Below are 57,671 nucleotides of genomic sequence, written 5' to 3' on the forward strand. Positions count from 1 at the left end.
TTCTAGATATTAGTTCTGGGTCTGAGCAAGAGGAGGAAGACCCACAAGATTAAGTCCCTATATTATTCGCGATGAAACCTCGCGAATAATGTTTCTTTCTTTATTTTTACACATTTGGGATGCTCCCCGCAATACTGCACGCACATAATAAAAATGAGCATTGTTAGGATTTAGTTTAATCGCCTTGTTACAGTCCTCAATAGCTCTTTTAAAATCTCCTATTTTTCTGCGCTCATAACTTCGCAAAATATAGGCATTAGCATCATTTTTATTTATGCTAATTGCTTGATTATAATCCTCTATTGCTCCTTGAGAGTCCTGTAGCTGACTGCGAATATCACCTCTTTCTTTATAGGCGTTTACATCATTTGGATTTATCTTAATTACCTTAGTCCAATTTGCAACCTCGTTTCTTAAATCATCGTCAAAATCATTCATTTGATAATATTACAAGATATGGCACTAGTTACTACTATAGCCCGAAACTCCCATTAATAAAAAATGTCCAAAAGGTCAATACCCTAGCTTTCACTTGGTAGCTAAAATTTCTGTTAAATCCATACTTAACAGCTATGAACCTTTACCAAAAAAATCTACCACACAACCAGATCACTGCTAACTCAACATTAATTGAAGTCTCATCCTTCCAAGCACCTCTGGCTAGCATTGACTTTGGCAAGTTGTTTCAACAGTATAACAATCCCCAAGGTTGGATGATGGTAGGTGGAATACTGTTCGTTATACTGTTGTTGCAAATCAGTGGTACTGGTAAAGGAAAAATCACCACTGGTAAAGTCTCCGGTATCAGCGAGAAACTAGCAGCAACTAACCTAGCACTCAAGCAAATCAAGGAGTGTAAACACAATAAAGTTACCCTGTGGTCTGGTACTCCTCGCTATTGGGTAAAAGGTAAATGGCGGGGGTTGCTGGCTAACATACAAACTATGCTTGGTGCTGCACCTACAGTTTGGTTTCCCAATGCCGAAAGGGGAACACTGGTAATAGGTGCGCCTGGGTCTGGTAAAACCTACTCTACCATAGACCGGATGTTAGAAAGTGCGATGCAGCAGGGCTTTCCGATTTTACTCTACGACAAGAAGGGCGACCAACTAAGACTTCATGCACCCTTAGCAGCCCGTTATGGCTATAAAGTACGAGTATTTGCCCCCGGTGAACCCTTTAGCGGTGTGATCAATCCTTTGGATTATATGCGTGATGCACGCGATGGGGTAATGGCAGGGGAAATTGGACAAGTGATTAACCGCAATGCTTCCAGTGGTGGTAAAAGTGATGAGTTCTTTGCTAAAGCCGGGGACTTGTTAGCTAAAGCACTTTTACAGTTAGTTAAGGGTTCACCTTACCCAGATATGGCGATGCTTTATGCGGTGCTGCGGTTGCCAAAACTGGTGCAACGTCTTGACCATGCGGTACAGTCAAAAAGGTTGGATGAATGGGTGGCGACTTCATTTATTCAATTTTTGAGTGCCAAGGATGCAGAGAAGACTATTTCGGGGATTTTGACCACAGCAGCAGGTACTTTCTCATCTTTCATTCAAGCTGATTTGCTGAGGGCATTTATAGGGAAATCGGATATTCCCACTAAGCTTGAAGGTAGAGAGATGGTGGTGTTCAAGCTAGATGATGAACGTCGTAGTGTGGTTGGGCCTCTGCTGGCGGCTGCAATGCACTTGATGATTGTCGGTAATTTAAGCCGTCCCCGCAAAGACCCGTTGATTATTTCTTTGGATGAATTGCCATCTATAAAGCTAGACCGACTGCCACAGTGGATTAATGAATATCGTTCTAATGGTGCTTGCTTTATTCTAGGTATCCAAAGTTTAGAGCAACTTTACGATATTTATGGGGATAAGATGGGAAGTGCGATCGCTTCTGCTTGTAGTACCCATGTTTTGTTCAATCCTGGTAACTACAAAACGGCTGAGGATTACTCCAAACGCTACGGTGAGAAGGAAGTGCTGATTAAAAATCGTACCACAGGGCGATCGCTTGGCGGACAAATGAGCCGTTCAATTAGCTGGAGTGAGAATTTGCAAAAAATGCCTGTAATCAGTGCTGACGAAATTTTGAAATTTCCTCAAGGCAAGTGCGTAATTACTAGTCCAGGTTACAGTTCCGAGGGACAAGCTTCTATTCCCTATCCTTTAATTATTCCCGTGTCCAAAGCCGATGAAAAACGGGCGCATGATAGTGAGACTCTTTGGGACACACAAGTTAAACCTGCATTGTCAAGTCAGGTAATAATTCCTGATATTAAAACGCTAACACAAGCATTACATGAACGGATTGAGTCAGCAGCGCGGATGTTGCCATTACCAGAGGAAGATGTAGCACCTGCACAGGAGTCTAGTAGCAGTGAAACTGATGTTTTAGAAAATTTCCCAACACGAGTTTATCAAACACCCGGATTGCAAGGATAAGAGGCTGGTAGCTTTTAATAAGCGAAATATTGTTGGATATCTTGTTGCTCACTGCATAGAATCTTCAGTGTTTACTGGTAGATTTTGGCAGCCTTTTTTCACTTTTTTAGGTTGTGTTAACGCTGCTTAACTAAGTGTTATAAGCTGTCGCATCTGTAATTTTCCAGAGCATTCTAGAGTTACCAATGGTTGCAGACCTAAAAAGTGCAAGTTATACGCGCGATAGCTTACTATTTCAGAAATTGGCAAATGTATTGAAATCAAAATTTTACAAATTAATGCTGAATCTTCGCAAGACAATATCACCTTTTACCCTTGACTTTTTTCAATGCTGCTTGTCTTACTTCCGCATTGAGCAAATAGCCAAAACCCACCTTTTCTAAACGCAGCACAAATTCCTCTCGTGTATTGCCCAATTTACTAGCTGTAGCATCCAAATTCCAATTATGCTCTGCTAACTGACTCAGCAAATAAACTCGGCGAGTCTGCATTCCTGATAAGCGGTAAGTCTTCAAATACTCCAATTCCCCATTCTCTCGAATAATCGCTTCCCCAATATGATTTTCTTCGTTGGGGTTGAGGTCAGTAATAAATCTTTGTAACATAAACGAACCAGCAGTATAGACTTTTTGGGAAATTAACTTGCGTCCTAACAGTCCCTCGGCCATGAAACCCTGAAACGATGCCCAATCTGAACGCATATTTTGTACTGCTGCTCTCAAAGCTTTTAAATCATCAATTTTTGACTCATCTAAAGATACACTCATGGTCAAAGTAGTATCGTGCAGCAACGCGTATTGGTACAATAACTCACCATAGAAATCTTCTAACAAGCTATTGTGCAAAAGTCGATAGTCCTCTGGTGTCGGTACTACAAAAGCTGATGCTAATGCTTCGGCAACAAATACTAATACTCCAACCTGTCGAGAGTGAATTTCAAATACCCGCAAAGCATCTTCAAGTCCAGCAATGTAACGTCCACTAAAAGAGCTTTCCATTCGGCTACCCAGCCCATGAGAAAGGGCATACTTGGAATATTCACTCCAGGCAATATCAGGGCCAGAGAAAAACATTGATAAAAAGCCTTCCATTGCCAAGTGCAGTGGCAAAAATCTCAGTTGATTACTAGATTCCCGCTTCACCATCCGGTGCATTAAGCGGACACTGGCGCAACCATAGTTTAGCTGTTTACCATCTGTTTTAAAAAGCTGTCCCCCAAAAGCCCCCACAGGGCTGCCGTCATTAGTCCAAGACAACACTAGTCCGTGAGGAACATAGGAAAAATATTTCATTCCTGGTGCTGTCATTTCTCCTGCTAAGGAAACAACTGCTAAATCTTCATCGTAGCTACGACGCAGCAAGCGCAAATCGTTACGTACTTGATGGCGCAATAATGGCACAATCCGCACTGCTCCCCGTATTTGAGAAGGAGCAATTTCTAATCCTTTGAGTGATATGTCTGCTAACAGATTGCTTTTGGATGCCATAGGATGGTGGGTCTATTTTTATTAACTTTAAGCAATACTGTATCTTGAGCAATATCAGTTTCTCTTATGTTGCCCTGAATCCAGTTTTTTGTCTTTAATATCTACAATTTGATTTTGATAGTGATATTGTATTGAGTGTAGCCATACTAAACCTAACACTTTCCGAACTTTAGTAACTTTGATCCACAGCTTATATTACCAGGATTTATTGTTTTGATATTGTTATCCTGCCGCTTCAGATTCCCGATTACTTTAATACTCGCTAGAGATAATGCTATTTTTAGTAATTCTGTTTTTTGTTCCTCGCTTAATGTTACTGGATATTTCCCATTTACTTTGTCTTTTATCTTCGATTGAATATTTGATGTAAGTAATCCTAAATTAAACTCTACTCTATCGCCATTCTGAGAAATTGGCAAAAAAGAATACTCATCTTTGCTATCAAACCATTGCCTACTCACATAGGTATATTTTCCAGTATGTTGACCAAGAAAAGAGTACTTAAAATGTCTCTCCCATCGCTCAGATTTATTATTTTTATAATCCTGTTGGAACTCTTCAGGTATTCCGTGCTGGTTATCCGGCCACTTAGCACTATGATCTACAACAAAAACTGTATCTAGCTGAATAGTATTTTCATTGGCAGCATCTCCACTACAGAAAAAAATATATGAGCCTGCTGTGACATGAGAAGATTTTGATATAGGTTTTCTTCTTAATTGAGTAGCATGACAGTATGAATAAAGCCACCTTTCTGAAAATACGAATGGGTCTTCATTTCCGCACGGTTCATCCACCCAAACATTACCTTGCCAATCTGTAAGTTTATCATCCATCAAAACCTTAGCTTGGACTTCAGTTTTTTTTCTTGCGTAGTCAGGATGAAATATTAAATAATGTAGTGGTTTCATAAGGAATCTAAATTTAAGTAATCTAACTATTTTATGTTCCGATAATTGTGGGATAAACTTTACAGAGAATAAATTTTTTGGGCGACAGTATTTTATTTAAGCTATTGAAAATAAATCAATTTAATTGTTGCAAACCCTATACTCTACACCCTTAACATTTGCTTGACTCGCTCTGCTAAATATGCTTCCAGTTCAGCTAAAGACGCAGAACCTTCAGCAAACCGGGCAAAGCCCAACATCGTAGGTAAATCTTCTGCATCTCGTAATCCTACTGTGGGAATTGCGGGACTCAGGGGGTGTAAAGAAAAGTCATCGGCGTTGTAAACAGGATTGCAATGAATAATGGAAGTTTTTTGTTTCGGGTCTAAACGATGACGATATACACGTAGAATTTCCGATGCTCCACTGGGGGGATCATTTTCCCAACCATCGGTGACAAGTACTACTAAATCTGCGCCCCAGTCCAAAGCATCCAGTAGGGGAGTAGCTAGGTCTGTTTGTCCACGAGATAGAATCAGCAGTGGATCGCTGGTTGATGCTGTCCAAAAAGCTTGGTATTCTTGGGATGCTGCTTTTAGTAAGTAATGAGTAGCTAAAGCTACCCCTAAAGGACGACGATGTTTTTCGGCTGAACCGGAACTGGAGTAGCTGCAATCTAGCACTGCGGCTACTCGTCCTAGTTTTAGAGGTGATTTTCTTAATGTGAAGGCAGCAGATTTCTCTAATGCTTGGTTTAAGATATCCCACTGCTGTTTGCGAGTATCTAATGGCAAAGATAGGATATACAGCGCCAAACGAGTTAGGGGGAGACGACCTAAATTAATGTCGATTTCTACTTCTGTGCGGTTGGCTGAACTTTGAAAGCGCAATTTTTCATTCAAGGTCATTTGCTCTTGAATACGGGATAAAAAGACCTCTCGTTTAATTCCATGTTTCGCTGCTAAACCTTCGGCAACTGTAAAGGGTAGTTGATAAACTGCTTGAGCACTATAGTGTGCTTGGCGAAATGTCTCGAATAGCTCTGTTTGATAAACTTGCTGTTTCCATTTCCCAAAGAGAAAATTACCTAATTCCCCTGGTAGGGTGAGGTGAGCATGGGAGGCTATAGCTCGAAATTTGGAGCGATATTTCACAGCATCAAAGTTGATGTCACGTTTTTGCTGGAGATAATCACGAGCGATCGCTCTGCTACGACGATTATTGATACTTCTTTTCCGCAATTGTTGCAATACTTCCCAACCTCGTTGTGGTGGTAAGGCTGTTAATGCTGCGGCAATTAATGCACCTTCTTCTTGTCGATGTTCAGGGGGTGTATGTTTTCCTGTTGCTAGTAACTTGAGGATAATCTGCGCTTGGTTGAAGTGGTTAATCCCTGCTGCCAATGTTCGGGTATAGAGTAAGCGGTAATTACCTAAAATATAGTCGTGCAAAAAGTCAATGGATACGCGTTGCCCATAACCATCACCATAGAATTCACGCTGTCCTGTGCAGGAAAGGCAGGCATTAATAAACATGACTAAATCTTCCCTTGCCACTTGCTGATGCTGGTTCGCCCGATTAATGTCCATTGTTGGCATAGTGGCTTTTTTGAAGGGGGTACTGTTTGGGGAATGACGACACGACAAGCTAGGATAGCGTTACAGGCTAGGTTCGGAAGTCGCACCAAAGTCCCGCAAACAGTATTAACGACTATTTTAAGTTCTAGATTAGAAAATAGCTATAGGAATCTGACTTAAATCTTACTAAGTATACTGAGGCTTTAAACTCTATAAAGTAAGTCTGCAAATTCATGAGACACGTCCTTAATTTCCCCATATACTGCATAGATAACTTTGACGGCGCTAATAGACAGCAAGTGCTATTTCTCAACATTATTTTGCCATACCTCTTTAAGAAACTTTTTGAACTTTTCTAGAATCAGAGGTAAATCACTATCAATTTCTTGGGTTTGTTGCCCATTTGTAATTGAACGAAAGAGACGACGACCTCTACTATCAAAACCAATTTTATCTGCAACTGCCATAAAGATTGAGTAATCTTCTGGTACTGGTAAATCTCCACCTTTGCGCTGAAGAATCAAAAAGCTGGCGATAATTCCTAATCCACATTCTACCTGAAAGTTTTCTGTAGGTAACTGAATGGAAGCAATTAGCAAAGCCATGTCTTTTAATAGCCATTGGCGAAAGTGTGCTTGGTTAGATGAAGACAGAATTCCATTAGATACCAAGATACAGACTATTTCACCAGGTTGCAATTGATTTAAACACTGTTCTACAAATAAGCACTCTTGTTCTGCTTGGGTTTTCAATTTTGATGTAATAACGTAGCTTCCATCTCCGTGTTGTATCCATTTATAAGCCATCTCAAATCGGGCTAGTTCTGAATCGGAAGTGAGATTAATTTTGCAATAGGGAGGATTGGCAAGTGCTATAGTAGGCAAGGAAATTGGCAGAGGAGGATTACTGACACAATTTTGAAATAGTTGTTGCCACTCAGTAATTTTAATTTTTATCAAAATAAACTTCCTTGCAACATATTTTCTGCTGTAGTATTCTCATATTTGATACCATTAATCAGCAAACTATTATTTAGCTTCGGTTTAGGTGCTGATGTGGGATCTTCATATTTTAAATTTGGTCGAATAAAAGAAATTCCCTTCCCAGTCAGCGTATCTCCGATAACTAAATCTCCACCCAAACTAGGAATAGGCAATGCCAAGTAGGGAGCGTAAAGCATGAAGTTTAAACTTGCTATTTTTATTAGTAGTGAATCCCACTCCCAGCCTGTCAAGCTGATGGCATAATTGGACATTTCCAATGCTAATCTTCCTGTACCAAGCGCTGGTTCATATATATGAAACGGTGCTATTGCAGCAGAACTGTCAACTGCTGCAATAGCCATTGTCCTGGCTGTCCAAGTAGGAGTAGGATAGAATTTAGCTCTCGATTGTCCGTAACGATTAGCAGCCAACAAATTACCGAAGTAATCGAAGGGACAAGAAATCAAAAGCTTCAGTTCCAGTTCTTGAATAAGACGATTACTCGCACCGTTACATCCCTCTGGCTCATAAGGCAATTTAGCAATGCTGGGATGCCCTAGAGCATAAAGTAACCAGTCAGTGAAATAGGGAATAAATCTGGAAGGACTGCCACATCCACCTGTAGGAATAGATTGCAGACAGCTTGAGAGCATCAGTAAAACTTGAGGATGTCCTAAGTCTAAAAAGTCAGTTTGTGGTATTTCTTTAGGTAGTTCTCCAGTTTCCATTGTCCATCGCCATTGCTCCCACCTACCTTGATATTCATCATCTAATTTCAGTAGTTTTGATAATAGCCATCCATGTTTAAAATTTGATTTGAGTACCATTGGTGTTATCTGTAATAAGCATTTGCCAATGGCAGAGGCATTAGCCTCTTAAATCTTGACTTCTGGAATAGCTTCTAAATTGACCATTGACGATAACTCAGGAATGACTATGTTTGATTGTAATTTTTCATCTTGAGGTTTAGTCAGTAGTTTAATTAACCATTTTTCAGTCTGCATCTGCTCCTTTTTATTCCAGCGTACATTTAATCTTTGGGCTGGTTTAACAGGATGTAATGCTAAAACTACGAGTTGTATTTGGTTAGGAGTAACTGAGTATTGTCTAGCCGTAGTCCACAACTTTACCCGATCTTGCCAGCTTAAATGTGGATGGCGTATAGCCCATTCATAAAGCCTGGGAATACCTTGTTTAAATGCTATATTTGTTAATACTTGAATAAAGTAGTTATCGTCATTAATTGCAAGAGGTGCAATAACTGGATTATCGACTAATAACTTTTTCCGAGATTGAAAAATTTCCGGTGCAAGTTCCTGTATTTGATCAACCCACTGAGCAATTTGAGGATAGGCATTTAATAAAGGTTCTACAGTCAGTCCTAAAAATAGTTGTCTCATCACCAAAGAGAAGTTATCTGCAACTATAGAGTCAAAGGCAGAGCGATTTGGATGATATTTTTGACTGGGGAATAGGACTTGTTGTTGTGTTTTAGTAATTTGTTGAATATCGGCAAGATTAATTACTGGCATGGTTGGGAGAATATAACATCTCTCCCATGCAGCGGTAAGCTGCAAATTAATTATACGTACAGCCAAGATACAAGAACTAGCTGTCATTTCCAATTCGCAATTCGCAATTAATAATACCCCACGCATGAATGCGTTCCGTTGAATATTGATACTACGTGTTTTGTTTCTTTTCATAATTGAAATTAGGGGCTTGTATCCCAACGGCTTAATTATCAATTACGTCCGCAATTGCGAATTGCGAACTGCGAATTGCGAATTGTTCGGTCAATACAATCAATCCTCTACTTCCGGCTCACCAATTGTCTTCTGTGCGCCATGACGAATATGGAGAATTCTCACCGTTGGAACAGGCTGATCTTCAAGAACCGTAAATAGAATACGATAGGTTTGTTTTCCTTGCCCGTAAAGAAGCTGACGAATTTCTTGACTAAAGAAGGCATCCTCTCGAGCGATTGGACAGCGCCGAGGCATTTCTTGCAGAGAGACGATTGCTTTAATCAGCCCTTGATACCAGAGTTGGGCGCGTTCATCTGTGGTAAACTGAGAAAAACTTAAGAATGCAGCATCCGCTTCGGCTTTCGCAATGCTAGAGAAATCAATGCGGTACGTCATGCTTCAAGAGACAATCCATATTTCTGATTTTGTTCAGCAATGAAGTCCTCTAAACTCGAAAACTGTCCTTGCTCAAAATCATCAAGCCCACGTTGGATTCCCTTTAAAGCCTCAAAAAAATCTTGATCGTCCAAACTCAGTCCTAAAGTCAGCACCGCTAGCGCCATTTGCGAAATATCTTGTCCAGTACTTTCAGCACGCTGTCGCAGCAGTGCCTCAACTTTCGGTGGCAGATCAAGTGTAATGGACATTGTGAGTTTTCCGAGCGTGATACTGGTTTTATTATAGCGATGCCTGCTCTGGGCTATTCGGTGTCGCACCTCATAGATTGGGTAAAGCGGACTGCTCAAGTATCGATTTAATCGGGCGATCGCAGACTTGGAGGCAGTGATAGAGTATCTGGGACATTGACACTCTCTTGACTGCGAAACTAACGCAAGCGCTCGGTTTCACAGTCAGGAGAGTGTTAAACATCAGGTGTAGCGATCGCATCTAACAACAGTAATCCCATTTGCTTTAATAAAGCAGTGTTACCATCAGGGCAACCATGTTGAATTAGGCACTTGGCACAGCCAGTATCACAATTACAATCCTGTGCGATCGCCTTAGCAGCACTAGCAAGTTTTGGCAAATGCTTAAACACAGCTTCAGCCGCACCATTACCACCATCACTGGTATCATAGAAATAGCCTGTGTAATTGTTATTTTCCCCTAACTCCTTCACTACTGTAAAATTCACCTGTTTTAGATCAACTCTAGCCACCAGCTGCAACGCTCTCATAATTTGATGCCCAAAGCTGTGGATAGCAATCAAGGTACTGGAATATTCCCACAACTGTTGATAGCCCGGTGGAATCGGTTCTCCACTGCGGGTTAAATTGGTTCTAGTTTCTTTGGCATTGTGCTGGAGGTATTCCCGCGCACTTGAGTTAATCGCTACTTTGACCATTGGTGCTGAAAATTGAGTACGGAAAGGCTGCTCAAATTTTTCTTCTGACAGGGTTTTCACAATTACAGCTTTGCGTGTGAGTTTGCTACAAAGCGGACAACGATGTTCTTTAGGTAGCAGCTCTTTGTAGTTAAGACACCGCTTGTTCAAACAAGTCTGCTCATAGATTTGGGTCATTAAACTGTAACCACTGGTAATGTGTTTAACTTCACCAAAACTAAGTTCCAGGGTTAAGTATTCCTGACAGTCATCAACTTCACTGACTTGAGAAAACAGCAATGGTAACTTCACCCGATCAGTTAGCACTGTTAGGCTACTGGTTTCTGATTCCGTAACTGCAACTGTAAACAGTGAGCTATCTGCTGTCTGTTTTAAAATTGCTTGCTTGCTGTTCAAGTCAAGGGAGATGCACTGATAAGTCAGCATTCGTCCATTGGCATCTTGTCGTTTGTAGATGGCTTGGGGATGGACTTCTCGGTGAGCAATATCTTCTGAGATTTCCTCTAGTTCTTCCCCAGATTCTGCATCTACTAGCTTGATGGTAGTTTGGGATAAGCCACCCCGAAAGTTAACATCTTTATGGGGATAACCCTTTGCCCACAATCCATTACGACCTTTATTTAGATGCCCTTGGGCTAACAGGAGTTTTGCTACCTCGTAAGCTGCTGTGCCAAAGTAGTGCTTTATTTTATTAGTAGGAATACCAGTTTCTGCGGCTGCACACATCAAATGTTTAGCAGCAAAGATGGGATATTCGTCATTAAAGAATACTTCCTCAGCTTCTGGCGATACCAGCATTTCTGGATGTTCTGCTACATAGCAGTCAATGGGATTGAGAGCATTGGGAAGCAGCACTGTCAGTCCAGACTGAGAACGTCCGGCGCGGCCACTGCGTTGCTGGTATGCCATTTTGGAACCAGGCCAGCCACGCAAAATGCAACATTCTAATTCTGGTAGGTCAATTCCAGCTTCTAATGCTTCTGTGGCAATAATCCACTTGATCGTGCCAGACTGGAGTTGGTCAACTACTTCTGCCCGACGCTCAGAAGTTATGCCACTGTAGAAGGCGGCTACTTGGTTTGATTTGAGTAATTCTGTTAGTTCCCGCACGCTGCGACGGGAGTTACAAAAGGCGATACCTGATTTACCTTGATTGAGCAAAAATTGAATAATCCGAGCGGTATCACCAGTCAAATTGTAACTGGGCTGAGTGATAATTATTTGTCTAGATGGTGAAGCGGCTCCACTTTTGCGAATCCAAATTAGGGGTTTGGGGTTGAGTTTAGTTGGTTTTAAACCGGAGATTTTCAGAGCCAGTTGTTTAGGATTACCACAAGTGGCACTCAGGAAGATAAATTGCAGTTTCTTGGAGTCACCACCGTAATGATCTACTGCTAGTTTAATGCGACGAATCAGCCAGGACATATTTGCGCCATAGCTGCCTGATAGGGTGTGAGCTTCGTCAAGCAGTATATAGCGTAATCGCTGATAAAAGTTTGCCCAATGCGCGGATTTCCAGGCTTGCTTGAGTTGAAAGTGGATTAATTCTGGAGTGACACCTAAAATATGCGGTTCACTCTTGAGGATTTGTTCTCGTTTTTCTGATTTGACATCTCCCGTGATCATTGCCAGTATAGGTCTGGATTGTGTTGGTATGGTAGAGAGTAGTTCAGAGATTTTGTGGAACTGGTCTAGCGCCAATGCTCGTAGTCCATAAAATGCTAATGCTCGATGTTCTTGATTTATACAACCTTCCAGAATGGCGGGGTATGTGCTGAGAGTTTTGCCACTGGCTGTGGGAGAGGTGAGGATTAAACTTTTACCTTGTCTAATTGCTTGTAAGGCTTGAAGTTGGTGAGAGTAAAGTTGGGTGATTCCTAATGATTGAAGTGCTTTAATTAATTTATTTGGTAGGTCATTAGGGATATTTTTCAGATTAGGTTCTATGGCAGGGATAGTCTGTTGCCAGAGTAAATCTTCACCTAGAAATTCAGCAATATCTGTTGGTTCAGTAGGATGGTTATTTGAGTTGGAATATTCTGTAATGGGTGTACTAGGTGGTGTCCAAAAGCTTTGTAGCAGGGCATTATAGTTGGGCGTGGTCATAGTCGTAGTCTTCGCTCACTGCCCTAAAAAATCCCCCACTGGGGGAGTGATACTAAATTAGGATAATTAGTACGGAATTTGCGGTAAAAAATTGCGGTTAACACAATATCAACTAGTTAATTACCATCTAAAATAGGAAAACTAAAATTACACACGCAAATATTATAAATGAGTCAACAAATAACTAAAAATCAACACTATATACCTCAGTTTCTTCTCAATCACTTTGGTTATGATGTCAAGAAAATAAAAAAGATTAACATATTTGATATGACTAGAGGTACTGTGAGATACAACCAAGCAGTGAAGGAAGTGTTTTCACAAAATTACTTCTATGACAAAGATAATTCAGTTGAAAACTTACTTTGTAATCATATTGAAGCTCCTGTTGCTGTAGTTATAAATAAAATTGTCAATGGGCAATTTAGCATATCAAAAGAAGATACCCCGACACTACTCAGGTTTATTTCAGTCCTTTTATTCCGTACACCTGAAGCAAGAAAAAAAACACTTTCATTTATCGACTCTTTCTTTAATTCAGTATTTGAAAAATTGTTAAGCTTAAACGGTTATGACACAAATGATCCGGGTAAAGTATTGATAGATGCAAGTAATCTAGTTTCTCTGATAACTATACAAGGAATAATTGACGCTGGATTTTTGGTGGATCTGGATTTTCACATAATCCAAAATAACACTACATCCGAGTTTTGTATATCAGATCATCCTGCTTTTATGTATAACTGGTTTTATAAAGATTTAGATCATCCAGCTATAACTAGCTTGACTGCACGAGGCTTACAAATTTTCCTGCCATTATCGCCAAAATTATTAATTTGCTTATATGATCCAGAGGTCTACAAATATGGCAATAAGAATTCAGCTATAACCACTATTAATAGTGCAGATGATATTACGATACTTAACTCATTTCAGATTATGAGTGCAGAATCAATAATAGGTTTTCGTGAAAAAAATAGTGAGGCTGGTTTAAAAGAGCTTTATAGAAAATATAAAAATGTAAAAATATATGAGCACGAAAGTTATATAGTAGAAGAAAAACATATTGAAAATGGAGAGCTTAAAACCATTCATCTTACACTTACCAAACAAACTAAACTTTCAAAGATGCCTTCATTTGTGAAAATAAAGAAAAAATCTAAAAATGATACTTTTAATTTTTGTGAAAGAAACCCTACTCTTTCTGCCCTTCACCAAAATTATAGAGAGCAGGTTTTAAAGGAGAAAAGAAACGTTGTTAATTTATAAAATAAGTTAGCAATTTGTGGGTTGAATCTATCACTAATCGTTCCTTAACCGAGATGTATCGGGATTTTAATACTTAGATAAATAAGTCTCAAATAAGCATGGTTGTTTCAGTTTAAATACTGTAAATATTTAGGACAAAGATTGTGTTATAAACATCTTAAGCAAATTCTAATTTTGTTACTACCAATTAAAATTGAGTATTAAATGCGACTACAGCATGAGATGAAACGACGTTTACTATAATTGCAGTGCTTACAGCCATCATGGTATCGACTGTGGTGATGGTACGGTCATCCACTACACGAACAGTCAGAGAAACATCTCCCGTGTTTCTCGGGCTTACTTCACATCTGGAATAACAGTATTGGTAAAAGAGTATGGTCAGTGCGACACACCAGATATTATCATTTGGCATCTTGAAAGCAGATTAGGAGAAAAGGAATCTAATCGCCCTTAACCAAGGGTATGCAATACTTACTGGTAATAAGGATTCAAACAAGTATGACAGTATTTCAAACCACATTTGAACTTCCTAACTGGATATTACAAGGCTTAGACAATGGAGAATATATAAGAATTGGCGGCGTTTTGAAGCTTATCTACTAGAAGTGCAACTTATCCAACAACATGGGATGAGTTTTCAAGACTGGCTTGAATTAGCCTCTCATACAAAAGCTCAACAGCATGAGTTACAAACTATATATATTATTCCCTTACAACCACTTAATCTATAGCGATGTAACTATTTTTATATGGATATAAAGTTTGCCTACTGCTAGGCATTCCTAATGAAGTTGCGGATAAGGACTTTAATTACGTATTTGGCGGCACAGATGTAAGAGGCTGAGGCTTTGGATTTAGAGATTAAAATAGAGTTAGCAAAGGTAGGGTTTACTTGATTAGGAGATTCTCTTATGAATTTACAAGAAATTATTAATTCTATTGAAAGTTTACCCACAGAAGAACGGGACTATTTGTTTGAGTTTCTCCGTAAAAAAAAGGAGGAATCAAGAGGGGATAATTTTTGGGAAGGATTACAAAAATTTAGAAAAGTAATCCAAAGCGAGGGAATTATCTTTAATGATGATGATTTCGCTGACTTACGAGATCGCAGTGTGGGAAGAGAAATTGATCTATGAGCTTGAAATACTTACTTGATACCACGTGAAATTTATGTTAGATACTAATATAATTATTAGTGAATTTGGATTTTAGACTGAAATCAAATATACAATCCAAAATCCAAAACTCTCAGTCAACTTTATGTTGATTAAGTTAACTTAAATAACCTGCTAACACTAAGAATTATTAACAGTAAATCCTTACTTGACGCTCGATGACTCGCTACCGCTCCGCTATCAGTACCCCTCTTAATAGACATCTCCAAATCCAGCATCATAGTTACTGCCTTAGTTAAAGCATTAATGCTTGTATTTGCTACCTCCTGACGCAAATAGTAAATGCGATTAGGATTACTGATACTGCACAGTTGAGCTAATTCACTATCTTTCTTAATCCCAGAAACGATCGCAGACTTAACCCACAGCCAAGTTCTAAACTGGGTTAGGAGAGTAGCAATAATCACCATTAATGGTTCCGATCGTGACAGTAAATCATCTAGCAGGTGCAAAACTTGATTACTTTCTCCTTGGCGAATAGCAGATGCCAGTTGTAGGCTATTCTGAGTTTGACATGGCACTAACTCTTTTACTTCTGCAAGTTCAAGTTGTCTGCCAATACTATAGATATACAGTTTGCGTAACTCTGTCGCTGCACGGGTCATGTCGTTACCAATTGCTTCTGCTAGATATTCCACCGCATTCTTTGACAATACCAGCTTGATTTTTTTAGCCTGAGTACTGATCGCTTTCTCAATTAAATCAGTACGCCAAGGTGGTATCAATGGAAACTCAAACAACTTGGCATACTTAGCAAGATGTTTGTAAATCTTCAGCCGCTTATCTACATTGGTGGCGACAAACACCAAAATTGTGAATTCAGGCACTTGAACAAGCTGCTGCAAAGTTTCTAACTCAGTATCACCCCACTGCTTGAGGTGGCAATTTTCCACAATCACCAGTTTTTTACCACCAGTCAGGGAACGAGTGCGAGCTACGCTGATAGCTTGGTCAAGGCGATCGGCTGGAAATCGGTGATAGCAAAGTGTGAGCCATTGAGCATCAATCTCTGCTTTGTATTGATTTAGCTGTTCCTGGATGGCGTGTTGGTCGTCACCTGTCAGCAAGACAATCATGCTTTTACCCTCCCATTACTGCTCTTGTTGGCAGTTTTAATTAACACAGTCATTGGTTGTTGACTTTGGATAGCTCGTTGCAGCATTTTAGCGATCGCCTCTTTACTACTTTCAAACTTATTCAAGTAAGCTGGTGTAACCTCTAAAATTGCCTTGTCACCTTGCAATTTAACAAGATTTGCATGAGCCAACAGCTTTTGATTGCTGGGTTTAGCTGTATCTATCACAGAAAGCCAAATTTGAGCCAGGTTAGTAGTCTGGGCTGCAACTGCTGGTAACAATTTGTCATCTACAGGTTTAGCTGTCACCTTGTTTGTAGTGTATACTCCAACTGTTGGTAGCAACTTGCCGTCATGGACAGGTTTAGCAGTTAGCGTCTTGGTTGCACTGACAGGCAATAAACTGGGTATCAGGTTCAGTAAGCAAACTTCTAGCCACACAGCAGCATTTACTGTGTACCGCAGATAGTTTTCTGCTTTTTGTAACTCTGCTAGAGACAAGTTAAGCGTCTCGAAATTCCAGTGATTTGCTAAAACCTTGAGTTGAGCATAGCTAACACAACCAGTCAGCAGGGATTGCTCTTTGGGTGCAGACTTGATAATCAGTAAATCTCGGTATGTTTGCAGTAAGTTAGAGAGAATCAATTTGGGCGTTTTACCAGAATCTACTAAAACTCTTGCTACTTGCAGCAAGTTAAAGGTGTTGTTGGTGGATATTGCCTGTAAAATTGACATTAATTCTGTTTCTGTCACACCACCAGCGATTTCCATGACATGATTAGCAGTGATATCTTCATCTAAAAGACTCACCTGACCCAGTAATTGCAGTGCATCCCGCAATCCACCATCGCTGAGTTTTGCGATCGCTGTCAGTGCCTCCTCATCAATAGAAATAGATTCTGCATCTGCTACAATACCGAGGTGCTGCACAATTGCCTGAACAGACAAAGTGCGGAAATTAAACACCTGACAACGGCTGACAATGGTAGGTAACACCTTGTGCAGTTCTGTTGTGCAGAGAATGAAAACAACATGAGGTGGCGGTTCTTCAATACACTTGAGTAAAGCATTGAAGGCGTTACCGGTTAGACAATGGCACTCATCGAGAATAAAAATTCGGTAACGTCCTGCAACAGGTGCTAAGGTACTCCGCTCAATTAAAGCACGGGCATCATCTACACCATTATTAGAAGCAGCATCAATTTCACTGACATCTAGGCTATTACTGGTTTCAATTGAACGGCAGGATTGACAAATACCACAAGGTTGGTCAGTTGGTTTTTTAGTGTTGAGGCAATTGAGGGATTTAGCAAATATCCGAGCAGTTGAGGTTTTACCTGTGCCTCTAGAACCTGTAAACAAATAAGCTGGTGCAATTTGCAGGTATTTGACAGCATTAGTCAGAGCAGTTTTGATGTAGGGCTGTCCAACTAATTCGGCTATTGTCTGGGGTCTATATTTTTGATGTAGGGCGACTGTAGACATAGGATTCATTAACCTTAATTTGTCGCCCTTACCCCTGTTAAGGGGGTGTAATTTTGAATCCTAAATAGGCTGATTTGCTAAATTACAGTAAGATTTACCGATACCAGAAGTTGAGTACACCTAATTATTTAAACGTTGAAACAGGTGGAGAAGTTTATGGAATTTACAACCGAGCTATAGTAATTTTAAAATTCATATCCTCGGCTCATAAAACGCTAATTTTATCTTTTTTACCTGCCTCCTTAAGCAGTAGCGAATTCTGTTAAACCTCGTTTACTGGGATGATGGAAACCCAAAACAATATCGGCTTGGGGTATTCCGGCTGATAGCAAATCATCAACAACGCATAAATTAGTTGCATCTTCTTCCACCCAAACTTTGCCGTTTTTAATGCAGAGATAGATGATAATATACTGTATCTGCTTTTTGTCATCCCAGCCAAACCTAAACCAAAGATATTGATCTCTTGTTTCATCAAAAGCCAAGCGATCGCTTACTTCAACTTCCGCATCTTTTATAACTTGAGCATTAGTAGTTTCGTAATACTCACTCAATATTTTCTTGATAGCATTGCGGTATTGCTCTAGCTTATCCATTGCCGAATTTCCTCCTTTTCTGTATTTACAACTATTAACAACAGGTTGTTTTCATTAATGACTGCTTGTACAGATTTACGTTGAAAAAAGTTCTCATAGACAACATCATCAACAGCTAAATAAAGTTTATATTCTGGCTCAGTAAGTTGAATTAGTTTCCGATAGACTATGTATTGTCCCAGGGCCGGCGTGAAAATCATACATCATCGATTTGCCGACAAAGCTCTTGATTTCTACAACAATCTTCTGTCCCTGGCGTTCTGCGGCGATTGGTTTTTCTGCTGCTAGGTCGGCGTAGAGTTCAGCATCTTCATATTTGATAAAGTAAGGATCATCTGTGATAGTCCAACCGTCTTTTATCAATGCGTTCTTGACTTCATTATGGTATATGTCTCTTGCTGGCATGGTGGAACTATTGAGTAATACTCTGATTGTAAAGTGTTTACCATATTGGGTAACGATTAGATTCTAAAACATACTTTTCTCTCTTTCTTTCTTGCACCCTGCTATGCTTCCTTTTTTCTTGATAAAACTGGATAACTTTGGTATTTTGGCGGCAAATAGTCGGATATCTACCGCCAAAATGCACAGTTTCTATTTGTCAAAATCGAGGATTTTCGTTCATGTTGTCCAGTTTTGTCCAGAGTTCCTCAAATCCCCGTCTAAAATAAACACCACTCGTATCCAAAACACCCTACAAAACTTCAAGTTTCCGATTAACATTTATTAAGCATTTAGAGTGTACAGTGGCAATAAGAATTGACGCATTTCCATTTGCAGTTCTGGATTTGGTCTATCTCCATAAGGAACCAACATGGCAGGATGATCTGATTGTTGTAAGTGCATTTTGATAGCAGAACTGGGAATTGCCTTGGCTGCTTCTACTAAATACTTGAGGTTAAACTGGATATTCAATGACATTTCTGATGGTAGATGAGCAGCAATAACCTGATCGCCTTTGCCAAACTCCCGTTCAATTGATAATCGTAACTGCTGCAAAGCTCCATCAAACTGTAAGTAAATACCTTTCTCTTTTTTATCTGTTAACACAGCTAACCGTTCTAATGCTTTGACTAAGAATGCTTTTTCTAGGATTACTTCTCGGTCAAAGCTAAATCTTGCCAATAGCTGTTCGCAGTCAGGGTAAGTTCCTTCGAGACATTGACATCTGAGGATAATATCTTGCCAAGCAAAACCCAAGCGATTACTTTGGGCATCATACAACAGATTAATGAATTCGACAGAATCATCCAAGTTACGCGCTAGTTCCTTGAGGACTCGACCGGGAATAGTAAATTGTATTATCTCTTCAGATTCTACTTGTTTGCGGGGTTTTCTACCAATTCCTTGAGTTGAAAGTTCAGTGGTTGCAACTCGATGCCCATCAGTACCAATAAACTTTAACTTCTCCTGTGCAAGTTGGATATGAACTCCGGTCAAGATATATTTATTTTCATCAGTGCTGACAGCATAAATCACACCTTTCAAACCATCTTTGAAAACTTTTGTTGGCAGAGGAATGGGAGTAGCATCAATTGTAGAACTAGGTGGAAAGTCTTCAGCACTAATGCCTCTAATTTCATATTTTCCATCAGCATCAGATAAACCCAGAGAGCAGATTTTTGTTTGCTTATCCTCATCAATAAGCTGTATAATCTGAGTCTGACTACTGAGGGTAATATTACCATTAGGGCAATGCTTAACTATCTCAAATAGCATTTCTACTGGCACAGTAATTTCACCCTTGAGCAACACCTGGGCTTCAAAACTTGCCTGAATTGTTAATGCTAAATCAGTAACAGTTAAATGTATCTGTTGTGTTTCGATATCTGCAATGATTAGAGCATTAGCAAGAATCGGATGGGTAGGTTTAGCTGGGGTAGCACAACTAACTAAAGAGAGTGCATCGTGAAATTTAGTTTGTGAGCAGATTACCTCCATTCCTGATTCTATAAGTGGTTGAGAGTTTAACTCTGATTTGGCAGAACGTTTATTAGTACGCTTATTTGAGATAGACTCAGTTGAAGTATCAGTATCTGGAGATGTAGATTTTTTCTTTTTACCTGTAGATATTTCTGGGATATTTGCTGATATTTCATTTTCGCCTTTAGGAGTAGCTACACTTGTTTGTTTTGTCTGATTGGCAGGCTTTACCCTTTGTTTCGATGCTGTTTGAGTCATGATAATTTATTTCTGGTTGCGTCATTGTTAGAAAGGTGACTGCGATAGCAGAAAATAAAGAATGTGAAGTTTTGAATCAGATGCTTTTACTCTGTGAGACATACGGAAGTTTACTGATATATCCCATTTAACGGCTCTCAGATAAGCCTTTATTCTAATCGTAGCTTTCGGAGTATCCGGCTCCGCTCCTGAATTATTAAGTTCTACAAATGCCTCCAAAAGTTCTTTCCAATGCTTTTTAAACTGATAACTTTGCTGTTATTAGCAGATTCTTCTGTAGTGTTATCAGCCAGTACAGAATCAGTTTCCAACAAAGAGTTCAGCAGTGATAGTTGATGCTCAACATCTGCCACATCGCGGTATATTCGAGACGGGTCTATTTTCATTCCTAAAGGTGTAGGAACGATTTTTAAATATTGGTTTAAGGCCTGTAGATAATTTCTATTGGCAAATTGTCTTTGTGCTACATAAGGGCGCAAAATCTCCAGTAATTGGATAGCTCTTTTGATTTCTAGAGAATCAGAAGTACTATCAATTTGAGGTTGGCTTTCTCGGTAGCCTTTCATTTTCTTCTCAGCCACGAGATTGTGGAATTTAGAAACGGCTTGTTGAGCATTACCGAAAGAGTGAACTTTTTGCTGAGATTTGTAGCCTACCCTACCCCACTCAACAGTTAGATTGCTTTGCTCAACTTTTGCACTCCAGAATTTGTTACTGTTCTGAGCCGCATTTACAAATATTAAGTAAACTTCCATATTTTTGACATAATTTAGAGTAAAGTATTGCCATGTCAAATGAATATCTCAACAACAGATGTTCATTTGACAAAAGCTTCAAATCATTACTAATTTGGGAATACCTAATTAGTACGGAACCTAGAAGTACGAAGACCTTTCTTAGACACCTGCACAGGACTGGAAGCTGGTCGCGCAATCTTTGACCAAGACTGCATCCGCTCAACAGCAGCAGCATCTTGAACCGCTAAAGGGGTGATGTTTAGCTGGCAATTTTCTAAATCAGCCAGTGTGACCTGCTGAGGTCTTCCTTCATCGAAAGCCAGTAGTGCTGCTTCTGATGCCAGGGTTTCCAACTCAGCACCACTAAATTTGTCAGTAGCAGCAGCGATCGCCTCTAAATATTCCTGTGGAACTTCTATACCAAACCGTTCTAAGTGAATCTTGAGAATCTGGCAACGTTCCAACTCAGTAGGCAGGTCAACGAAGAAATTTTCATCAAACCGCCCTTTCCGCTTAAACTCAATAGGCAGCGCTGTTGGGTCATTACAGGTTGCCACCACAAACACCCCCGCCGTACATTCAGACATGAAAGTGAGGATATTTCCCAGAATCCTTTGTGAGACTCCAGAGGTATCGCCATTAGCTGAAAGTGCTTTCTCGACTTCATCAATCCACAAAATACAGGGTGCGATCGCTTCAGCAGTCTTGAGTGCGCGGCGGACATTGCCCTCAGATTCTCCCACCAGGCTACCAAGCATCGAGGCAATGTCTAATTGCAGCAGTGGAAGATTGAGTATGGTTGCAATGTTCTTTGCTACTATCGATTTACCCGTCCCTGGTGGCCCTGCTAGTAACACACCTTTAGGTTGGGGTAGATTTAGCGATCGCGCTTCTTGGGAAAATAACCGGCTGCGGCGTTGCAACCAATCCCGCAATAAATCCAAACCACCAAAGGGTATGGTCGCTGATTTACCCAATTCGATACCCATTTGAGCGAGTAGGCGGGTTTTGTATTCGACAACCAAAGGGATGACCGTAGTATCAATTACTATACCTTTAGAAGTTAATCGCTCTTTAACAGTCAGCCGCAGAAAGTCGCTAATTTCCTCCAGCGTCAAGCCTAAAGCTGCCCTTGCCAAGGTTTCTTTATCTTCAGTGGTGAGAGATACGGTAAAAGTTACCTCTTGCTCACTGGCAGATTCTTGCAAGTATAGTAAATATGATTCTAAGTGGTCTTGAATTTGCTCAATGCTGGGCAAAGGAACTTCACAGCAAGGAATTAGTCTCAGCAGGGATTCGTGCAGTTGAATGTTTTGACCTAAAAATACAATTCGCTTTTCAGTCGGTTTGAGGCGATGGTACAAATTTTTTACTCTGGTGAGGATTTCCCAACTCAATTGCAGGGAGTTTCTACCCACAAAAGGGTGAACATCTCCCAGGATAAAAACTCCATTACTACCAAAATTATTGATGTACTCGAACACATATATTAAAGGGTCTATGTTATGAGGCTTTTTATACGTCTCGACTGATTTGAATACCAGTCCACCGTCGTCAGCAATCAGACATTGCTCCAAGCCGGAAACTCCCAAATTCCAGAAGTATACAGGACTGTTAAGTTTGTCCATCACTTCAGTAGTTAACCACTGAATGATAGTGGCTTCTTCGGGGGACAGAACATCTATTGCCACGATGGGTATTTGAGAGTCAATGGTGGTAATCAGGTTTGATAGTTTCATTGTTGCGAATTTTGATCGGGTACGGGAGAAAGTTTTTCGTGAGTGGTAACAAGATGCACGACTACTTCGTAAACTTCGGCATCGCCGTTAAACACTTCAGCAACTCCAGAAGAATTTGGATGAGCAATGGCGGAAATTAGGGCATTGACTAAAGCGCACAGTCCCCCGGCATTTCCTTTGATAATTACTGGTTCCCGCGCTCCTTTTGAGGGATAAATATGGAGCATCGGATAATCTTCAGGTAGTTCACTCATAGAAAAATTGTGCGGGGGGATTTTCCTCGTTCCCCCATCGAATGTTTATTGGTGCAGTCGTTGTTGATGAGTAATGATGCTACGAAGCTGTTGCTGAGATTCTGGTTTGTAAGTGCGATCGCCTTGCACTATACCCAGAGCTTCCTCAAAGGGTTGGGTTGCTTCTAGGCACGACAATCCCTCAAATCCCTCGGCTTCTATTTTCACTTCACCTGTAGCAGTGTCAAAATGTATCAAGATTGCCCGTTCCATAAATTATCTCCGAACTTGTTGAGTTTGCTGGTGTGCTGAAAATGCAAGACGCAGGGTATGTACCTGACCGTTGGTTTCTTCTGTGATGGTGCATTCTCCCAGATGTTCTTGTAACTGGGCTGCTTTAGCGCGAACCATCTTCTGTCCGTAGGCTTGTATTAGGGTGTGCGAAAAGAAGTCTTCTCCTAGTCGGGGTACAGTTTCATAGGCATCATGGATGAGTTGATACACCCCTGCCTCCTGATCCCACTTAAACCCGATATCTGCGCGGACACTTAAACTACGGCCAGGGACAACAATCTCAGCAATTTGTCCTTGGGAGTCGTCGTAATAACCTCTCAGGGATTGTGGTTTTTCATAAACTTGAACGGTAAGCTGCAAATCTTGTAGAGCTTGTACTAAACATTCACGGTTAGTTAGTTTTGTAGTGACAGTTGAAAAATGTGACATTTCCTACCTCTAAATACTGTGGACTGGTAAATTAATGCGAACAGTGGTGATAGACAAGGAAGCAAAAAGTTCCTACCTATCACTTCCCCTCTTAGTTCCGTAGCAAGCTTGGGAAGTGTAGGCGTATTGTCTTCCTCTACAACGCCACTTGCTTACTGCTGTGGAAACCCGTCCACCGCAGTGGCTCCCCCACACCTCGTTTTCGATCAACGACGATACAGACACGTTCTCGATTGTTTTTTCTAACGAAGTTTGAGAGACATCGCTGTAGCTCTGGTTAATCCCATGCCTTCATCACTTGCTAATCGTTGAAGATGGCGTTGTTCATCCAGAAGCTTGGAGCAAATTTCATCCATTTTTTCCTGTAACTGAGAACGCCCTTGTGAATCCAGCTTTTTGGCATCCACAGAAGCGTTTTCGAGAACATTTTCTAGATGAGCCATCATTTGTCCAAGGCTGCTACCTGCTTCAAAACTGGCGTTAGCCAAAAGCATTTGGACTTTTTTGAAATGGCGTTCCATCTTCTTCTTGAAGTTGACTGGCTTGCGTCCTGGTTCCCAATTGCTCAAATCTTCGAGCAACTGGGCTGCTAGTTGCTCACCTCCTGCGATCGCTGATTCTCTCAGTGTTTGTTCTAAATTTCTGTCATACTGTTCGATAAACCGAGTTATTTGCCCTAAGCATTCAGCTTGTTTCTCTGACAATTGTTCACTGATAGCGGGAATAATGACAGGACGACCAATTACGACTTGTAAATAGTCCTCTAGTTCCTCTAAACAGGGAAAAGCTTTGGCTAAGTTCTGCTTAACTTCTTGTTGTTGTTCTACAGATAACTGCCAAGCATTGAGTGAGAGAAATTTGTCAATACGTTCTTGATAGTCGGTGTACCCCTTTTCATACTCTTCTTTCAGTTGAGTGCGTAAAACAGGTGCAATATTATCTCGAATTCCGATTAGTTGATTCCAGACCAAGGGCGCTAAGTCTATAGAACAAATCCAATCACCATTGTCATAATTCATCCATTCTTGGACTGAAGCAATTTCTTGCCTTAATTGGTTTGCTGCTTCGTCTAAAGCTTTGAAAACTTTGATGCCCTTTAAACCAACTTCTGAGGTTGTAACCTTCACTAAGTCAGATTCTTGTTCATCTTGAGAATATTTGAGAACATCTGTCCATTTGGGAGCATTACTCTTGGTTGTCTTCTTTAACTGAATCTTGAAACGGATGCGAGTTTTATTCAACTTAGAGATGTTATATCTTTCAACAACAGCGTCTTTTAGAAAGGTTTTGCTTGAATTGGTAATCACTGATTGTACCACATTTACTAGGAAGAATAATGTTTTTCACCTCAGTAAAATAAAGCGTCAGCTTTACCTGTTCGCCACTAAATTGGGCTATGATTTTTGTGATTTCAACTTTGAGTTTGCCGCAACGGCAAGGTTAATGTTGAAGGTGTCCTCCTAGTGGGAATTCAAGGAACTGGGAAATCCTTGTCTGCGAAAACTATTGCCCATGAGTGGCGTTTACCTCTGTTGCGATTGGATGTGAGACGGTTATTTGGGGGAATTAATTGTCGGTGAAAGCGAAAGTCGTATCCGCCAAATGATTCAACTATCAGAGGCGATCGCTCCCTCCCTGTGTTTTGTGGATGGATGAAGTAGATAAAGCCTTTGCGAACATTAGCAGTGGATTTGATGGAGACTCTGGGACATCGAGGCGGGTGTTTGGAACGTTAATCACCTTTTTCTTGCCAAGTTTTTGCACCATTATTCCGCTACAAGGTCAAGATTACAGGATTTCCACTCTTCTCTAGTAAGTTTTTCCACGCTAGGATATTCGCGAACCACTCCGCCTTTTCCACATCCCGTGAAAAGTCAGAGGAGTAGACAGACCCCAAGACAGCAGATAGACTTGCAGTTTAAAGCTAAAAAACAATTGATTTTGTGAAAAATGTTGTAGAGGGGTAAGCTTGTGAAGCGTATCGTAGAATTTCCTTTAGAAAGCGAAAGCGGCGATTTCATTCTTGTGGAGGTGGATGAGCCTGGGCCAACTGATGATCGTATTGGTTTGCGAGATGAGATGATTCAAACAGCTAAAAAAACTTTTGAGTCTGCTCTGGAACAAGTTAAGCCCATAGCCAATGCCATTATGACTAAAGTAAATAGTCTCAATCAGCCTGCGGACGAAGTAGAAGTCAAGTTTGGCATCAAAATGAGTGCAGAACTTGGAGCAGTCATCGCTTCTGGCAATGGCGAAGTTAATTATGAAGTTACTTTAAAGTGGAAGCGGGAGCCATAAGATGCCCACACCCCTAGAGTCATCAGTTGTCAGGATTTACTCAAAATATGACAAGGTTGTTGGTGCTGGCTTTTTAGTTTCCGAAAAATATATCCTGACATGCGCCCATGTGGTAGCAGATGCTCTAGGAATTGCCAGAAACACTGTTGAAATGCCTAATGCAGAAATCCACTTGGATTTTCCTTTATTAGCGGCGCAACAACTGTTCACAGCCAAGATAGTATTTTGGCGACCTGTTAATCCTAATGAGTTTGCTGAAGATATTGCGGCATTGGAATTAGAAAGCTCTCCTCCTAATACTGCTCAACCAGCACCATTAGTAGCTTCAGAAAACTTATGGGGGCATCCTTTCCGAGTTTTGGGTTTTCCAAAGAACCAGCCCAATGGAGTTTGGGCTGCTGGTAAAATTAGAGCCGGACTTGCCAATGGTTGGGTGCAAGTCGAGGGTACAAAACAACAAGGTTACGCATTAGAGCCTGGTTTCAGTGGTGCGCCAATATGGGATGAGCAGCTACAGGGTGTAGCAGGAATGGCAGTAGCGGCGGAAATGGAGCGAGCGACAGCCAAAGCGGCGTTTATTATTCCTACTCAAGTGCTGATTACAGCATGGTTAGAGTTGAGCGAGCAAGTTCCTGTAACGACACCAGGCATTGACATTAAAAAATGCAAACAAGATTGGGGACTAGCACAAAATATTTATAGTTTCTATGGACGTACTGAGGAAATCTCCACTTTAAAACACTGGATCATTGAAGAAGAGAAACCATGTCAATTAGTCTTGTTGCTGGGCATAGGTGGGATCGGAAAAACGAGCTTATCATTGAAGCTAGCACGAGATATTCAAGATGAGTTTGAATATGTCTTTTGGCGTTCATTATTGAATGCTCCATTAAGTTCAGATATCTTTTCAGATTTAATCAATTTTATATCCGATCAGAAGAAAACTGGTTTATCAGACACTGTAGATGAACAAATAACTCAGTTGATTACTTATTTGCAGCAGCATCGTTGCTTGCTAATACTTGACAATTTAGATGCAGTCCTAGACAGCAGTAATCAATCCCGGTTTCAAGAGGGGTATGAAGGTTATGGGAAGTTTTTATCAAAAGTCGGTGAAGTTACCCATAAGAGTTGCTTGCTGTTGACTAGCCGTGAAAAACCTCCGGAAGTTGTGAAGTTGGAAAGAGGAGAAAAAGGACTAACTCGCACGTATAGTTTAAGTGGCTTGAACTATTCAGACAGTCAGGAAATATTCATTGGCATCGGTTCCTTTGCTGGTTCAAACGAAGAATGGAAGGAAATAATTGAGTTTTATAGCGGCAATCCTTTGGCTCTAGAGCTTGCTGCCAAGCATATTACCGAAGTATATTCGGGCGACATTTCTGATTTTTTGAAACAAGGAAAACAGGTATTTGGTGAAGTAAATGATTTATTAGATTGGCATTTTCAACGTTTATCAGACAAAGAGCAAGAGATAATGTACTGGTTAGCAATCAACCGTGAGCCAGTTTCACTTTCAGAGCTAATAGAAGATATTTTTGCATCCAAAAGCGTCAAAGATGAAATTCCTTCAATTCTACAAGTCTTACAGCGAAGATTTCCTCTCGTGAAAAGTCAAAAGCATTTTTCATTGCAGCCTGTGCTTATTGAGTATTTAAGCGCTCGCTTAGTTAAATGTGTATATAAAGAGATTAATGAAGAAGAAACAATATTACTATTAAATAGGCATGCACTCATTAAAGCATCTACAAAAGATTATGTCAGGGAAGCTCAAATTCGCTTTATTATTAAGCCTATTGTCGAGGAATTTTTTTATAATGATGATAAAAAATTTGAAGATCAGCTATTTAAATTAGTATCAAAATTGAAAAGGGAAGAACTGCCTCAGCGAGGTTATTTGGGTGGAAATATTCTTAATTTACTTTGTCATATAGGTACTGATTTGAGCGGCCGTGATTTTTCATGCCTAAAACTTTGGCAGGTATATTTGTCAGACGCAAATTTGAAAGACGTAAACTTAGCTCATTCCGACTTATCTAAATCCTCTTTCGCAGAAACCTTTAGTAGTATCTTAGCAATAGCTTTTAGTCCAGATGGAGTATCGCTTGCCACTACTGACCCCAACGAAATCCACTTGTGGAGAATTTCTGACGGTCAAAACTTAATGACCTATAAAGGACATGTAGGCTGGATCTGGAGTGTCGCTTTCAGTTCAGATGGAAAGATTTTAGCTAGTGGAGGTGAGGATTGTACAATAAAGCTATGGGATGTCAATAATGGTCAACTCCTCAGAACGTTACAAGAGCACAAAGATTTCGTTCGCTTTCTTACCTTCAGTCCAGATGAAAAGATTTTAGCAAGCAGTAGCGACGATCTGACAATAAAGTTATGGAATACTAACACTGGTGAATGTTTGAACACAATTCAAGCCCATGCTGATTGGATTTGGTGTGTCGTGTTCAGCCCAGATGGTCAAACTCTTGCTACTGGCAGTGATGATCAAATGGTAAAGCTGTGGGATGTTAAAACTGGTCGTTGCATAATAACTCTTCAAGAACACAGTGATTTTGTACGGTCAGTAGCATTTAGTCCTGATGGGTCTAAGCTTATTAGTGGTAGTGGAGATAAAACAATTAGATTATGGGACATTAAAACTGGTGAATGTTTAAAAGTATTTGAGGGGCACAGTGGCTCTGTCTGGCGTGTTGCCTTTAGCCCGGATGGTCAAATTATTGCTAGTGGAAGTGATGATAAAACAGTGAAGTTATGGGATATTAACACTGGAGATTGCACCAAAACACTACAAGGATACAAAGGGAGAGTTGGTTCTGTTGCCTTTAGTCCCCCCGATGGTCAAACTCTTGCTACTGGCAGTGATGACCAAACGGTAAAACTTTGGGATGTTAAGACTGGTCAATGCTGGAAAACGCTAAAGGGATCTACTCATTGGATATATTCAGTTGCATGTAGCTCCAATGCTGGTATGTTAGCTAGTAGTGGAGAAGATAGACTTGTCAGGCTATGGAACGTTGAAACTGGTGAATGTATCAAAATCTTTACAGGGCATACAAATCGAGTTTGGTCTGTTGCATTTAGCCCTCGTAATGATGTTCTAGCTAGCAGTGGTAGTGAAGATAAAACAGTGAAGTTATGGGATATTGCAACTGAGCGTTGTCTGAAAACATTCCAGGGGCATAAGGATTGGGTTTGGTCTGTCGCGTTTAGTCCAGATGGTCAAACTCTTGCAAGTGCTAGTGACGACAAAACAGTCAAACTATGGGACGTTAATACTGGTCAATGCATCAGAACTTTTGAAGGACATACCAACTGCTTGGCTTCAGTAGACTTTAGCCCTAATGGCAAGCTCATTGCTAGTGGCGGTGGAGATCAAGTCGTGAGGCTTTGGAATATCAACGAAGGAAAGTGTTGCGGAATTTTGGAAGGACATACTAGTCTAATTTGGTCTGTTAGATTTAGCCCTAATAATCAAATGGTTGCTAGTGGTAGTCAAGACCAAACTATAAAGCTATGGAACATTGAAACGCAACAGTGTATTAGAACATTGAAGGAGCACTCTAATTGGGTATGTGCAGTTGCATTCAGTCCAGATAATACAACTTTTGCCAGTGGTAGTGAAGACCAGACAGTAAAAATATGGAATATTGAAACTGGTCAATGCATTAAGACTTTTGAAGGACATACTGGCCGAGTTTGGTCTGTCATATTCAGTCCAGATGCGAAGACTTTATTTAGTGGTAGTCAAGATGGAACAATTAGAGTCTGGGATATTAATCAAAGTGAATGTATAAGAACACTAAGGGTTAGCCGACCTTATGAAAGAATGAATATAACAGGAATTACTGGCTTAACAGAGGCACAGAAAGGAACACTAAAAATTTTAGGGGCAGTAGAGGATGAAAAATGAGTAAGTCATCAATTTTGGGAAGAGCTAAGATACTGTTGGCAAATACAATACACATTTGTATTTTTACGTATTACGCAAGGCTCAAACCTTCAATCTGTGGTTAAGGATGCTTGCAGGCGATTTATTCTCTCGCGTCGAGACTTGTAAACTCTAATATATAACAGTTACATGAATTGTAATAGCAAATCTCAGGAACATCGTCATCAGTTTTCGTGTTGGGTGTAGGAACCCCGACTTCTCTAATAAATCAGGGTTCTCGCTATTCACGAATGATTAATCGGAATTTTGTGTCGAGATTCCCATACACCATTGTCACCGGATAACTAATATCCGTTGTCTAGCCCGTGAGCTAGAAACATAGTACAAACGATTAAACTCTCTAATCTTTGCCAGGACTGCCTTACTGTCATCTCCTCGTTCTGGATAAAGTCGCTTACTCAAATCTTTACCATCAATACCCGCTTCTAAGAAAGTGCTACCTTGGCTATTGTGAACAGTTAATGCAAAGCAGTTTCTGATGTTGGCAAACTGCTCTGAATGTTTGTAGTACTGCTTCCACAGAAAGGGATTACGCTTGGCACTTCTGAGTAAGCGTTTGGTTTCTTGGTCAAATTGTTTTTGCTCATCTTCATGCAGAACATAGATTTGACGCACAATCCCTTCATCTGTCTCTACCTTTAACCTCCAAGTATCATAGTTGTTGTAACGATCCCCAAAGACATCTAAAACAGTAAACTCTGTAGATGTAGAAAGAATCGTAGTTTTACCATCAGGAGCCATCACAGGATCTCTGGTGATTAATCTCTCTCCAGGAATAAAGCGATTGATATTTTCACCATATAAATGTGTGCGAATCTGCTGATTGTAAAAGTCAACTTGAGTATTAGTCCAGGATAAAATTCGGAAACAATCTGGGTTTTGAGCAAATTCTCTCTTCATCTTTTTGCAGGCATAATGCAGCAAAGTTTGACGTTTAACCATCAGCGCCCCATTACTTTTATCAGGCAGATATTTGGCATAAGGCTCAAAAGGAAACTTGCTCTTGGTGACTGCATAGCGAGAAGCAGTGACAAACTCTAATAAGGGACTACCAGTTCCTTGACGCACAACTTGAGTCAATACTGCTTTATCTGGCACTTGAAAACTAGGGGATTTTCCTTCATTAACTGGATTTAACTGTGCTGGATCGCCCATGAGAATAATTTTGATTTTTGTCCAGGTGGATGATTGGTTAGCAACATCCTCAATCCAGCGCCAGAGTTGTTTGCCAATCATGGAACATTCATCAATAAAGACAACATCAAATAGATTGATGTAAGAAGGCCCTGTTTGGTCAAGTACTTTCTCTTTACCTCTAGTTACCATACCCAGTCCTAACAACTGGTGAATGGTAAAGAATTCTACCCCAGTTACGCCATTTTCTGCCGCCATACGTTGCAGCACACCTACAGCTTTATTAGTGGGTGCAGTCAGTACAACTCGCTTACCCGTAGCGACAAGAACTTTAACTAGTTGGAAAACAATAGTTGACTTGCCAGTTCCAGCATAGCCAACCAGCAGAAATAAAGCAGCCATCACGGTTGGCTGTATAAATGTCCACATTGCATCTAAAGCTTTTTGCTGCTGCTGGGTGAGTTGAAATGGAAAAGAACCTGTTGCAGCGAAAGTAGGAAGTGTTTGGATCATCATCGCTTCGCTAATTCTATTAATTGATCCACTCAATGCAGCGATAGCTGTTGGTTTTACTTCTCCGAAAAACAATACTCCTTCTGGTTTGAGGAATATATGTTTCTATATCCATTCGGTATCATCAGCAATCAATATATTAAAAGTTTTTTAACATTCAGATGATTTAGTTAAATCTGGAGTTGCACATATATATTTTTCGATGAAGGTAAATATCCCCATCTTAAAATTATGGCTACTCGGAAATCCTACTTTAATTCTTGTCATTACAAATTTTCGCGCTTATCACCATACATTAGACCTAGTAAATCTTACTACGCATTAATACGTGTTTTAATATACCGAAAACTCTAATATACTGAAAATAGTTTTTAGCGTAGGCGTGGCCCGCCGTAGACATTGCTCGTTTTTTATCCGGCCTCACTTTGGAGCGTTGCTCCCATCTCTATGTTATTTATCAAACAAAAATACCTGCCCTACGGGATTGGATTTTTCAGTGTGGGAGTAACCTTGCTAGTAAAGCTGGGACTAGAGCATCTAACCGGAATTACAAGTTCTTTCAGCTTGTGGCTAATTGCGATCGCTATAAGTACTTGGTACGGTAGTATCATTTCAGGATTGACATCAGTGTTTTTGGCTGCTTTAGCTAGTCATTACTTTTTTACAAACCCATCTTCTACTCTCGATAGTCTGGAATTTGTATTATTTGTTATCGAGGGTCTATTAATCAGTGCGCTAACTGCTAACTTCCAGTCAAGTAAACAGCAGTCTGATACTGATAAAACAGAAGCCCAAATCAATCTAAAAGATTTATTACAGAGTCAGCGTTCACTTCGTCAAGGTGAAGAACTATACCGAACATTAACCCAAAATCTACCCAATGGAGTAGTTTTTCTCTTTGATCGAGATATGCGCTTTATGGGTGCTGAGGGTACAGAACTGCAAATCTTTGGTTTACCAAAAGAAGAGTTCCAAGGTAAAACGCTGCACGAAACTGTTCTCCCTGAAACTTACGAACTGATAGAACCAGCTTACCGTAGTACCTTACAGGGTACTCCAATGTGTATTGAAATCCCTTATAACAATCAAGTTTATCTAGTACAAACTTTTCCAGTCAAAGATGAAAATAGCAAAATTCTGACTGGCTTGGCAATCTTCCAAAACGTCACGAACCGCAAACAAGCAGAAGCAAAAATTATCAAGTTAAACCAAGCTTTAAATCGACGAGTTAAAGAACTACAAACTTTATTAGAGGTGATTCCAACTGGCATTGGCATTGCAGAAGATCCAGAATGCCGAACTATTCGAGCTAATCCGGCTCTTGCCAAACTACTTGGCATACCTATTGACGCAAATGCCTCTCTCAGCGCTCCTAATGATGAACGTCCAACTAACTTTAAAGTTTACCAGTCAGGCAGAGAACTAGCTCCAGAAGAACTAGCTATGCAATATGCTACCACTCATGGTGTGGAAATACTGGATTCTGAGATTGAGGTGGTTCGTAATGATGGTGTGAGAATTAATCTGTCGCAGTATGCTGCCCCTTTATTTGATGAAGATGGAAAAGTGCGGGGGTGTGTAAGTGTATTTCTAGATATTACCCAGCGCAACCAGGCAGAAAGAAAATTGCAAGCTGCTAGAGATCAGTTGCAGACTGTATTGGAGGCTGTACCTGGAATTGTATCTTGGGTCAGTTCCGATTTGTGCTATCTAGGTGTCAATAAGCACTTAGCTGATAGTTTTAATTTGTCTCCCGAAGCTTTTGTTGGTCAGGATATTGGTTTCTTAGCTAACGGTAATGGGTTTCGTGAGTTCGTGCAAAATTTCTTTGCTGGAGATGAATCTGAAGCATTATATGAGTTGAAATCCATAAGCGCAGATCGTAGTTATTTAATTGTGGCTCAAAAATATGACCAGAACAGAGCCGCATTTTTAATCGGTATTGATATCACCGAACAAAAGCGTGTAGAAGAAGAACTGAGACAAAAGACTGAGGAACTGGCAGAAATAAATCGAGTAAAGGATGAATTCGTCGCTGTCTTGTCTCATGAGTTGCGTACTCCCATGCATAATCTCCACGGCTGGGCGCAACTATTGCTAACTGAATCTGAGATGGATGAAGCACTAAAAGTTGAGGGACTGGAAACGATTGAGCGGAATGCCCGTCTGCAAGTTCGCTTAATTGACGATTTGCTGGATCTGGCTAGGATGCAGAAGGGCGAGATGAATTTGGAAATCGAACCTGTTGATCTAGCAAGTGTAATTCGGTCAGCAGCAGATACTATTCGATTGTCAGCCCAAACAAAGGGCATTCAAATTCAGTTACATCTTGATACTAGTGTGTCCAACGTTTTAGGTGATGCCATTCGTTTACAACAAGTGGTTTGGAATTTGCTTTCAAATGCAATCAAGTTTAGTTCCAAGAATCAAAGTGTAGAGGTCAGGTTGGAACAAGTTGAGTCTCAAGCTCAGATTACTGTTATCGATCAAGGGAGGGGCATAGAAGCAGAATTTATACCATTCGTCTTTGAACGGTTTAGTCAGCGTGACGCTTCAACTACTCGTTCTGCTGGTGGATTAGGGCTAGGACTTGCGATCGCTCTCACAATTGTAGAACTCCACAATGGCAATATTACAGCAGCCAGTGCGGGATTCGGCAAGGGTTCGACATTTACGGTGAGACTACCTATCGTAACAATGACAACGCAGTTGAGTAATGAGGAACTAGTAGTAGGAGAATTGCTGCATGGTAATCAGAAAATTACCCAATTGCAGAACTTGTGCATTCTGGTTGTGGATGACGATGCAGATGCTCGGATGTTAATGCAGACTGTTCTCCAAAGCGTCGGGGCAGATGTATCAGTGGCAGCATCAGTAAAAGAAGCATTGGCACTTTTAGAACAGCAATCGCCCGCTCTACTGATTAGTGATATCAGTATGCCAGATGAGGATGGCTTTACCTTGATTCGTCAGGTTCGCTCCCGCACTATGGAGAAAGGGGGACAAATTCCAGCGATCGCTCTCACTGCTTTTGCTGAAGCCAAAAATGAGCAACGTATTTTAAAAGCAGGGTTTCAACTTTTTATTACCAAGCCAATTGATCGAACGGAACTCGTGGACAAGATTATTGAGGTGTTAAAAACTTGATCAAATGTCAATTCCTTTCTATTTTAACCAGTGCATCACCTCTAGCGTTGCTGTCCTAGTCTGAGTAGGCGGTCATTTAAGGCGATTCTTCCTAATTCAGAAATAACCTCAACTGGAACACCAACAGATGTAGCTGCTTCTGGGATTGTTACTCTGCTATTTCGCAACAGGGATAAAACTTGCTGCACTTTAGGAACAACTGGATCGCTTTTGTTGGTGTAACCCCGATTAATAGCAATTCTCAGCCCGGTTTCAATATCATCTACTCTCGCTCTGCGATTTTTATCTATTAATAGTGTCTGTTGTCCAGCGATTGCGCTACTTTCAGAAGCTGTTCGGCGTCTACGTGCAGTACCGAAGCCTATCGGAGACGCTGCGCGTAGCTTGCTTCCCTGTAGGGGTACGACGACCGCATTTGCAATCTGAATACCAACATACCCAGTGTTTCTACGTACTGTAACGATATCGAAGTTGTAGAGTCGTTTTTGTCCCGTTTTGTCTACAGTTTGGACAAGTAAGTTAGTAATGGCAGTAGTGGTAGCCCCTGGAAACTTTAACGGTTGGATTGCCCTCAGAAAGATGGTTGTAGCGCGTCCGCTTTTTAAATCTGTATCTGTGGTGTAGACCAGTCGCGAAGGGTCTGCTACCAAAATGTAGGCGATCGCCTCGTCGGTTTGAGTGAAGCTAATAGGTGTAGCACGTCCTGGAGTAATTTGAACCTGAATTCTATTGCTTGTAGCCATATCCCGTTCAATCAAGCGATATGCAGGAGTTTGTGCTTGTGCATATACAACAGGTATCGTGACCCCAAACAGTATTGTGGTGCTAGTAATAACAAGAGTGGCAAATAGTTTCATACCAATTTTTAATTTTGGACTAGAAGTTTTGACTTATAGGCTGTTCCAGTAATCTCAAATATTAAGTTGTAGAACGTTCAGTTTGTATCTATTCAATAGCCAGGATGCTGTATATGAATTGATTCCAATTTGTTTGAATTTTAAGCATTGGTGAATCAGGGAATGATTTCGTCCAATTTGGAAAGAATTTTCAATGGTTTCAACCGCCAATTCATCCCGCATTTATGCAACGCCGAATTTTAAATTGCTGACTACCCGCACCAAATAGGTATCATCTTTCAACTTTCAAAAAACTATTGACGACAACCGAGACTTCTGTACCTTCAGGTAAAAACTGGATATTTGGACGTTCTAGTAATTCTTGCACTGCTTGGTCAGAGCGTCTAGACAGACGTTCACTGACTGGACTAAAAAAGCCTTCCAGCGCCGCCGCCCAAATCTGAGGATTAGAGTTACTAGTAATAGTACTTTGGTTAAAAGTGCCACTAGAAACAACAGTGCTAGATTGAGTGCGGGGCTGATTCACTATGCTTCCCACCTTACCCAAACTACTGAGTAATCCAACTAATAAATCTTGTTGGGCAATATCTGTCCCCACATCATTCAGCTTTTTAGCAATTAACGGTTGCTGTCCTCGACCGCGAATTAACAGAGTCTCAGCCGGAATGGTTTCCTGTTTAACTGTGCCTTGGGAGTCAGGGTAAATAAGCGCAATCGCACTAGCAGATACCAAGTTATTCTTTTTACCTACTGCCACTGTTTTCGTTACTAAAACAGTACCAGCCGGGAGTGCCACCGTGCCGTCTGTGGCTGTGAGAGGTTTGGTTAACTCGATAGCAAAGCGATCGCTCTGATTATTCCCTCCCTGATCCCAAATCATCGGCATGATAATTCTACCTGGGACAGATGTACCCAGCGCTACCTCTTTAGTTTCATTGACATTGAGATTGGTTGTAGCTACAGGGGTGCGATTGAGGATACCTACCATTCCTGGAGTCAAGTTATCAGTTTTACTGTCAGTGCTTTTGGAGCCAATTAAAACTGTTTGAATACCAGGGTCTTCAGGAGTGGAAATGGATGTCCTAGCTGTTGGTTTCAAGCCTGTTAGAGTTTGAGTGTTAACAGCAACTTCTGACTGAGTTTCAGCTACTTTAGAGTTACCGATTTGCGACTGTCCCAGGCTAGCTAGTTGGCTCCACTGCTGGAAAGGATCGACATTACTTTCAGGCTGTCGTATTGGTGTTGAAGCTTGATAACTAACAGGATTGGGAGAAATATACCGCACTACTGGGGGCGCAGGTTGAGAAATTCTTACAGGAGTTATTGGTGTTATGCGTGATGCAGGAGTTGTGCGCGGTGAAAAAGTCTGAGGAGGTCGAGATGGCGTTGCTTTGGGTTTATTTTGTAGAGTTGGACTTGGGGATTTAGCCGCAACAGGTTCTACTTTGAGTTGTTGCCGTTGGTCTTGAAACGCTAATCTGCTTTTCAGTTCGGCAGATTCATCTAAAACTGGTTCGCCTTTTGGAGATGTAGTAGGAGTTTGAACTACTTGTTTGACAGGAGGTTTCGGTTGGAGAAATCCAAACCAGATCAGTGCTACAGAGCCAATAACTATTCCCACTAAGGCAACTACTGAACCTAGTCTAACACTAGGTTTTTCTGCTAACGGTCGCTCTACCGCTCCTTCTGCATCTTGTTTCAAGCGATATTCTTCGGAAATGAGGTGATTTGCGGTAGGGTTATAACCTGCCAACAACTGCTCCTCTTCAGGGCTGATATCATCATCAGCAACCAAAGTGGCTTGGTTAGAGCGATGATTGCCGTTAGTACTGTTGAATTCCGGCGAAGAATCACCAGAGTTCTCGTTTAGGTAGTCAAATTCATGATTTTGATTTGAATTGGTCATAATTCTACCCTTTTCCTTTAGCGTCGTTGCTGAGAATTAAACTCAACCATCTTGGTAATTTGCAGTCCAGACGATCGCACTTCATAAATTTTCTGTTCTACCAGGGGGGCATCTTTACCTAAAGGAGATCGGGGAATCTCCACTGCTTGGATGGTAAATGTGCGGTTAAAAGGAATACGCTCATCTCTACCAGTAGTGCGGTCAACTAAGATGCGGGTAGCAATCATGTCTATTTCCCATTCCCCAGGTCGTACTGCTCTCGGTTCTGACAGATAGGAAATAATAGTGGTGCTACGCAGCTGACCTGAAAAGAAGCTAGTAGGAACTAATTCGGCAATCTTTGGTAGAGAAGCTTTGGCAAATTCCGGTTCTAGCAGCAGGGAAGCAAACCAAGTATTTGTGGGAATCCGCCCATTTCTACCAACTTGAATGCCTTGGTCTGGTTGATTAGTGCCAGTGAGTTTGTCATCCCAGTTAAATGTTAGGGTTGTCCAGTCACTAACTACTTTTTGAATTACAGCTGGATAACGCCAGTTGCGGTCTTGCTCAGAAATGTAGATTGTCTCACCATTTACCAACTGGGCAAAAGTCGTCTTGCGATCGGCAATTTTATTGACCCTGAAAGCGGTGAATAGAGTCAACAAAAATATCAGACCGTTAAATGCAGTTAGGCAGATAAAGCAAACAGCTAGAAGGTTTTTGGCTTCTGGAAGCAATGGAGCTTGAAGTCGTTTAATTTGCAGAGTCATACCAAATTGGTATAAGTAGTATTGTTTGAAAATCCACCGAACAGCCTTGTGTTAAAGGTTTTTAATTCGTCTTGGAAAGTTATGATGCCTGTCTTGAAAATAGGGACTAGGGACTGGGGACTTTCCGCAAAATCCAAAATCTAAAATCCAAAATTGGTATTACCCCCTACGGAGTAGAGCAATACTGGTTGCAGTTCCAATGGCACTGCTAAAAATATCGATTAAGCCTTTGACATTGGCAGAAATGCCGTTATAAATAGCCATTCCCCCACCTCCAGCTATCAATACCGCCAAAACTGGTGCAAAGATGCTTAGGAAACATAAAAATGCTACATCAGATGCTAATTCAGCACCAGACTTCACCAGGACGACGGCTGCTAAACCTACTAAAATGTTGTAACCAAGTTGAACACCAAACAACGAAATAAACCCTGTCAGCCACGCCCAAATAGGACGACCTTGTAATGGCAGCAAAGATAAACCAACTGCGATCGGTGCAAATAATGCTGTTAGCAACAGAGCAGCTTCCAAAATATTTACAAAGCCCCATTGCAGGGCATACAGGATAAAGCGAATAATGGGGATGGCAGTATCTCGAAACACACTACCTGGATCGTTGGCAAACTGAACAGCAGTACCGATTTGACCAGGCAAAGTTCTATTCCAGAGAAAACTAGCAAAATCTCGTAGTGGTTGGAGTGGAGATTTAGCTTGCTCTTCAGCTTTGGTAACAATTGCCTGTGCTTGGGCTTGCTTTGAGTTCCAGCATTCAACTAACTCTGTACCGACTTTTCCTTGACATTCGCTATAGAGGTTTTCTAGCTGTTGTCTAGCGATACTGCTAATTGCCACATTGGTAATAGCATCTCGAAATGTTAGTTCACCAACTTGAAGCTGAAGAACGCTTTGCACTTGGTTGTAAGCGAAGCCTCGGATAACAGTAATTGTCTTCGCCAGCATATTGCCGTTGGCCCCCAAGAAAATCATAATCACGAAGGGCCAAACAAAGATTGATGCCAGTTCTGACCATGATTGCTTTTCAATGATTTCCTTACCAGTGGTTAGCGCCACAAATAATATGCTGGCGGCTCCCAAGGTGATGCCCAATTTAATCAAGCCAATCCATAATGCTGAACCGAGCGGATCTAAAGTAATTAGCCAGACGGTATTCCACGACTCAACTGTGGCGCGAGAAAGTTCTAAAGAACTGGAGATAATTTCTAAGGCATCAGATTCTCCGCCTGTTACTGGAAATGATTGAGCAATAATGTGCATCATGAGTGTCGAAATCAAAGCTACTGCTTGTCAGAACCAAGGGTAATGCCACCAGGCATGATCAATAAGCCCGCCTGTTGAGTGGCAGCATTGCCTGCGGCAACACTCTTACGGCGATCGGCAGTATTGATGGCTGAAAGTTCCTTGGCTGTTTGAGCGGTTAAGGTGTTACTCAATGCCCTGTCAATGCGTGCTTGCTGGGCTTCAATAAGCATCCGCTCGTTGACGCGACTGGTAAGGGCAGTCTGTTGGGATAGGTTTTGCAAAATCTGTTGGGTGACATCTAAATTTTGGGATTCCTCACCCAAGCTGACGTTTTCTTGAGTATCTTGTTGAGTAGCTTGCTTAATTTGAGCCATCTGACTTTGGGCTGTTTGGCTCAAAGTAGCCTGATTAGCGATCTCTGTGGCAACTGTTCTAGTAGCATATTTACCAAGGTCTTCACGGATACCATAAGAGCTTTGACCATTGGTTTTGTTCTCCAAAGTTTCAGACAGCACGGCACCAGGATCGTTGTTGGCAGAACCGTTCATGATTCCTGCCAAAACTTTGTTTAAATCTGGAATTTGAATTGCACCCAAGGCAGAATTGAGCAGATTGCCAAGAGGATTAAATAGGTCATTTTGAGCGAAATTTTTGACATCTCCCACAAAATCATTGATTTGAGATGCTGTGTCTGCGGTGAAAATACCACTACCAGTAGTTTTGTTACTAACAGCAGCAGCTACTGGATCTCGACCGTTGTCTTGAGTGCGAGCAAGGGCTGGACTGGCGATAGAACCAAGTGACAAAATTAGAATCGGTGCTATCAATCTGATAGAGGTAAGTTTAGATTTCATGATTCACCTTCCTTAATGCAGTTTTTAGATATATCAACTTGCAATCAGGCTACTTTCAGCCTGTTGGCCATCGTTATTCTCTGAGCGATCGCCTTCTTCTTGCAGAGATGCTCCGCTTTGGTTAAGCCTGTCCGCAGGACTTACGGTTGGGCGTAGCCAATCGCGCAATGCTGTGGTTTGATGTATCTCTTGACCAATATGCTTAAAGCCTCTGTTTTCCTTCAAAGCCGGAATGTAAGCATCTGTAAACGCTCTCAGTCCTAACAGATTGCCTTTAGCGGTATCTGGATACTGAGCCATCACCCGTTCTCGTGCTTCCCGTTCATCCTGGTTATTGGCAACACTGGCCAGCATCATCTCTCCAGGGTAAAAGCGGGTACGCCAGAATCTACCACCTGTTTCTACTAGCCAGCAGGAATAAAGGTCGCTGGTACGGGGCAAGAATGCTTCAGTCGCATTTTGACTGATAATATTGACGGGATAGCCCAGATACTGTTGGAAAGAAGCAATACCGCTACTGGTAATACGTCCGGTAATCCGATAGGTCATGTTCTGCATAATTTGAGCGCCTGTCGAACACTCACAAATGGTATCCGGGTCTTGGGACATCAGCAGAACAGCAATGCCTTCTTTCCTTCCCGTGGCACAGGTTTCGCCTATAATCTGGGCAAAGCCATCTTTACGTAAAAGCACTGAAAGCTCATCGCCAATAAACAAACTCTTGGGATGGGATAGAGCATTACGGATACAGGCACTATGGGCGTTAATTGCCATTAAGTAAGCATCCTGTTCGTTACTCAATCCACTGAGGGCAAAGAATTTAATCGCCGGTAATGGGGAAAAAGTGCTGGGACGAGCGATCGCTTTGCCCAACCTAGATGCTAGTAAAGCACTAACCTGATTTTGGATTTGGTTAAGTGCCTGTCGGTCAATCTCTTCAAAGGATCTGAGATTGAGACGTTCTCTAGTGCAGAACTTGACGAAATCTGGTAGCGTGGGTATCTGCTGCCATTCTGGTGAAAGCCAGCCCATCTCAAAGGCTCGGTTGTAGCGAGTAATAATTTCTGGGTCTTTTAAAAATACGTCCAAAGCTTTGACTAGTAAGGCATCAACCCGTTGAGCTAGATGGGGGTTTTCAACTTTACCCATTGCGATCGCTGTTAATGCTTTGCGAATAAAGTCCTTCCAAGACTCCATGCGCCGTTCCCGTTCTGACTTGTCGAAGCGTCGCAAATCTGGGGGTTCCAGTAGGTTACTGCTGCCACTGGAAATATCGTAATATGCTCCTTGCTCGCCCAAAAGCTCAATCGCAGTTTTGAAAGTGCTGTTACCACTAGCAGAGATATCCATACCAACAACGGGAATATTGTTCGCTAATGCCTCTAGAGCAAAGCGCCATCCCAAAACGCTCTTTCCTGAGCCAGAAGTACCTGTAATTAGAGCGCGTCCAATCTGTTGGTGAAATAAGTCAACATAAATAGGCTTGCCACCACGACTGGTAAGGAATTCTACACCTTGTTTATCAATGTCCTTGGGGACAGTTAGGGGCATAATCCCAGACACAGTACGGGTATCTAAAGTTATTCTGCGTTCGCTGAGATTGCCTCCGTGTAGCAACCATTTGCAGGTAATCGGCAGGGTTTGCAGCCAAATTTCCCAAGCAATATTACGCTCTCGAATTACTTTGGCAGTCTCAAAACTGTTAGCCAATAAGTTGCAAGCGTGGGTTAACTCTTGGGCACTGTGACGATAAACTAGAAATACAGGCGCACAGTGCAACGCTTTCGTCCCTTCATAGAGTCGTCGTTGGGCTTCAAAGGATTCCTCCTGTTTGATTTCCGCTCCAACGTCCCGTCCTTGTCCTTTGGTTATAGCTAAAGTGCGGGCTGTTTTGGATTGTTTTGCCTGACGTGCCAGGTTGTCTTGGATTAAGAAGTCGTTGCTGCGGCTGATTTCAACCCAAGCTTCTGTATCGTGGACGTAGCTGTAAGCAAGAATTTTCCAAACCCACTTTAGCTGCTCTTGGGCATTAGACCAACCGACGGGGGGATCTGTTACAACCATGACTCCACAAACCTTGCTTTTACCTGTCAAGTAAACTCGGTCATTATCTCCCCGATGTTCGGGACAAGCAGAACGTCCCTGTTGTCCTTCAATCAGTAATGTACAGATGTGCTTATCGGTGGTTAGGGTTTCTGTTAACTCCAGTCCCGTCTCAGTCTCCTTCAGTGTAATGACTTGGGGAATAGGAGGTGCTGCACCCTCATTAAATCGATTCCAAAGCCACTGCCACAAATCTGTAGCATTGCAAGGTGTTACTTCTAAGCCAATTTTGGTATTGAGCAGCAATTCCCACTGGATAAATCCTTGCTGAAACCCTTGCAGTAATAGCTTTTTGAAAAACTCCTCTTGGTAAATGCGTTTGTTCCCTGTAATCAGTTCAACTGCCCAAGAGCCAAATTTTCTGAATTTTTCAATCAGTCCACCTACAAAATCCTTTTGCTGTGAACCAGCTTCATCATCGCTCGTCCAAGTACAGAAGGCAATTTGATTCCAGATTTGGCGAGAACCTGCTTCCTTGAGTTGTTCCACCCGCAATTGCTCGTTGCGAAGCAGCACAGAAACTGGTTTCAAGTGGCAATCATCTGCTAAGGCAGTAAGTGGGGTTTGGCGTTTATGAGGGACTCCCCTGGTAGAGTCTGTCCGCAGGGGATATGACTCAGTATCATCACTATAACAGCCTGTACAAAAAGTAATTTTTTCACCGGGAGGTAGTTCTTTCAAACCCTCTTCGATAGAGTGGGCAAATTCGCTGACCTCATTTTCATGCAGTATGTCATGCAGTCCAGCGATGCGAAACCCAAACACGAGTTGATACTGAGAGTTGCCTTTATCTAATAACAAGGCAGCCACTTCACGATCATCTTTCTTAATTTCTGCAATACAGCAGATGTTTACCTCATTTTGGAAAGGCATGAGCTTACTTTTGCCTCCATATTGATTCGGTACAATCAGTGGCTTGAATCGGATTTGTACTTGCGAGTCTGCGTAACGCCGACGCACCCACCAGGGTCGATATTCGGGAATCGGTGAGATGTAAATGCTGTTACTATTGCACCACTCTGTTCCCGGTGGATTACGCCATCGATCTAAAAACTGATGGGGCTGTTTGCCTGTGAGAATCCACCAACTGATAATTAGCCAGAAGGAGGTGGCAAAGAACCAACCCATACCCAAACTGAGTAAACCATTGGTGAGAACATAGCAAACTACAATGATGGCAATCCAAGGAAGTAGCTGTTCAGCCGGAATTGGCCCAATGCTGGCTTGCTTGCCTAGAATCTGATTGACTTTGATGAATTCTCGATTGTCTTGTGCCATATTTTTGTAATTCTCTGGTGCTGCATTAGTAGTCAGTCAACCAAGAAGTGACAAGTGAAGATAAGGGGGAGAATAGGACTTTTCTTCTTGTCAATAATCTCTCAAAGTTGTCTAGACCAACTATGCTCATCCCCCACTGATGAATTCTGACGAATGTTTTCTGACTTCTGAATTCTTATTTAATGGGTATAAAATTCAAGTTGGGTTTACCTGATGGCTGATGTTGTTCCTGCGCCATTACCGACAAATATGAAAGTGATGACATCAATGGCAATTACGATGGAGAACGCTAAACCAACTTGAGTAACAATCGGTCGCCAGTCGTTACCTTGCTGGGCTTGGTTATAGGCAAATAGAGAAGCAGCAGCAACCAGCAGCAAGAATGCACCTCGGATGAGGTTAAATGTCAAACCAACAACGTTGGCATCCAAAGTGCTAGTGGAACCGCCTCCTGCTTGGGAACTTTGTTGAGCTAAATTGTTGAAGAAGCTTTCCAACCCGCTTAAGAAAATAGCTTGGGCTGGAGTTGTAAAGGTATCGAGTAAAGCGGTAACAGTGATAATGGCGGCAACAATATGCCAGAAGCGAATTTTTCTACCTAAATACTTTTCTAAAATTGGTACTGTGCGAATTACATACCCAATACTCAAGAAAACAATGGTGGCACATCCCAAAATAGTGACGAATATGGGTTTGGTAGCTAACAAATAAATTCCAATCGCAAGACATAGTAAAATGAAAAGTAAGTCAGTGCGGTTAATTTTCAGGTTTCTCAAGTTGGTTGAAAATTTACGAGATGACAGCAGTTTTAACTGAGAAATGTGAGATTTTGTGTTGTTCATTTTTCTGTTCTCGTTTGTAGAATTAAACTTGCATTTCTGGTTTGCTGGCTTTTCTTTGAGTTTGTTTCTGGCGTTGCCTTGCAGTATCTTTATCAGTCTGGGCTTGGGTAGAGGGAGCTGATTGCTGATTGTCCAGTAGCGTTTCTATCTCACGCAGGGGGATGCTACACTGCAAAATCTCTGGGGGCTGCCCTGGTACTAAAACGGCATCAAGCACTTGTTCATCGTTACGATTAGGGTTAAATCCTTGAAGTAGGCGTGTACCATTGGGCAGTTTTACTACTTCAAACTCGTACTTGACTTTGCCCTTTTCAGTCCAGGTGAATGTCGGTTCATCGTTGCTGTTAAATCGATTAGGTAGTTGTTCTTGGAATTTTTGAATCAATGCTTGGGTACTGGCTTTGAGAGCGTATTCTTCTTTCGACTGTGGCAGTTTGCAGATGCCCGTTTTTTCATCAGGGGTGAGATTGTCTTGTGCGATCGCCCACTGTCCCTGAGTGCGAGTACCAGCAAAGAGTGTTTCACCTTGGGTATTTTCTAAAGCGATGGCTACGCCCGCCGCAGGCATCGCTACCTGCTTGTCCTGTGGTTCTACCCATAAAGTTTTGTTACTGGAAATGGCGATACCTGCTTGGGGTGATTGGTCAAATAACTCACCAGCAACTTTGGCAAATCCAACTAAAGCATCGGCACAGGCAGCTTGTTGTTGCTGTGCTTGGCGTTTCGTCAGATGTTCTAAAATGTCAACGTCTGCTGGTGGCTGGTTAGCAGAGTTAGGTTGGACAATATCTGCATCAGTTTCTGACTCGACAACAGTAGAATTATTCTGTGGTGCTGCCATCTGTTTTTCCAATCGGCTAATTACCATTTCTAAACGGTCAAGTCGCTTGGAAAGAACTTTCAGGTAGGCTTCAATTTGGTCAAGCTGTTCGCTGACGCTGGCATCCTTATTTAATTCAAATGGTTGAGATTGGTATTTGGGGTCTATTTGCGAACCAAGATTGTCTACTTTCGAGCCAATTTTGGTAGCAGCTACAGCCAGTGGATTGTCTGTGACTGATTCTTCAGATACAGTTTGAAAATCTTGAGACTTTTGAGACTCTGGTGAGTCCGGCTTTGCTTCTTGCAAGCGACTGGCTATGTTATCTACGCGGTCATTCTGCTGTTGCAGTTCTTTGAGAATTCGTTCAAGCCGCTTGGAATCAGCTTCGGCTGCTAGCTGTTCCAAAACTCCCTGTCCTACCGCAATTCCCAGAGATGCCAGTTGTCCTGTTAAGCCTGCCAAATTCACCCCATTCACTTCTCGTCCGTTGGTGGCAGCTGTGGCACTTAAACGCGAAGCTTCGTCTAGAGGCTCTCTGGATTTGGAGTTTTTGGCAGCAGTTTTATTGGTCTTAGCCCTGTCCTGAGTTTTAGGTTGTGTTTTAGGCTGAGAATTACTTTGGGTTTTAGTTGAAGTTTTGGCTTGAGTTTTAGTTTGGGCTGCGCTAACACGACTAACAGATGGGTCGTCTTCTTCACCTAAGTCATCTAGGTCGTCTAGTTTAGTGTTGAAATCATCATTTAATAGGTCGTCTAGTTCGTTGTTTGTATCATCTATTTCTTCATTTTCTTCATCTAAATCGAGCAGGTCATCTTCTAATTCATCATCGAGATCGTCTAGTTCTGTTTCAGCAAAACCGCAAATTTCAGCAATGTTAGAAGGGGTGAAGTAGTTTTCATCTTTGCTGGTAATTCCTTCGAGGTTTTTAATCAGGTATTTGCCACTGGTTCTGTGGTTGGGATCATTAGTGAGGTAGAAGCGATAGCCTCTAATCTCGTCATCATCCCCACCTCCAACACAGAGTTCTACTGTGATGGGGGCTTTACCCGATTCCTGGCTGTAGTTTTCTACATAGGCTTTAAAGTCTTCGTGGGACTGGATAGAATCATCTTGAATTGAGGATGCGATCGCTTTATCCAATGTGTTTTCAATATGGCGGAGTTTGCGGCGATCTGTCAGGTTTTCCCATGAGCGATTTTGAGAATTTTGTCTTTGCTTAGGTTTGGTCAGTGTTTTGGTAGCCATAGGTACTCAAAGCTGATTGCCTTAGCAGTTAACCTAACAAGACTTGATTTAAAAACAGCTAGACCAAATGGCGATTTATAAGTTGTCCAGTTGGCTAATGTTGACAGTTAGCAGTTTTATGAACAAATATCCTCTTAAGGATTAAGAAATTTGCGCCTATCCTATAATGTTCTAGTAAACTTTACTAGAACAATTTAGTCTACTACCAACTGTGAAATGAACAGTACAACACAACCATTACCACCCCCAGGTGGGATTGATCCTCTCTCACTACCATCTGTCTCATTAGGAAATCGGGCGACACTTCCAGCAGTGCCAGCAGTCTACTTCTGCATAGAGGCAGACAACAAAATACTGTATATAGATTCCACACTCAATCTAAATCAAAAGTGGATTGCCAATAGTCAATACAGTCATCTCGCGGCGATGTCCGATGTTCGGATCGCTTGGTTGTTAGTAGATGAGCCTGAAAACTTGGAAGGTATAAAACAAGCCATGATTGAGTATTGGGAACCAACACTTAATGACTGGCGCTACAAACTACAGCTGATTCAAGATTTAACTATCGACGGGTGGCATGATTTCCAAAAGGTGAACTTGGAAATTTGGGCTATGTACAGAGATGCTGTGATGCCCACGCCTGCACCTGAAAATATTGCTGCTGCTTACCGAAATGAAATTAGAAATAAGGCGCAAGAATTTAGAAAGGTCAAGTCTCAGGAGCGCCGCCAACGACTTGATCAGCTGCGGGCTGAGGTACGAGAACTAGAGAGCAGTGGATTTGTACCCCCAGCTGGTTGCTACCTCAGCACTTACAAAGTGAAAAAACTCTATGGCTGCTATGAATACTGGAAATTGTGGAGTCATTACCCAGTGTTCCCGGCAAAAATGAACGACAAGCAAAAAGCGTTCTGGTTAAGCCAGGGCAAGGACTACCAGAAAAGCGGCAAGGTTAAAACCATGCATCTAGGGAAGCCTGACACCTTGGCATACAACGTAGCAATACAAGGGTTAGCAACTCGTAGGCGTATTGAGGCATTGCAGCGAGAAATTGAAGTGCTGCTATGGAGTTTCGACGATGAGAGCAAGGAATAAAGATAAACCTAACCCATATTGTTCTAGATTGTTCTAGTAAGCTTTACTAGAACAATATGGGAAGGCGCACACCAAGAAAAGCGATGTCTTTGTCGTTGGTGCAGCCTCTCGTAGAGAAGTGCGGGCTACGCCTACACAAGTACTACTCAGAATTATCTACATTTAATTTGACTTTGAAATATTGTCGCTTTAGCTTCGAGTCGCCACGATTTGCATACTGGTTAGATTTTTCAAAAATGGTTATCAGTCCGCGTTTCTCCATTTCCTTAAAAAACCACTCCCATCTGGCCAAGTCTTCTGGTGTAGCAGTAAATCGCAAATCGTTAATTTCACCCATCAGCATCACCCCATTTGACTGTATCTAAGAACTCAATAGCATCACTTCCCCAGGTGTCCCAAACTCTGTTTCCTGGTTCACAGTCTTCTTCCCATCCTTGTCTAGACTGTCTAGCCTGACTATCTTCACCTACTGCTAAAGTAGGAGGGTCAAGAACATCCAAACGAGATTCAATCAGAGCGATCGCTGCTGCAAGAGTTGCAATCTGATCTCTGTCCTTCCTAATTTCCCCCATTAAGCCTATCTGACTATTAGCTATACGCCGTTTCAACTCATCCACCTCTACATTGCTAATAGTTGGTTTAGCTTGGGTAGATTGAATAAGCAAAGGAACTGTTAGACGATTCTTTAACGCATCCAACACAAATTCTTTAAGAGAAATACGCTCATCCTGCGCTCGTGCCTTTACAGCCTCAAGTAGTTCTTTCTCGCCCTCTCCATCAAATTTGATGTTTAATTGTGGTCGGCTCATGACTAGACTTGACTAGACTTGTCTACCCAATAATAGAACAAACTGCTTACTTTTTGTCCCTCTCCGTAGGCGCAGCCTGCCGTAGGCATCGCTCGTCTCAATTATGCTTCTTGGGTTAGAGATGGCGAAGCTATCATGAAGTGCAAACTAAACTGTTTTGATAGAATTGCATTTCTCCACCAGGTCGATAACGCTAGATGTTCACTCCGCCAAAATAGCCGAAAATCAATCTTCTGATTTTGATACATTTCATTGATAGGATTAGAATAAAGACTGTTTTTAGGATCAAAGCTTTCGGTAGAGTAGCTGTGTTTCTTAAGTTTATTAGCTATAGTAAGGAATTATATGGATATGCTAGATGATCTTTATATACTAGATGAAAATCAACAGCCTATTGCTCCAACAACTCTTGAGCAGTGGTCTAAGTGGCGAAAAGATGATAATAATCTACAAGTAGATTTAAGTGTTTTTTCTTGGGGAAAAGTTTCTACAATCTTTTTAGGAAAGGATTACTCAAATTTCCCTAATCAAGAGCCACAGCTTTTTGAAACTATGGTTTTTGGAGGTGAACACAATGGTCAATTCAGGAGATATTCAACTTGGGAGCAAGCAGTACAAGGACATAAAGAAGTTTGTATGTTAGTTAGTTAAGGCTATCGGGGAAAAAGAATCCTAAGATTAAAAGGAAATACGTTTAAATTCCCAAACTAACATCGGCCACTCATAACCATCAGAATCAACTACAGTTATGTACCATCTAAAAGAGGCTGTATACCTCTTTAATTCCATTGACTTAACTAACATATTATCTTCATCAGTAGTATCGTATCTATGACCGACTTTAATTAAATCACCTTCTCTTGTAATGGGCACTTCACATTCATAAAAAACAATGCCTCCATCGTCACCTATGGCAACGGGGAAAACATCAGGCGAAAAGGGATAAGCAATAACATACTGTTCTTGTTTTTCGGTTAGCTCAATACCACATTCTTTAACAATCTTCCGAGCTATTTCCGAGCGGTTCATGGTCAAAATTAATATTTATTAAGTGTCTGTGTCGGTGGTCAAAAGCTTATTGTTTATTTTATAAAAGAGGTAATAAATTAATCAAGTGTTAAATAATCAGAAATTTCTGTCTGTTCTAACTCACTTAAAAAGCCAGCTAATGCAAATGGACATTTACAACTTAGCTCTTGTTCTATAAAATCAGCATTTAGGTGATATTCTAGGCACACAATCTCAAAAATATCTTCAGTGGTTAATTCTAGATTTTCATCTAATTCCACTATCCGCGTTTCTATTAATTGAATTAGCTCTTTAATAGAGAAGTAAATTTTTATTTTGTCAGAGATTATTAGCTGATTTATTTTAGCAACTATCATTTTTAACTCTGCTCTTCTTTTTAAACGTAATCTTCAAATAGGAAAATACTGTTGTAATATTGGGTACAAAGAATTAGCAATTGCCTCAAACTTATCACCGTCTGGATAGGGACGAGAAATTTCCTCCGCATCTTCATTCAACCACACTTGCCGTATGGGAGTGTACTCAAGCGATAGAATTGCAGTTCTCCACCAACCCGATAAGGCTAGATGTTCACCAGACCAAAATAGCCGGAAATCAACCTTATTATTTCGATAAGCTTCACTAATAGGATTAGAATAAGGACGATTTTTCGGATTAAAACTTTCGGTAAAGTAGCCTTGAAAATCAATTGTTATAAAACCTTTTTCAATTTCTGCTGTTAATTTAAAGCGAGAGTTTGGATAACGAGCAGATAATATTTTGGCGGCGGCTAATTCAACTTCTATAGGTAAAGTAGATAAACTCATTAATTAATAATTTCCTTGAATACCGATGCAAACATCAATAGACTTGTCCACAAAAGATAAAAAGCTTACTGTGAAAGAGTTCCAGGAACTATAATTGCAATAAAACACGGATTATGGCTGAACGTAAAAATAAGGGTTTAGGGATGAAAATATCAGAATTATGAAAAGTTTTGAGAAACATAGGCTTCTAAAAAGGTCAATCTAAAGGCTGATAGTTCAAATATTATGACTTAGTATAAATGAAGCATTTAGATGCAGTCGAACCAATCCACATACTGCCATCATCACCTGACTATAACGATGTAGAGCTAAACGAAATCTATCACTAGCTACTCTAAAAGTCTTGACCCTACAAATGAGATGTTCAACACCAATTCTTCTAGATGATAATTTTTTATTATCTTCTTTTTGAATCTCTGAAAGTTCGGCTTTTTTGGGCTTCTTCAAAGGTGTGGTAATCAATTTTTCTCCTATATAAGCTTTATCCCCTAAAAATCTTTGTTTGGCATCTAGATGTTGGCGATTATTCCTAAATAATGTAATATCGCTTATTTTCCCTAATTGTCCAATGCAAATATCCACTATATCTTGACCACCTGGCAATACTATAAATTGATTTTTTAATGTGTGCATTTTCTTCTTGCCTGAATAATATTTTTTTTGCTCTTGATAGTCCCCTGGTCGTTAAGATAGCTTGCTCTGCACTATCTACTAGCAATTCATACTCACACAGGTTTTTACATAATTCTTGATATTTTTTATCATCATTTTTTACTTCTTCCACTTGGGATGCAGGTAAAATTTCTCTGAGGATTTTTACCCAATAATTAAATGTATTATTTGCTTTTGTTCTCGACACATCAAACAGTAATCCCAGAATCTCAAATGTTGGCTTCTGTCTTAGGTATACTAAGCATAGACATACCCCCTCCGCCGATGTCATTTCTGCTTTACGTCCTCCTCCAGCAGCAATTAACCTAATTTTCCTTTCTTCCATTTCTGCTTTTTTCTCTAGATGCTTTTTTTCTGCTAATGTTACTAATACAATAAAGTCTTCATATTTTATTCCAATTAATCGCTTTGATTCATCGGGATATAATTTATTCTCTCTAAAGGGCTTGTCATTATTAATACGCATAATTACATTTATTCCGTTTATTTTCTCACAAAATTTATTTTAAAGATAGGTCTATTGAAAAGCTGATACAAGTGATAAAAACTATCTGTTATTTATGGATAGGCTTACACTGCAATCAGGCAAATAGGCAACTCCAATTCTAATGATAAGTTTGATAAATTCATAGATATTTTTTGCTGCCAACTCATAACCACATTAGGGACACCTTAGCTGAGTTTTCCCAGGCTTAACATCTTCAATTGAAACTAAGGTTTTTTCTAGAGCAACGCCATACCTAAACCATATCTGCAAATATCCTTTATTTGATACACCATTCTTATGGGCTTTACTTCGGTTTGAAAATATCTTTAATATATCAAATAAAAGCTAGTCTAAAATCAATAGTTTTTAAGAAAAATTCTTATTGGATTTCAAAGTTAATCGTAAATTTATAAAAGCGCCTATACTATTTTACGCATTTAAATAATTTTTTTACCACTTTAGTTCAGCTCTATATCCTGACTGCTAATATGGTGTCCATTATGTGATAACTCATGTTTTCTGTGAGGTGATCGTTCCCTCTCTAAAATCATCGCTTCTAGCTCACTGGCACGTTTTTCTGAAAGTGGAAATATCTCCTCACCCGTCTGGAGATTACCTCGACAAATCGTCCGCTTACCTTCATTTCTGACAATAAAATCACCACTGGGTTGCACATAAGCAGTCCAATGGCTACCAATTTTAAACTGCTCAATTTCATTACTTGCAGATTGATTGGCTTGTCGCTGTTCGTAGGTAGTAGCGATCGCCCCTACCAAATTATCAAACATTTCTTTACGCCAAAGTTCACGGTGAATGGCTCGGAATTGCCCAGCAGTATCTAATTTTGGTTCTGATTCCGGTAATGGAACTTCTGGCAGATTGATTGACTCAGGATTAACCTTGAGGATAATACTAGAGCCATCTGGTTGCAAAGTAGCTGCAAATGTCGCACCAATCGGCAGTTTCGGACTGTCGGGAGCAAAAGTGCCTAAATTCTTGCCATCAATCTGTAATATCGGTGTACCGTTGTAACGATAATGCTCTGGGTGTGATTCGGGTAACTCAAAAACTCCTACTTCCAGAGTAACGCTGCGCTTTTTCCATTGCTTACTAGCAAAGTTTTCATTGGCGAAGTCGTTGTATTTGATACCCAACACTTTAATTTCATCAAACTGAAAATCTTGAAGCTGCTGACATACTTCTTCTGTAAACAGGTTATATGCCAAAGCACCAACACCTGAATCCTGACGTGATGTTGCCCAACTATGATCTGCTGGCGGGATAATTCTCAAATCCTTCGGAATATTAAGTTCATCTAAATCGTTAATGTTTTCGCCAAATTTAGCAGCTAATTTATCAACTACTTTGGGGGATAAGTCTTTCAAAGCAAATTCAATCAGAGGTAATTGAGGATGAATAGTGGCATCAAATTTAATTCCCTTTTGTTCTAAAGATTCTTTCCATTTAATAGCACCTGCACCGAAAGGAACACTCAAAACATAAATATCCTGTGGTAATGCAACACTTGGCAGTTCATAATCGTTCTGAAACGAAAACGTAATTTCCATCTGTTCTGCCAGCTTTAAACAGTCTTTGCGATGCCGATCTAATTCTGGACGGGTGTGTTGTGTGTGCCACAGCGCTGCCGCGCCTTCTCTGCGAGACGCTACGCATTGACTGAGCCTGTCCGCACGACTTACAAACCTCTCTTCTGGACTGGTGAATAATTCATCAATTTCCGCCCGATAGCTTTCGTAGAGCTTCCCTAGTTCCTCATTAAAGGCTTCCCTGTCATCTCCCACCCGTTCCTTAATCTGGTCTCTAGCTTGCTGAAACCTTGTTTTCAGTTCGTCGGCCCATTCCAAGGCATCTACAGATAGCGTCTCTTTGGGAAACAGGTAGCGAAACTCATGCCTATCTCTGCTGCGAATGCGTGTTGGTTCCCACAAAGGATTGACTACAACTCTTGCAATCACGTTGATTGAGCCGGGAGCATCCGCAGGCATGGCAAAGGAGCGATAAAGCCGTTCATCTTTCTTAAAGTCAAAGAAGTAACTGGGGTGAGACTCTGACCATTTTTTGGCATCGGCGAGTAAATTTTCTCCACCTATTTCCTTGATATCTTCCAATCTTTCTGCACTTTTGGGCGAATCTACCTCAACCTGAAGTGCCTGAAATAGACGGTTTAGTAGCTTCCTTTGTCGTTTTTCAAATCGCTCGATATTCTCACTGTTTTGGGGCATTGATGACTGTACACGTCCAATGTTTGTTGCTACCAGCCCTACTTTATTTTGACTGCTGGCAGCAGCAATCTCTGCTAAATTTTTGTATTTTAAGTTGCCTTCTTTATCTGTAATTTGCGTATACGCCAGCTTAGGGCGTTGTTTAACTGGCTCAAATCTTCCCGGTTCACCTGCGCGGAGAGTTTCTTGGGCAATATTAGGTAGTTTACTGGCAGAACTGACCATTAATTGGTCGCCGTCAAAATCGGCTTGGTGGTATTCCTCGGCATCCTTGGGGTGAATCCAAACTACGTTGCGAGTTTTCCTCAATTCTGGATCGTGGATATTTTGGTAGAGGCGGATGTTGTCTGAGTTGACGATGGGGTAACGGGTGAGAATGACATCTCCTTCTGGTAGATGAGGTACACAGATTGTGCCACGAGTTAGGCGATCGCATGGCATTGCCATACCCGAATTATGGTTATATCCTCCCTTAATCGCTAAGTCACGCCATTGATTGGCTATGTAATCGGTGGCAAATTTGCGAAATTTGGGGGTTTCAATCAATTGACCATATTTATCGCTGCGTAATAGGGAAATCCAACGAGATTCCTGTGCTTGGTTGTTAGCATTACTCTCAATTTCGTTAAAAGCTTCTTCTGATTGCTCTTGCTGCGATCGCTGTTGTTTGTCATATTGTTGAATGATATATTTTGCCAACACCAAGGGATTGCGCTGCAACTCGGCAAGTTCTCTAGTTTTTTCTTCGGTGGGTTTGCTCAAATCTTGTTTGACTGCTTCTTCTGAGTACCAAATGGTAAATTGCCAACTATTATCGTAGCTGGTAGCTTTGGCGTTACCTCGATTCCCGATAACCGCTTGGGGAAACTCATAGTCACCGCAGGGTATTAAGTTTTTGAGTTCCGACTTTTTAATGCCTTTAATTGAGGAACGATCCATAATAATGTCGTAGCCTTGGGCATCAGTCAAATTGGCATCGGGTAGGAAAGTACCTTTGGATAAGAAACTGGTTTTTGGGCACTGGGAATTATCTGGTTCAGCCCAATTACTTCTCCAGGCAAACCGAAATTGGAATGGACAATTCCCTTCTCCTCCCAATTGTTTGGCAAGTTGAGGCGAAATCTTGCCGTGACAGTCTCCTGTTTTATAATGAGCATACTGCGGATCTTCAAAGTCCACAATTTTAACTCGCAGCCCTGTAAAAGTTTCTGAGCCTTTGTAGCAATTGCTAACTAGTAAAGAACCATAGCGACAGGCAGTATCCGGTTCTGTAGCGAATAAGCGTCTAATTTTTTTATGCAGTGAACCATCAGCAAAGTAATAACTATTGCCAGAACTGAAAGCTAACTTGCGTCGGATTCCATCCTGAAAGGTTCTTTGTCTTAAATGGTTGGCATCTGGATTTTTACTGTCAATTTTAACCAGTAGTAGAGATTGTAAATCTTCTGCTTCAAACATCTGTTCGAGCAGAGAATTTTTAATGATTTCTGGTTCAGATAAATATCTTCCCTTACCATTGTTATACGACCCATCAAAGATAGGTATACTCAGACCAGAACCTTCTAAGACTCTAGTGGTTAAATCCATTACCAATAATCTATTAGATAGCTTATCTAGCAAGCATGAGACTCCAATATTCACCTTGGCACGAAATTACACTCGATAAAATCATCCAAGTGGATAATTTACTGATTTCATGGCAGACGGTATTTTATACGGTATTAGCTCTGCTAGCAGACTCCCAAGAAAGTTAAATAGTTGAACAGTGCTTTTAATCGTATTATCATTGTTCCACTGTGTTACTGAGGCTACACAATTTTGAAGCTACCACTAGATTTTATGAATAAAAGAATTCAACGGCTAGAAGATGGTTTATTAGTAATGCTTTATGACGATGACGCAGATTCACCAGGAGATGAGTTGATCACTCCTTCTGATGATATATCCCAAGATGAACATTACCCTGAATATGCTCATCTCAAACCTGGTGAAAGCATAATAATTAAGAAAAATCCTATCAAACCTACATCAGGTTTTTATTATCCAAGTGGATATGAAGATTTAGATGAATTTCTCAATAGCGATCCTGGAGCAATTGATAGACTAGGTGATGAAAGTTCAACTACTCGTGGTTGGCGACCACCTGAACCCGATGAATCTTGGTAAAACTTCCCTTAAGAGGCACGCATTAATAAGTTACCTTTTTGAATAAATGAAAACCTTGATTATCAGTTTTTTTGATAAAGTAGGTAGTTATTTCAGTGTAAATCCTTAAGCTCGATTTCCCAAACTTTTTATGCTGATAACATTTTTAAATAAGCTGTTTGTACAGGTAAATAAACTGTAAAAATACTGCCTTTTCCTACAGTCGATGAAACAGAGATATTCCCTTGATGGGCTTCAACAATTTGACGGGATAAATATAATCCTAAACCGTTTCCTCGACGTTGATGCTTACCCTGTCGAAAGCGATCAAATAAGAGTAATTGTTCTTCTGGATTCATGCCAATACCTGTATCCTCTACTTCAATCGTTACCCCTTGAACAGTGGAATTGAGGCGAACTTCTACTGACCCAGCATCGCTGAAGCGAATGGCGTTACCAACTAAGTTAGTGAGAAGTCGGCGTAGTTCCAGGCGATCGCCTTTAACTCTAACGAAAGAAGCTTCAGTACCCTTTGTCAAGACAGCTTTGAGAGTTAAATGTTTAACATCAGCCAAAGGCATTAGTTCTTGCACTACCTGCTGACATAATTCCCACAGATCAACCACAAAGAAATCCAACGTTTTGCCTCCAGCTTCATACTGGTAAACTTCTAACAAGGTATCGACCATTGACAACAAAGTTTGGTTACTCTGAGCCATTTGTTCTAAAGATTCACGCATTGCTGATAAGGTATTGCCAAAAACACCTCTTTGTAGCAACTTTAGGAATTGGTCAGCAGCTATCAATGGAGTTCGCAGGTCGTGAGTGAGACGAGTCACAAAATCTTCCCGTCGCTGAATGAGGAATAGTTGTTCATCCATACTGTGTTTTAGTCTCAGCAAAGCCCGCACCCTGGCCAGTAATTCCTTCTTATCTACAGGCTTGCGAATAAATTCATCTGCACCTGCATCTAAACCTTTGACGACACTTGATTTTTCAGAACCTGTCACCAGCAAAATTGGGATAAAAGGTAAGTTTGAGTTGTGCTTAATTTGCCGGGTAACTTCATAGCCATCCATATCCGGCATCACTACATCAAGCACTACCAAATCGGGAGGATATTCGGCAATTTTTACCAATGCTTCAGCACCACTGTCGGCTATGATCACGTTGTATCCCTTCAGTTTTAAGGTGACTTGCAGTAAGCGGAGGCTGTCAGCTGAGTCATCCACCAGCAGAATTCTTTGGTTTCTTTGTTCTGAAGTTATATTCCAAGATAAAGTGTTCATAAAACGCCTTTGATAAACCTAATTTCTTTTGAGTAGAGAAAAAGAGTAATAAAGCTAAATTTCGTTGTCAAAAGTGTATTTTCAAGCGCCATGCTAACCACTACGCAGCGATGAAGATTCATCAGATTTTTCTAAAACTCAAGGCACTGGTAAATATAATTACTAATTCGTAATACTCGCCTCCGACAAGAAGCAAACTACGTAATTGGTAATTAAGAAACTGGTTATAGTCTCCCATCTCTACAGGTCACAACCTTATGATTGAGGTCTAAATTCCCATGCATAACGTAATTACGAATTGTTAATCTGGCTATGTTATGTGTAAGAGCCAGG

General features: G+C 41.0%; 48 protein-coding genes and 3 pseudogenes. 12 read left to right on the forward strand and 39 right to left on the reverse strand.

Going from position 1 to position 57,671, the window contains the following annotated elements:
* Positions 1-57 precede the first annotated feature (57 nt).
* Positions 58-438: a tetratricopeptide repeat protein gene (locus tag CDG76_RS34130; protein ID WP_094353261.1), complete on the reverse strand. Its 381-nt coding sequence runs from the start codon at positions 436-438 to the stop codon at positions 58-60.
* Between the two features lie 134 nt (positions 439-572).
* On the opposite strand from CDG76_RS34130, the gene CDG76_RS34135 reads away from it, so the two are divergent.
* A complete protein-coding gene (locus CDG76_RS34135) occupies positions 573-2,438 on the forward strand; it encodes a type IV secretory system conjugative DNA transfer family protein (RefSeq protein WP_094353262.1) in 1,866 nt (621 codons plus the stop codon).
* 302 nt (positions 2,439-2,740) lie between these two features.
* Here the strand turns inward: CDG76_RS34135 and CDG76_RS34140 are convergent, their stop codons facing one another.
* The 9 genes from CDG76_RS34140 to CDG76_RS34180 form a co-directional block, all read right to left on the reverse strand.
* Positions 2,741-3,925 carry an ARPP-2 domain-containing protein gene (locus CDG76_RS34140; RefSeq protein WP_094353263.1) on the reverse strand — a complete coding sequence of 395 codons (1,185 nt, stop codon included), beginning with the start codon at positions 3,923-3,925 and terminating at the stop codon, positions 2,741-2,743.
* Between the two features lie 152 nt (positions 3,926-4,077).
* Entirely contained in the window at positions 4,078-4,836 is a 759-nt protein-coding gene (locus tag CDG76_RS34145) for a hypothetical protein (protein ID WP_094353264.1), read from the reverse strand.
* A gap of 143 nt (positions 4,837-4,979) precedes the next feature.
* Complete coding sequence (locus tag CDG76_RS34150) at positions 4,980-6,404, reverse strand: hypothetical protein (RefSeq protein ID WP_094353333.1); 1,425 nt, start codon at positions 6,402-6,404, stop codon at positions 4,980-4,982.
* Between the two features lie 290 nt (positions 6,405-6,694).
* On the reverse strand, positions 6,695-7,351 hold the full coding sequence (locus CDG76_RS34155; protein ID WP_223265511.1) for a type I restriction endonuclease subunit M: 657 nt from the start codon (positions 7,349-7,351) through the stop codon (positions 6,695-6,697).
* Positions 7,348-8,202, reverse strand: coding sequence for a hypothetical protein (locus CDG76_RS34160; RefSeq protein WP_094353265.1), 855 nt, complete (start codon positions 8,200-8,202; stop codon positions 7,348-7,350). The genes CDG76_RS34155 and CDG76_RS34160 overlap by 4 nt, the downstream gene beginning before the upstream one ends.
* A gap of 48 nt (positions 8,203-8,250) precedes the next feature.
* Entirely contained in the window at positions 8,251-8,994 is a 744-nt protein-coding gene (locus tag CDG76_RS34165) for a hypothetical protein (protein ID WP_223265512.1), read from the reverse strand.
* A 186-nt stretch (positions 8,995-9,180) separates the two neighbouring features.
* Positions 9,181-9,519 (reverse strand): type II toxin-antitoxin system RelE/ParE family toxin, encoded by a 339-nt coding sequence (locus CDG76_RS34170; protein ID WP_094344623.1) that lies wholly within the window; start codon positions 9,517-9,519, stop codon positions 9,181-9,183.
* The gene (locus CDG76_RS34175; protein WP_094333544.1) at positions 9,516-9,770 is read right to left on the reverse strand and encodes a hypothetical protein; all 255 of its coding nucleotides are present in this window, start codon (positions 9,768-9,770) and stop codon (positions 9,516-9,518) included. Before CDG76_RS34175 ends, CDG76_RS34170 begins: the two co-directional genes overlap by 4 nt.
* Before the next feature lie 215 nt (positions 9,771-9,985).
* Entirely contained in the window at positions 9,986-12,574 is a 2,589-nt protein-coding gene (locus tag CDG76_RS34180) for a DEAD/DEAH box helicase (RefSeq protein WP_094353266.1), read from the reverse strand.
* A gap of 168 nt (positions 12,575-12,742) precedes the next feature.
* Between CDG76_RS34180 and CDG76_RS34185 the strand changes: the two genes are divergently transcribed.
* The 3 genes and pseudogenes from CDG76_RS34185 to CDG76_RS34195 all read left to right on the forward strand — a co-directional run bounded on the left by CDG76_RS34185 (position 12,743) and on the right by CDG76_RS34195 (position 14,982).
* Positions 12,743-13,843: a DUF4238 domain-containing protein gene (locus CDG76_RS34185; protein WP_094353267.1), complete on the forward strand. Its 1,101-nt coding sequence runs from the start codon at positions 12,743-12,745 to the stop codon at positions 13,841-13,843.
* 259 nt (positions 13,844-14,102) lie between these two features.
* Positions 14,103-14,300, forward strand: a pseudogene (locus tag CDG76_RS39815) (lecithin retinol acyltransferase family protein); the annotation flags it as partial.
* Positions 14,301-14,757: 457 nt separating this feature from the next.
* Positions 14,758-14,982, forward strand: a complete 225-nt coding sequence (locus tag CDG76_RS34195) for a hypothetical protein (RefSeq protein ID WP_094353268.1) — start codon at positions 14,758-14,760, stop codon at positions 14,980-14,982.
* 131 nt (positions 14,983-15,113) lie between these two features.
* Here CDG76_RS34195 and holA read toward each other — a convergent pair whose 3' ends face one another.
* From holA to CDG76_RS34250, 11 genes and pseudogenes are all read right to left on the reverse strand, one after another.
* On the reverse strand, positions 15,114-16,097 hold the full coding sequence (gene holA, locus CDG76_RS34200; RefSeq protein ID WP_094353269.1) for a DNA polymerase III subunit delta: 984 nt from the start codon (positions 16,095-16,097) through the stop codon (positions 15,114-15,116).
* A complete protein-coding gene (gene dnaX, locus CDG76_RS34205) occupies positions 16,094-17,581 on the reverse strand; it encodes a DNA polymerase III subunit gamma/tau (protein WP_094353270.1) in 1,488 nt (495 codons plus the stop codon). Before dnaX ends, holA begins: the two co-directional genes overlap by 4 nt.
* A 242-nt stretch (positions 17,582-17,823) precedes the next feature.
* Complete coding sequence (locus tag CDG76_RS34210) at positions 17,824-18,177, reverse strand: XisI protein (protein ID WP_094353271.1); 354 nt, start codon at positions 18,175-18,177, stop codon at positions 17,824-17,826.
* Positions 18,165-18,582 (reverse strand): annotated as a pseudogene (locus tag CDG76_RS34215) (XisH family protein). The gene CDG76_RS34210 and the pseudogene CDG76_RS34215 overlap by 13 nt, the downstream one beginning before the upstream one ends.
* 321 nt (positions 18,583-18,903) lie before the next feature.
* Complete coding sequence (dnaN, locus tag CDG76_RS34220; RefSeq protein ID WP_094353272.1) at positions 18,904-20,358, reverse strand: DNA polymerase III subunit beta; 1,455 nt, start codon at positions 20,356-20,358, stop codon at positions 18,904-18,906.
* 203 nt (positions 20,359-20,561) lie between these two features.
* The gene (locus CDG76_RS34225) at positions 20,562-21,113 is read right to left on the reverse strand and encodes a WGR domain-containing protein (RefSeq protein WP_094353273.1); all 552 of its coding nucleotides are present in this window, start codon (positions 21,111-21,113) and stop codon (positions 20,562-20,564) included.
* Between the two features lie 104 nt (positions 21,114-21,217).
* Positions 21,218-22,834 carry an AAA family ATPase gene (locus tag CDG76_RS34230; protein WP_094353274.1) on the reverse strand — a complete coding sequence of 539 codons (1,617 nt, stop codon included), beginning with the start codon at positions 22,832-22,834 and terminating at the stop codon, positions 21,218-21,220.
* Positions 22,831-23,088 (reverse strand): hypothetical protein, encoded by a 258-nt coding sequence (locus CDG76_RS34235; RefSeq protein ID WP_094353275.1) that lies wholly within the window; start codon positions 23,086-23,088, stop codon positions 22,831-22,833. Before CDG76_RS34235 ends, CDG76_RS34230 begins: the two co-directional genes overlap by 4 nt.
* 45 nt (positions 23,089-23,133) lie before the next feature.
* Positions 23,134-23,340, reverse strand: a complete 207-nt coding sequence (locus CDG76_RS34240) for a DUF2997 domain-containing protein (protein WP_094344614.1) — start codon at positions 23,338-23,340, stop codon at positions 23,134-23,136.
* A gap of 3 nt (positions 23,341-23,343) precedes the next feature.
* Positions 23,344-23,790 carry a DUF1257 domain-containing protein gene (locus tag CDG76_RS34245; protein WP_094353276.1) on the reverse strand — a complete coding sequence of 149 codons (447 nt, stop codon included), beginning with the start codon at positions 23,788-23,790 and terminating at the stop codon, positions 23,344-23,346.
* A gap of 242 nt (positions 23,791-24,032) precedes the next feature.
* Complete coding sequence (locus CDG76_RS34250; protein ID WP_094353277.1) at positions 24,033-25,109, reverse strand: hypothetical protein; 1,077 nt, start codon at positions 25,107-25,109, stop codon at positions 24,033-24,035.
* A 132-nt stretch (positions 25,110-25,241) separates the two neighbouring features.
* Here CDG76_RS34250 and CDG76_RS34255 point away from each other — a divergent pair.
* The 3 genes and pseudogenes from CDG76_RS34255 to CDG76_RS34265 all read left to right on the forward strand — a co-directional run.
* Positions 25,242-25,534, forward strand: a pseudogene (locus CDG76_RS34255) (AAA family ATPase); the annotation flags it as partial.
* A 227-nt stretch (positions 25,535-25,761) separates the two neighbouring features.
* A complete protein-coding gene (locus CDG76_RS34260; RefSeq protein WP_094353278.1) occupies positions 25,762-26,088 on the forward strand; it encodes a CU044_2847 family protein in 327 nt (108 codons plus the stop codon).
* Between the two features lies 1 nt (position 26,089).
* Positions 26,090-30,013: a trypsin-like peptidase domain-containing protein gene (locus CDG76_RS34265; protein ID WP_094353279.1), complete on the forward strand. Its 3,924-nt coding sequence runs from the start codon at positions 26,090-26,092 to the stop codon at positions 30,011-30,013.
* A 312-nt stretch (positions 30,014-30,325) separates the two neighbouring features.
* Here the strand turns inward: CDG76_RS34265 and CDG76_RS34270 are convergent, their stop codons facing one another.
* Positions 30,326-31,702: an ATP-dependent DNA helicase gene (locus tag CDG76_RS34270; RefSeq protein WP_223265513.1), complete on the reverse strand. Its 1,377-nt coding sequence runs from the start codon at positions 31,700-31,702 to the stop codon at positions 30,326-30,328.
* A 444-nt stretch (positions 31,703-32,146) separates the two neighbouring features.
* On the opposite strand from CDG76_RS34270, the gene CDG76_RS34275 reads away from it, so the two are divergent.
* On the forward strand, positions 32,147-34,846 hold the full coding sequence (locus tag CDG76_RS34275; RefSeq protein ID WP_094353280.1) for a hybrid sensor histidine kinase/response regulator: 2,700 nt from the start codon (positions 32,147-32,149) through the stop codon (positions 34,844-34,846).
* Positions 34,847-34,887: 41 nt separating this feature from the next.
* Here CDG76_RS34275 and CDG76_RS34280 read toward each other — a convergent pair whose 3' ends face one another.
* The 8 genes from CDG76_RS34280 to CDG76_RS34315 all read right to left on the reverse strand — a co-directional run bounded on the left by CDG76_RS34280 (position 34,888) and on the right by CDG76_RS34315 (position 46,763).
* Positions 34,888-35,703 carry a hypothetical protein gene (locus CDG76_RS34280; protein WP_094353281.1) on the reverse strand — a complete coding sequence of 272 codons (816 nt, stop codon included), beginning with the start codon at positions 35,701-35,703 and terminating at the stop codon, positions 34,888-34,890.
* 271 nt (positions 35,704-35,974) lie between these two features.
* Positions 35,975-37,609, reverse strand: coding sequence for a TrbI/VirB10 family protein (locus CDG76_RS34285; protein WP_094353282.1), 1,635 nt, complete (start codon positions 37,607-37,609; stop codon positions 35,975-35,977).
* A 17-nt stretch (positions 37,610-37,626) separates the two neighbouring features.
* Entirely contained in the window at positions 37,627-38,358 is a 732-nt protein-coding gene (locus tag CDG76_RS34290; RefSeq protein WP_223265514.1) for a hypothetical protein, read from the reverse strand.
* Between the two features lie 159 nt (positions 38,359-38,517).
* Positions 38,518-39,636, reverse strand: a complete 1,119-nt coding sequence (locus CDG76_RS34295) for a hypothetical protein (protein ID WP_094353283.1) — start codon at positions 39,634-39,636, stop codon at positions 38,518-38,520.
* Between the two features lie 17 nt (positions 39,637-39,653).
* Entirely contained in the window at positions 39,654-40,472 is an 819-nt protein-coding gene (locus CDG76_RS34300) for a hypothetical protein (RefSeq protein ID WP_094353284.1), read from the reverse strand.
* A 33-nt stretch (positions 40,473-40,505) separates the two neighbouring features.
* Positions 40,506-43,853 (reverse strand): hypothetical protein, encoded by a 3,348-nt coding sequence (locus CDG76_RS34305; protein ID WP_094353285.1) that lies wholly within the window; start codon positions 43,851-43,853, stop codon positions 40,506-40,508.
* Positions 43,854-44,059: 206 nt separating this feature from the next.
* Positions 44,060-44,695, reverse strand: a complete 636-nt coding sequence (locus tag CDG76_RS34310) for a hypothetical protein (protein ID WP_094353286.1) — start codon at positions 44,693-44,695, stop codon at positions 44,060-44,062.
* Between the two features lie 22 nt (positions 44,696-44,717).
* Positions 44,718-46,763, reverse strand: coding sequence for a hypothetical protein (locus CDG76_RS34315; protein WP_094353287.1), 2,046 nt, complete (start codon positions 46,761-46,763; stop codon positions 44,718-44,720).
* Between the two features lie 216 nt (positions 46,764-46,979).
* Here CDG76_RS34315 and CDG76_RS34320 point away from each other — a divergent pair, with 216 nt between their 5' ends.
* Positions 46,980-47,858 carry a hypothetical protein gene (locus tag CDG76_RS34320; RefSeq protein WP_094353288.1) on the forward strand — a complete coding sequence of 293 codons (879 nt, stop codon included), beginning with the start codon at positions 46,980-46,982 and terminating at the stop codon, positions 47,856-47,858.
* Between the two features lie 142 nt (positions 47,859-48,000).
* Here CDG76_RS34320 and CDG76_RS34325 read toward each other — a convergent pair whose 3' ends face one another.
* Together CDG76_RS34325 and CDG76_RS34330 are read right to left on the reverse strand one after the other, a co-directional pair.
* Positions 48,001-48,195: a hypothetical protein gene (locus CDG76_RS34325; RefSeq protein ID WP_199331162.1), complete on the reverse strand. Its 195-nt coding sequence runs from the start codon at positions 48,193-48,195 to the stop codon at positions 48,001-48,003.
* A complete protein-coding gene (locus CDG76_RS34330; protein ID WP_094353289.1) occupies positions 48,188-48,667 on the reverse strand; it encodes a hypothetical protein in 480 nt (159 codons plus the stop codon). The genes CDG76_RS34325 and CDG76_RS34330 overlap by 8 nt, the downstream gene beginning before the upstream one ends.
* Positions 48,668-49,012: 345 nt before the next feature.
* Between CDG76_RS34330 and CDG76_RS34335 the strand changes: the two genes are divergently transcribed.
* The gene (locus CDG76_RS34335; protein WP_094353290.1) at positions 49,013-49,318 is read left to right on the forward strand and encodes a hypothetical protein; all 306 of its coding nucleotides are present in this window, start codon (positions 49,013-49,015) and stop codon (positions 49,316-49,318) included.
* Between the two features lie 27 nt (positions 49,319-49,345).
* Here CDG76_RS34335 and CDG76_RS34340 read toward each other — a convergent pair whose 3' ends face one another.
* The 6 genes from CDG76_RS34340 to CDG76_RS34360 all read right to left on the reverse strand — a co-directional run bounded on the left by CDG76_RS34340 (position 49,346) and on the right by CDG76_RS34360 (position 55,491).
* On the reverse strand, positions 49,346-49,696 hold the full coding sequence (locus tag CDG76_RS34340) for a hypothetical protein (protein WP_094353291.1): 351 nt from the start codon (positions 49,694-49,696) through the stop codon (positions 49,346-49,348).
* Positions 49,697-49,773: 77 nt separating this feature from the next.
* The gene (locus CDG76_RS34345; protein ID WP_094353292.1) at positions 49,774-50,052 is read right to left on the reverse strand and encodes a hypothetical protein; all 279 of its coding nucleotides are present in this window, start codon (positions 50,050-50,052) and stop codon (positions 49,774-49,776) included.
* 33 nt (positions 50,053-50,085) lie between these two features.
* Positions 50,086-50,502 (reverse strand): hypothetical protein, encoded by a 417-nt coding sequence (locus tag CDG76_RS34350; RefSeq protein ID WP_094353293.1) that lies wholly within the window; start codon positions 50,500-50,502, stop codon positions 50,086-50,088.
* A 216-nt stretch (positions 50,503-50,718) separates the two neighbouring features.
* Positions 50,719-51,135 carry a transposase family protein gene (locus tag CDG76_RS38845; protein WP_223265515.1) on the reverse strand — a complete coding sequence of 139 codons (417 nt, stop codon included), beginning with the start codon at positions 51,133-51,135 and terminating at the stop codon, positions 50,719-50,721.
* The gene (locus CDG76_RS34355) at positions 51,032-51,640 is read right to left on the reverse strand and encodes a helix-turn-helix domain-containing protein (RefSeq protein WP_223265516.1); all 609 of its coding nucleotides are present in this window, start codon (positions 51,638-51,640) and stop codon (positions 51,032-51,034) included. The genes CDG76_RS38845 and CDG76_RS34355 overlap by 104 nt, the downstream gene beginning before the upstream one ends.
* 479 nt (positions 51,641-52,119) lie before the next feature.
* The gene (locus CDG76_RS34360; protein WP_094353294.1) at positions 52,120-55,491 is read right to left on the reverse strand and encodes an RNA dependent RNA polymerase; all 3,372 of its coding nucleotides are present in this window, start codon (positions 55,489-55,491) and stop codon (positions 52,120-52,122) included.
* Between the two features lie 35 nt (positions 55,492-55,526).
* On the opposite strand from CDG76_RS34360, the gene CDG76_RS39300 reads away from it, so the two are divergent.
* The gene (locus tag CDG76_RS39300) at positions 55,527-55,658 is read left to right on the forward strand and encodes a hypothetical protein (RefSeq protein WP_256874665.1); all 132 of its coding nucleotides are present in this window, start codon (positions 55,527-55,529) and stop codon (positions 55,656-55,658) included.
* Between the two features lie 85 nt (positions 55,659-55,743).
* Positions 55,744-56,070 (forward strand): hypothetical protein, encoded by a 327-nt coding sequence (locus tag CDG76_RS34365; RefSeq protein WP_094353295.1) that lies wholly within the window; start codon positions 55,744-55,746, stop codon positions 56,068-56,070.
* 128 nt (positions 56,071-56,198) lie between these two features.
* Here CDG76_RS34365 and CDG76_RS34370 read toward each other — a convergent pair whose 3' ends face one another.
* Entirely contained in the window at positions 56,199-57,338 is a 1,140-nt protein-coding gene (locus tag CDG76_RS34370) for a hybrid sensor histidine kinase/response regulator (protein WP_094353296.1), read from the reverse strand.
* Positions 57,339-57,671: the final 333 nt, after the last annotated feature.

The organism is Nostoc sp. 'Peltigera membranacea cyanobiont' 210A, assembly GCF_002246015.1.
Taxonomy (GTDB): Bacteria; Cyanobacteriota; Cyanobacteriia; order Cyanobacteriales; family Nostocaceae; genus Nostoc.

Bases quoted from the DNA above. Each gene is read 5' to 3' on its own strand.
- CDG76_RS34305 (WP_094353285.1), bottom strand. From the start codon at position 43,853: ATGGCACAAGACAATCGAGAATTCATCAAAGTCAATCAGATTCTAGGC.
- CDG76_RS34290 (WP_223265514.1), bottom strand. From the start codon at position 38,358: ATGACTCTGCAAATTAAACGACTTCAAGCTCCATTGCTTCCAGAAGCC.
- CDG76_RS34300 (WP_094353284.1), bottom strand. From the start codon at position 40,472: ATGAAATCTAAACTTACCTCTATCAGATTGATAGCACCGATTCTAATT.
- CDG76_RS34265 (WP_094353279.1), top strand. From the start codon at position 26,090: ATGCCCACACCCCTAGAGTCATCAGTTGTCAGGATTTACTCAAAATAT.
- dnaN (WP_094353272.1), bottom strand. From the start codon at position 20,358: ATGACTCAAACAGCATCGAAACAAAGGGTAAAGCCTGCCAATCAGACA.
- CDG76_RS34325 (WP_199331162.1), bottom strand. From the start codon at position 48,195: ATGGGTGAAATTAACGATTTGCGATTTACTGCTACACCAGAAGACTTG.
- CDG76_RS38845 (WP_223265515.1), bottom strand. From the start codon at position 51,135: ATGCACACATTAAAAAATCAATTTATAGTATTGCCAGGTGGTCAAGAT.
- CDG76_RS34345 (WP_094353292.1), bottom strand. From the start codon at position 50,052: ATGATAGTTGCTAAAATAAATCAGCTAATAATCTCTGACAAAATAAAA.
- CDG76_RS34370 (WP_094353296.1), bottom strand. From the start codon at position 57,338: ATGAACACTTTATCTTGGAATATAACTTCAGAACAAAGAAACCAAAGA.
- CDG76_RS39300 (WP_256874665.1), top strand. From the start codon at position 55,527: ATGAGACTCCAATATTCACCTTGGCACGAAATTACACTCGATAAAATC.
- CDG76_RS34365 (WP_094353295.1), top strand. From the start codon at position 55,744: ATGAATAAAAGAATTCAACGGCTAGAAGATGGTTTATTAGTAATGCTT.
- CDG76_RS34295 (WP_094353283.1), bottom strand. From the start codon at position 39,636: ATGATGCACATTATTGCTCAATCATTTCCAGTAACAGGCGGAGAATCT.
- CDG76_RS34310 (WP_094353286.1), bottom strand. From the start codon at position 44,695: ATGAACAACACAAAATCTCACATTTCTCAGTTAAAACTGCTGTCATCT.
- CDG76_RS34270 (WP_223265513.1), bottom strand. From the start codon at position 31,702: ATGATGATCCAAACACTTCCTACTTTCGCTGCAACAGGTTCTTTTCCA.
- CDG76_RS34180 (WP_094353266.1), bottom strand. From the start codon at position 12,574: ATGACCACGCCCAACTATAATGCCCTGCTACAAAGCTTTTGGACACCA.
- dnaX (WP_094353270.1), bottom strand. From the start codon at position 17,581: ATGTCTACAGTCGCCCTACATCAAAAATATAGACCCCAGACAATAGCC.
- CDG76_RS34330 (WP_094353289.1), bottom strand. From the start codon at position 48,667: ATGAGCCGACCACAATTAAACATCAAATTTGATGGAGAGGGCGAGAAA.
- CDG76_RS34355 (WP_223265516.1), bottom strand. From the start codon at position 51,640: ATGCGTATTAATAATGACAAGCCCTTTAGAGAGAATAAATTATATCCC.
- CDG76_RS34165 (WP_223265512.1), bottom strand. From the start codon at position 8,994: ATGACAGCTAGTTCTTGTATCTTGGCTGTACGTATAATTAATTTGCAG.
- CDG76_RS34225 (WP_094353273.1), bottom strand. From the start codon at position 21,113: ATGGAAGTTTACTTAATATTTGTAAATGCGGCTCAGAACAGTAACAAA.
- CDG76_RS34285 (WP_094353282.1), bottom strand. From the start codon at position 37,609: ATGACCAATTCAAATCAAAATCATGAATTTGACTACCTAAACGAGAAC.
- CDG76_RS34130 (WP_094353261.1), bottom strand. From the start codon at position 438: ATGAATGATTTTGACGATGATTTAAGAAACGAGGTTGCAAATTGGACT.
- CDG76_RS34195 (WP_094353268.1), top strand. From the start codon at position 14,758: ATGAATTTACAAGAAATTATTAATTCTATTGAAAGTTTACCCACAGAA.
- CDG76_RS34245 (WP_094353276.1), bottom strand. From the start codon at position 23,790: ATGTCACATTTTTCAACTGTCACTACAAAACTAACTAACCGTGAATGT.
- CDG76_RS34210 (WP_094353271.1), bottom strand. From the start codon at position 18,177: ATGGATAAGCTAGAGCAATACCGCAATGCTATCAAGAAAATATTGAGT.
- CDG76_RS34135 (WP_094353262.1), top strand. From the start codon at position 573: ATGAACCTTTACCAAAAAAATCTACCACACAACCAGATCACTGCTAAC.
- CDG76_RS34315 (WP_094353287.1), bottom strand. From the start codon at position 46,763: ATGGCTACCAAAACACTGACCAAACCTAAGCAAAGACAAAATTCTCAA.
- holA (WP_094353269.1), bottom strand. From the start codon at position 16,097: ATGATTGTCTTGCTGACAGGTGACGACCAACACGCCATCCAGGAACAG.
- CDG76_RS34360 (WP_094353294.1), bottom strand. From the start codon at position 55,491: ATGGATTTAACCACTAGAGTCTTAGAAGGTTCTGGTCTGAGTATACCT.
- CDG76_RS34340 (WP_094353291.1), bottom strand. From the start codon at position 49,696: ATGAACCGCTCGGAAATAGCTCGGAAGATTGTTAAAGAATGTGGTATT.
- CDG76_RS34335 (WP_094353290.1), top strand. From the start codon at position 49,013: ATGGATATGCTAGATGATCTTTATATACTAGATGAAAATCAACAGCCT.
- CDG76_RS34275 (WP_094353280.1), top strand. From the start codon at position 32,147: ATGTTATTTATCAAACAAAAATACCTGCCCTACGGGATTGGATTTTTC.
- CDG76_RS34235 (WP_094353275.1), bottom strand. From the start codon at position 23,088: ATGAGTGAACTACCTGAAGATTATCCGATGCTCCATATTTATCCCTCA.
- CDG76_RS34145 (WP_094353264.1), bottom strand. From the start codon at position 4,836: ATGAAACCACTACATTATTTAATATTTCATCCTGACTACGCAAGAAAA.
- CDG76_RS34150 (WP_094353333.1), bottom strand. From the start codon at position 6,404: ATGGACATTAATCGGGCGAACCAGCATCAGCAAGTGGCAAGGGAAGAT.
- CDG76_RS34320 (WP_094353288.1), top strand. From the start codon at position 46,980: ATGAACAGTACAACACAACCATTACCACCCCCAGGTGGGATTGATCCT.
- CDG76_RS34230 (WP_094353274.1), bottom strand. From the start codon at position 22,834: ATGAAACTATCAAACCTGATTACCACCATTGACTCTCAAATACCCATC.
- CDG76_RS34280 (WP_094353281.1), bottom strand. From the start codon at position 35,703: ATGAAACTATTTGCCACTCTTGTTATTACTAGCACCACAATACTGTTT.
- CDG76_RS34240 (WP_094344614.1), bottom strand. From the start codon at position 23,340: ATGGAACGGGCAATCTTGATACATTTTGACACTGCTACAGGTGAAGTG.
- CDG76_RS34160 (WP_094353265.1), bottom strand. From the start codon at position 8,202: ATGGTACTCAAATCAAATTTTAAACATGGATGGCTATTATCAAAACTA.
- CDG76_RS34175 (WP_094333544.1), bottom strand. From the start codon at position 9,770: ATGTCCATTACACTTGATCTGCCACCGAAAGTTGAGGCACTGCTGCGA.
- CDG76_RS34185 (WP_094353267.1), top strand. From the start codon at position 12,743: ATGAGTCAACAAATAACTAAAAATCAACACTATATACCTCAGTTTCTT.
- CDG76_RS34140 (WP_094353263.1), bottom strand. From the start codon at position 3,925: ATGGCATCCAAAAGCAATCTGTTAGCAGACATATCACTCAAAGGATTA.
- CDG76_RS34350 (WP_094353293.1), bottom strand. From the start codon at position 50,502: ATGAGTTTATCTACTTTACCTATAGAAGTTGAATTAGCCGCCGCCAAA.
- CDG76_RS34170 (WP_094344623.1), bottom strand. From the start codon at position 9,519: ATGACGTACCGCATTGATTTCTCTAGCATTGCGAAAGCCGAAGCGGAT.